54 protein-coding genes (2 of these 54 only partly in view) are annotated in these 57,203 nt (G+C 55.3%); 22 read left to right on the top strand and 32 right to left on the bottom strand.

Annotation, left to right across the window (positions count from 1 at the left end; translation table 11 throughout):
- From VIJ98_RS06515 to VIJ98_RS06500, 4 genes are all read right to left on the bottom strand, one after another.
- Positions 1-360, bottom strand: partial view of a YbjN domain-containing protein gene (locus tag VIJ98_RS06515; RefSeq protein WP_008102469.1) — the 5' portion only. It extends 120 nt beyond the left edge of the window; the window shows 360 of its 480 coding nt (coding positions 1-360); it begins with the start codon at positions 358-360; its stop codon lies beyond the left edge, outside the window.
- Between the two features lie 87 nt (positions 361-447).
- Positions 448-1,350: a 30S ribosomal protein S6--L-glutamate ligase gene (gene rimK / locus VIJ98_RS06510; RefSeq protein ID WP_323272867.1), complete on the bottom strand. Its 903-nt coding sequence runs from the start codon at positions 1,348-1,350 to the stop codon at positions 448-450.
- 17 nt (positions 1,351-1,367) lie between these two features.
- Positions 1,368-2,090 carry an oxygen-insensitive NADPH nitroreductase gene (gene nfsA, locus VIJ98_RS06505; RefSeq protein WP_312665572.1) on the bottom strand — a complete coding sequence of 241 codons (723 nt, stop codon included), beginning with the start codon at positions 2,088-2,090 and terminating at the stop codon, positions 1,368-1,370.
- Between the two features lie 16 nt (positions 2,091-2,106).
- Entirely contained in the window at positions 2,107-2,358 is a 252-nt protein-coding gene (locus VIJ98_RS06500; RefSeq protein WP_008102474.1) for a DUF1418 family protein, read from the bottom strand.
- Between the two features lie 169 nt (positions 2,359-2,527).
- Between VIJ98_RS06500 and VIJ98_RS06495 the strand changes: the two genes are divergently transcribed.
- Entirely contained in the window at positions 2,528-2,791 is a 264-nt protein-coding gene (locus VIJ98_RS06495) for a GrxA family glutaredoxin (RefSeq protein WP_007887673.1), read from the top strand.
- 496 nt (positions 2,792-3,287) lie between these two features.
- Here VIJ98_RS06495 and ybjM read toward each other — a convergent pair whose 3' ends face one another.
- Complete coding sequence (gene ybjM, locus VIJ98_RS06490) at positions 3,288-3,659, bottom strand: inner membrane protein YbjM (RefSeq protein ID WP_008102476.1); 372 nt, start codon at positions 3,657-3,659, stop codon at positions 3,288-3,290.
- A gap of 254 nt (positions 3,660-3,913) precedes the next feature.
- Between ybjM and VIJ98_RS06485 the strand changes: the two genes are divergently transcribed.
- Complete coding sequence (locus VIJ98_RS06485) at positions 3,914-5,602, top strand: aspartate:alanine antiporter (RefSeq protein ID WP_061717183.1); 1,689 nt, start codon at positions 3,914-3,916, stop codon at positions 5,600-5,602.
- Between the two features lie 353 nt (positions 5,603-5,955).
- The gene (gene ybjG, locus VIJ98_RS06480; protein WP_323272860.1) at positions 5,956-6,561 is read left to right on the top strand and encodes an undecaprenyl-diphosphate phosphatase; all 606 of its coding nucleotides are present in this window, start codon (positions 5,956-5,958) and stop codon (positions 6,559-6,561) included.
- Between the two features lie 63 nt (positions 6,562-6,624).
- Here the strand turns inward: ybjG and VIJ98_RS06475 are convergent, their stop codons facing one another.
- Positions 6,625-7,830: a serine hydrolase gene (locus VIJ98_RS06475; protein ID WP_071531640.1), complete on the bottom strand. Its 1,206-nt coding sequence runs from the start codon at positions 7,828-7,830 to the stop codon at positions 6,625-6,627.
- Positions 7,831-8,104: 274 nt separating this feature from the next.
- On the opposite strand from VIJ98_RS06475, the gene VIJ98_RS06470 reads away from it, so the two are divergent.
- A complete protein-coding gene (locus VIJ98_RS06470) occupies positions 8,105-8,761 on the top strand; it encodes an HAD family phosphatase (protein ID WP_256696056.1) in 657 nt (218 codons plus the stop codon).
- A gap of 1 nt (position 8,762) precedes the next feature.
- Here VIJ98_RS06470 and VIJ98_RS06465 read toward each other — a convergent pair whose 3' ends face one another.
- The 3 genes from VIJ98_RS06465 to VIJ98_RS06455 form a co-directional block, all read right to left on the bottom strand.
- Positions 8,763-9,896 carry a PQQ-dependent sugar dehydrogenase gene (locus VIJ98_RS06465; RefSeq protein ID WP_323272856.1) on the bottom strand — a complete coding sequence of 378 codons (1,134 nt, stop codon included), beginning with the start codon at positions 9,894-9,896 and terminating at the stop codon, positions 8,763-8,765.
- A 104-nt stretch (positions 9,897-10,000) separates the two neighbouring features.
- On the bottom strand, positions 10,001-10,657 hold the full coding sequence (locus VIJ98_RS06460) for a DUF3313 domain-containing protein (RefSeq protein WP_008102487.1): 657 nt from the start codon (positions 10,655-10,657) through the stop codon (positions 10,001-10,003).
- 118 nt (positions 10,658-10,775) lie between these two features.
- Complete coding sequence (locus VIJ98_RS06455) at positions 10,776-11,411, bottom strand: carbonic anhydrase (RefSeq protein WP_007887698.1); 636 nt, start codon at positions 11,409-11,411, stop codon at positions 10,776-10,778.
- Positions 11,412-11,737: 326 nt separating this feature from the next.
- On the opposite strand from VIJ98_RS06455, the gene rimO reads away from it, so the two are divergent.
- Entirely contained in the window at positions 11,738-13,063 is a 1,326-nt protein-coding gene (gene rimO / locus VIJ98_RS06450; protein WP_323272852.1) for a 30S ribosomal protein S12 methylthiotransferase RimO, read from the top strand.
- On the opposite strand, the gene VIJ98_RS06445 is transcribed toward rimO, so the two are convergent.
- Positions 13,060-13,509, bottom strand: coding sequence for a DUF4385 domain-containing protein (locus VIJ98_RS06445; RefSeq protein ID WP_008102491.1), 450 nt, complete (start codon positions 13,507-13,509; stop codon positions 13,060-13,062). The two genes, rimO and VIJ98_RS06445, sit on opposite strands and share 4 nt — an antisense overlap.
- A gap of 115 nt (positions 13,510-13,624) precedes the next feature.
- Between VIJ98_RS06445 and VIJ98_RS06440 the strand changes: the two genes are divergently transcribed.
- On the top strand, positions 13,625-15,286 hold the full coding sequence (locus VIJ98_RS06440) for a methyl-accepting chemotaxis protein (protein ID WP_323272850.1): 1,662 nt from the start codon (positions 13,625-13,627) through the stop codon (positions 15,284-15,286).
- Between the two features lie 67 nt (positions 15,287-15,353).
- On the opposite strand, the gene gsiD is transcribed toward VIJ98_RS06440, so the two are convergent.
- The 5 genes from gsiD to VIJ98_RS06415 form a co-directional block, all read right to left on the bottom strand.
- A complete protein-coding gene (gene gsiD, locus VIJ98_RS06435) occupies positions 15,354-16,259 on the bottom strand; it encodes a glutathione ABC transporter permease GsiD (RefSeq protein WP_061717201.1) in 906 nt (301 codons plus the stop codon).
- A 10-nt stretch (positions 16,260-16,269) separates the two neighbouring features.
- Positions 16,270-17,190 (bottom strand): glutathione ABC transporter permease GsiC, encoded by a 921-nt coding sequence (gene gsiC / locus VIJ98_RS06430; RefSeq protein WP_061717203.1) that lies wholly within the window; start codon positions 17,188-17,190, stop codon positions 16,270-16,272.
- 49 nt (positions 17,191-17,239) lie between these two features.
- On the bottom strand, positions 17,240-18,775 hold the full coding sequence (gsiB, locus tag VIJ98_RS06425; protein ID WP_323272846.1) for a glutathione ABC transporter substrate-binding protein GsiB: 1,536 nt from the start codon (positions 18,773-18,775) through the stop codon (positions 17,240-17,242).
- A gap of 63 nt (positions 18,776-18,838) precedes the next feature.
- Positions 18,839-20,695 carry a glutathione ABC transporter ATP-binding protein GsiA gene (gene gsiA, locus VIJ98_RS06420; protein ID WP_323272844.1) on the bottom strand — a complete coding sequence of 619 codons (1,857 nt, stop codon included), beginning with the start codon at positions 20,693-20,695 and terminating at the stop codon, positions 18,839-18,841.
- A 9-nt stretch (positions 20,696-20,704) separates the two neighbouring features.
- Positions 20,705-21,670, bottom strand: coding sequence for an isoaspartyl peptidase/L-asparaginase family protein (locus VIJ98_RS06415; RefSeq protein ID WP_154153117.1), 966 nt, complete (start codon positions 21,668-21,670; stop codon positions 20,705-20,707).
- A 356-nt stretch (positions 21,671-22,026) separates the two neighbouring features.
- Here VIJ98_RS06415 and moeA point away from each other — a divergent pair, with 356 nt between their 5' ends.
- Together moeA and moeB are read left to right on the top strand one after the other, a co-directional pair.
- Entirely contained in the window at positions 22,027-23,262 is a 1,236-nt protein-coding gene (gene moeA, locus VIJ98_RS06410) for a molybdopterin molybdotransferase MoeA (RefSeq protein WP_323275746.1), read from the top strand.
- Positions 23,262-24,014, top strand: a complete 753-nt coding sequence (gene moeB / locus VIJ98_RS06405) for a molybdopterin-synthase adenylyltransferase MoeB (protein WP_323272841.1) — start codon at positions 23,262-23,264, stop codon at positions 24,012-24,014. The genes moeA and moeB overlap by 1 nt, the downstream gene beginning before the upstream one ends.
- Before the next feature lie 61 nt (positions 24,015-24,075).
- Here moeB and VIJ98_RS06400 read toward each other — a convergent pair whose 3' ends face one another.
- Complete coding sequence (locus tag VIJ98_RS06400; RefSeq protein ID WP_154153126.1) at positions 24,076-25,527, bottom strand: FAD-binding oxidoreductase; 1,452 nt, start codon at positions 25,525-25,527, stop codon at positions 24,076-24,078.
- Positions 25,528-25,544: 17 nt separating this feature from the next.
- Positions 25,545-26,330, bottom strand: coding sequence for an SDR family oxidoreductase (locus VIJ98_RS06395; protein WP_323272838.1), 786 nt, complete (start codon positions 26,328-26,330; stop codon positions 25,545-25,547).
- Positions 26,331-26,722: 392 nt separating this feature from the next.
- On the opposite strand from VIJ98_RS06395, the gene VIJ98_RS06390 reads away from it, so the two are divergent.
- A complete protein-coding gene (locus tag VIJ98_RS06390; protein ID WP_323272836.1) occupies positions 26,723-27,994 on the top strand; it encodes an MFS transporter in 1,272 nt (423 codons plus the stop codon).
- Position 27,995: 1 nt separating this feature from the next.
- Entirely contained in the window at positions 27,996-29,432 is a 1,437-nt protein-coding gene (locus tag VIJ98_RS06385) for an FGGY-family carbohydrate kinase (protein WP_323272834.1), read from the top strand.
- Positions 29,433-29,456: 24 nt separating this feature from the next.
- Here VIJ98_RS06385 and VIJ98_RS06380 read toward each other — a convergent pair whose 3' ends face one another.
- Both VIJ98_RS06380 and VIJ98_RS06375 read right to left on the bottom strand, forming a co-directional pair.
- A complete protein-coding gene (locus tag VIJ98_RS06380; RefSeq protein WP_323272832.1) occupies positions 29,457-30,032 on the bottom strand; it encodes a glycerol-3-phosphate responsive antiterminator in 576 nt (191 codons plus the stop codon).
- Between the two features lie 18 nt (positions 30,033-30,050).
- Positions 30,051-30,968 carry a LysR substrate-binding domain-containing protein gene (locus VIJ98_RS06375; RefSeq protein ID WP_323272830.1) on the bottom strand — a complete coding sequence of 306 codons (918 nt, stop codon included), beginning with the start codon at positions 30,966-30,968 and terminating at the stop codon, positions 30,051-30,053.
- A gap of 221 nt (positions 30,969-31,189) precedes the next feature.
- On the opposite strand from VIJ98_RS06375, the gene VIJ98_RS06370 reads away from it, so the two are divergent.
- From VIJ98_RS06370 to VIJ98_RS06355, 4 genes are read left to right on the top strand one after another with little or no spacing between them, the layout of a single operon-like run.
- Complete coding sequence (locus VIJ98_RS06370; RefSeq protein ID WP_258144832.1) at positions 31,190-32,554, top strand: MFS transporter; 1,365 nt, start codon at positions 31,190-31,192, stop codon at positions 32,552-32,554.
- A 12-nt stretch (positions 32,555-32,566) separates the two neighbouring features.
- On the top strand, positions 32,567-33,067 hold the full coding sequence (gene fae / locus VIJ98_RS06365) for a formaldehyde-activating enzyme (RefSeq protein WP_008102519.1): 501 nt from the start codon (positions 32,567-32,569) through the stop codon (positions 33,065-33,067).
- Positions 33,068-33,080: 13 nt separating this feature from the next.
- Entirely contained in the window at positions 33,081-34,127 is a 1,047-nt protein-coding gene (locus tag VIJ98_RS06360) for an aldo/keto reductase (RefSeq protein ID WP_154153143.1), read from the top strand.
- On the top strand, positions 34,124-35,566 hold the full coding sequence (locus VIJ98_RS06355) for an NAD-dependent succinate-semialdehyde dehydrogenase (protein ID WP_323272825.1): 1,443 nt from the start codon (positions 34,124-34,126) through the stop codon (positions 35,564-35,566). The genes VIJ98_RS06360 and VIJ98_RS06355 overlap by 4 nt, the downstream gene beginning before the upstream one ends.
- A 244-nt stretch (positions 35,567-35,810) precedes the next feature.
- Here VIJ98_RS06355 and VIJ98_RS06350 read toward each other — a convergent pair whose 3' ends face one another.
- The 7 genes from VIJ98_RS06350 to mntR form a co-directional block, all read right to left on the bottom strand.
- Entirely contained in the window at positions 35,811-37,403 is a 1,593-nt protein-coding gene (locus tag VIJ98_RS06350) for an ABC-F family ATPase (RefSeq protein ID WP_179451434.1), read from the bottom strand.
- Positions 37,404-37,591: 188 nt separating this feature from the next.
- Positions 37,592-37,993: an H-NS family nucleoid-associated regulatory protein gene (locus VIJ98_RS06345; protein WP_008102525.1), complete on the bottom strand. Its 402-nt coding sequence runs from the start codon at positions 37,991-37,993 to the stop codon at positions 37,592-37,594.
- Between the two features lie 416 nt (positions 37,994-38,409).
- Entirely contained in the window at positions 38,410-39,939 is a 1,530-nt protein-coding gene (locus VIJ98_RS06340) for an efflux transporter outer membrane subunit (RefSeq protein WP_154192030.1), read from the bottom strand.
- Position 39,940: 1 nt separating this feature from the next.
- Entirely contained in the window at positions 39,941-41,509 is a 1,569-nt protein-coding gene (locus tag VIJ98_RS06335) for a DHA2 family efflux MFS transporter permease subunit (protein WP_323272819.1), read from the bottom strand.
- Positions 41,506-42,633, bottom strand: coding sequence for an HlyD family secretion protein (locus VIJ98_RS06330; RefSeq protein WP_061717217.1), 1,128 nt, complete (start codon positions 42,631-42,633; stop codon positions 41,506-41,508). Before VIJ98_RS06330 ends, VIJ98_RS06335 begins: the two co-directional genes overlap by 4 nt.
- Positions 42,634-42,748: 115 nt before the next feature.
- The gene (locus VIJ98_RS06325; RefSeq protein ID WP_323272817.1) at positions 42,749-43,858 is read right to left on the bottom strand and encodes an SLC13 family permease; all 1,110 of its coding nucleotides are present in this window, start codon (positions 43,856-43,858) and stop codon (positions 42,749-42,751) included.
- Between the two features lie 20 nt (positions 43,859-43,878).
- Complete coding sequence (gene mntR, locus VIJ98_RS06320) at positions 43,879-44,337, bottom strand: manganese-binding transcriptional regulator MntR (RefSeq protein WP_008102536.1); 459 nt, start codon at positions 44,335-44,337, stop codon at positions 43,879-43,881.
- A 202-nt stretch (positions 44,338-44,539) separates the two neighbouring features.
- Between mntR and VIJ98_RS06315 the strand changes: the two genes are divergently transcribed.
- Positions 44,540-44,734 (top strand): hypothetical protein, encoded by a 195-nt coding sequence (locus VIJ98_RS06315; protein WP_008102539.1) that lies wholly within the window; start codon positions 44,540-44,542, stop codon positions 44,732-44,734.
- 132 nt (positions 44,735-44,866) lie between these two features.
- Here the strand turns inward: VIJ98_RS06315 and ompX are convergent, their stop codons facing one another.
- Positions 44,867-45,379: an outer membrane protein OmpX gene (ompX, locus tag VIJ98_RS06310; RefSeq protein WP_008102541.1), complete on the bottom strand. Its 513-nt coding sequence runs from the start codon at positions 45,377-45,379 to the stop codon at positions 44,867-44,869.
- 378 nt (positions 45,380-45,757) lie between these two features.
- Here ompX and rhtA point away from each other — a divergent pair, with 378 nt between their 5' ends.
- From rhtA to ybiO, 6 genes are all read left to right on the top strand, one after another.
- Positions 45,758-46,666 (top strand): threonine/homoserine exporter RhtA, encoded by a 909-nt coding sequence (gene rhtA / locus VIJ98_RS06305; RefSeq protein WP_323272813.1) that lies wholly within the window; start codon positions 45,758-45,760, stop codon positions 46,664-46,666.
- A 297-nt stretch (positions 46,667-46,963) separates the two neighbouring features.
- Positions 46,964-47,467: a DNA starvation/stationary phase protection protein Dps gene (dps, locus tag VIJ98_RS06300; RefSeq protein WP_036647916.1), complete on the top strand. Its 504-nt coding sequence runs from the start codon at positions 46,964-46,966 to the stop codon at positions 47,465-47,467.
- A 322-nt stretch (positions 47,468-47,789) separates the two neighbouring features.
- Positions 47,790-48,536 carry a glutamine ABC transporter substrate-binding protein GlnH gene (gene glnH, locus VIJ98_RS06295; RefSeq protein WP_036647919.1) on the top strand — a complete coding sequence of 249 codons (747 nt, stop codon included), beginning with the start codon at positions 47,790-47,792 and terminating at the stop codon, positions 48,534-48,536.
- Positions 48,537-48,620: 84 nt separating this feature from the next.
- Positions 48,621-49,280, top strand: a complete 660-nt coding sequence (glnP, locus tag VIJ98_RS06290; protein WP_007887744.1) for a glutamine ABC transporter permease GlnP — start codon at positions 48,621-48,623, stop codon at positions 49,278-49,280.
- The gene (glnQ, locus tag VIJ98_RS06285; RefSeq protein WP_061723607.1) at positions 49,277-49,999 is read left to right on the top strand and encodes a glutamine ABC transporter ATP-binding protein GlnQ; all 723 of its coding nucleotides are present in this window, start codon (positions 49,277-49,279) and stop codon (positions 49,997-49,999) included. The genes glnP and glnQ overlap by 4 nt, the downstream gene beginning before the upstream one ends.
- 137 nt (positions 50,000-50,136) lie before the next feature.
- Positions 50,137-52,413, top strand: coding sequence for a mechanosensitive channel protein (gene ybiO, locus VIJ98_RS06280; RefSeq protein ID WP_323272807.1), 2,277 nt, complete (start codon positions 50,137-50,139; stop codon positions 52,411-52,413).
- 2 nt (positions 52,414-52,415) lie between these two features.
- Here ybiO and rlmF read toward each other — a convergent pair whose 3' ends face one another.
- On the bottom strand, positions 52,416-53,342 hold the full coding sequence (gene rlmF, locus VIJ98_RS06275; protein ID WP_323272805.1) for a 23S rRNA (adenine(1618)-N(6))-methyltransferase RlmF: 927 nt from the start codon (positions 53,340-53,342) through the stop codon (positions 52,416-52,418).
- Between the two features lie 127 nt (positions 53,343-53,469).
- Here rlmF and VIJ98_RS06270 point away from each other — a divergent pair, with 127 nt between their 5' ends.
- Positions 53,470-54,099: a flavin reductase family protein gene (locus tag VIJ98_RS06270; RefSeq protein WP_323272803.1), complete on the top strand. Its 630-nt coding sequence runs from the start codon at positions 53,470-53,472 to the stop codon at positions 54,097-54,099.
- Positions 54,100-54,179: 80 nt separating this feature from the next.
- Here the strand turns inward: VIJ98_RS06270 and hutH are convergent, their stop codons facing one another.
- The 4 genes in view from hutH to VIJ98_RS06250 are tightly spaced (at most 11 nt apart) and all read right to left on the bottom strand, a layout consistent with a single transcriptional unit that may run on beyond the window.
- Positions 54,180-55,661, bottom strand: a complete 1,482-nt coding sequence (gene hutH, locus VIJ98_RS06265; protein ID WP_323272801.1) for a histidine ammonia-lyase — start codon at positions 55,659-55,661, stop codon at positions 54,180-54,182.
- Complete coding sequence (locus tag VIJ98_RS06260) at positions 55,658-56,452, bottom strand: ABC transporter ATP-binding protein (RefSeq protein WP_061717240.1); 795 nt, start codon at positions 56,450-56,452, stop codon at positions 55,658-55,660. The genes hutH and VIJ98_RS06260 overlap by 4 nt, the downstream gene beginning before the upstream one ends.
- A gap of 1 nt (position 56,453) precedes the next feature.
- Entirely contained in the window at positions 56,454-57,182 is a 729-nt protein-coding gene (locus VIJ98_RS06255; protein ID WP_008102563.1) for an ABC transporter permease, read from the bottom strand.
- Positions 57,183-57,193: 11 nt separating this feature from the next.
- Positions 57,194-57,203, bottom strand: partial view of an ABC transporter permease gene (locus VIJ98_RS06250; RefSeq protein WP_036647922.1) — the final stretch only. Its footprint extends 710 nt past the window's final position; the window shows 10 of its 720 coding nt (coding positions 711-720); its start codon lies beyond the right edge, outside the window — the gene reads right to left on this strand; it ends in the stop codon at positions 57,194-57,196.

Below are 57,203 nucleotides of genomic sequence, written 5' to 3'. Positions count from 1 at the left end.
CATAAAGTGGGAGAACTGACCGAAGGTTAATCCGGCGCTGGTACTGATCGACTGGCAGACAATCAGCTTCGGCAGATTGTCGTCCTGAATATCAACAAAGGCTTTAATGGTCAGCGAGCTGGCGTTGATCTGCGATAAATCGCCTACCAGCGGAATCAGCGCCGTCGGTTTTACTTCTGCCAGCGCGGAGAAGAGGATAACGTTATCCACCAGGTCAATTTTTGCATCAAACACCCCGTCAAAATTCTGCATATGCGGCAGATGCAGTGCCTGACAGGCATCGCATTCGAACCAGGTGATATTTTGTTGATCCAGCCAGCGACGCAGCACGTCAATGTCCGGAACGACCAGTGAATCCATCGTAATATCCTGTGGGGTGAAGAAATGAGCGCCTTAGCTTACGGAAAAACCGATCTGGATGCCACGAAAACCGCTGAAAAGCGCGGGTTAGCCGCCGGTTTTAGGACGATAGCCGGGGCAGGCGTGCTGCTCAATCCACTTGATCATCATGGTGGCGATATCTAAACCGGTAATACCCTCAATTCCTTCCAGTCCGGGCGAGGCGTTCACCTCCATAACCAGCGGTCCACGATTTGCGCGCAGGATATCCACGCCAGCCACCTCAAGCCCAAGCGTGCTGGCGGCTTTTACCGCGATATCCCGCTCCTGATCGGTGATCTGCACGGCGCGCGCTTTGCCGCCGCGATGCAGATTAGAACGAAAATCGCCCTCTTTCGCTTCGCGCTCAATCGCCGCCACCACTTCACTGCCAATCACCAGGCAGCGAATATCACGTCCTTGCGCTTCCTTAATGAACTCCTGCACCAGAATATGCGCATTGAGGCCACGAAAAGCGTCAATGACGCTCTCCGCCGCCTGCCGCGTTTCCGCCAGCACCACGCCGATGCCTTGCGTGCCTTCCACCAGCTTCACCACCAGCGGCGCACCGCCCACCATCGCAATCAAGTCATCGGTATCATCCGGCGAGGAGGCAAAACCGGTGATCGGCATATCAATACCCTCACGCGCCAGCAGCTGCAGCGAGCGCAGCTTGTCGCGCGCGCGGGTAATGGCGACTGATTCATTGAGGGGATAGCTGCCACGCACCTCAAACTGGCGCAGCACGGCGGTGCCGTAAAAGGTGGTGGCGGTGCCAATGCGCGGGATCACTGCATCAAAATGCCCAAGCGTCTCGCCGCGATAGTGCACCGCCGGTGAATCGGAATTGATGTTCATGTAGCAGGAGAGCGGATCGATGATCTGCACTTGATGACCACGCTCCTCCGCGGCGTCGCGTAGACGCTTACACGAATAGATCGATCCATCGCGGGTGAGAATGGCCATTTTCATTGCAGAGTTCCTTGTGCTTAGCGCGTCGCCCAACCCTGCTGATGCAGGTAATCCAGTATGAAGGGACGCGTTTCTTTAATAATCAGGCGCTGAATCAGCTGGCTCCAGGTTTCGGAACGCTGGTTGCTATCACGTTGCTGATAATAGGCAGTAATTTGCTCATCGTACTGTGCCAGCACCTTTTTATCGACGGGCTGATAACGATTTTCATGCACCAACATCGCTTGCGGCATGCGCGGTTTAACGTCTGGCGCATCAGCTGGATGACCGACGCAGAAGCCGAACAGCGGCAGCACAAACTTTGGTAGCTCCAGCAGTTCGGTTACTTGAGCAATGCTATTACGAATCCCGCCAATGAATACGCCGCCAAGGCCCAGCGATTCCGCCGCCACCATGGCATTTTGCGCCATCAGCGCGGTATCAACGCAGCCGAGCAGCAGCTGTTCAGCGCGCCCGAGTTGCGCGTCTGGGCAGATCTGCTGATGACGATTGAAATCCGCGCAGAACACCCAAAACTCCGCTGCCGCGCTGACCCACGGCTGGCCGCCGGTCAGCTGTACCAGTTGCTCGCGCTTTGCGGGATCGGTAATACGAATAATTGAGGAGCACTGCAAAAAGCTGGAGGTCGAAGCCGCTTGTGCCGCTGCAATAATGGCGCTGCGTTGCGCCTCATCAATGCCCTGTTCGGTAAAAGCGCGAATGGAACGGTGGCTGCACAGTAAATCGATAGTCGGCGTCATAAATCCTCTCCGGTGGTTACTTCTTTTTATTGGAATGATTGAACAATTGTGGAGCCATCGCCTTCGCCGTGCGCCACATCATCATCCACGCGGCAGGCAGCATCAACGCGATGCCGAGAAAAAACAGCAGCGTCGCCAGCGGCTTTTTCGCGATGAAGTCAGGTGCGCTCACCCAATCGTTGGTGAGCAACAATGCGCCAATCACGGCAAGCACGCCGAGCACTTCGAGCAATAACACGGGTTTCGGTAATGTGGCGAGATCACGCATGCGAGGGTTCCCTGGAGTTCAATCAGTTTTAGCGTCTGCATAGGCAGCAGGTATCAGAATAACAGGTAACTTCTTCTTTCATTAAGCAGGATGGGCGGGCATGATGTGACGCATTATTCACGCTGTGATGTGATTCTAGTCACAAAACAGCAGCGGAAGGAGAGAAGCAATGATTGCAGTGATTTTTGGCCGTTCTAGCTGCCCTTACTGCGTACGTGCGAAAGAGTTGGCCGCCAAGCTGACCAGCGAGCGCGACGATTTTAACTATCAGTACGTTGATATTCAGGCCACCGGCATTACTAAAGCCGATCTGGAAGCCCGTGCCGGCAAGCCGGTAACAACCGTGCCACAGATTTTCCTCGACGATCAGCACATTGGTGGTTACACCGAATTCGCTGCCTGGACCAAAGAAAACCTGGGTATCGAAGCATAAGAGAACGGGCCTTCGGGCCTAATGCCGCTCTGTTAATCGCAGAGCGACTTTCGTTCGCCATGTGCTGGGGCAGTTGCAGCACCTTGGTGCGGCGACCGAGCAGAGAGCGCCTGGCCGCGCCCTCTGCACTCCCGGGCCCTGCGCCAGCCCAACCCGCCGCTACGCGGTACCTTCACTCATTCGCGATTCCTGACGGACCGGTGTCGATTCGCTCCTGCTCAGCGCCACCTCTCGCCGCATCCATGCGGCTCGCCCTGGAATCCCTCATTCGTTCAGCGGTTTGGGATGTCGCCTCAACACCCTCGCTGCAGCAATCGTGCATATTCTTAACTCACAATCGCTGCAAACCCCGTAGGGTCGTCATTCATGGCGACCTGATGCACATGAATGCGCACCCTACGAAAAATGCACCGATCCTTTGTAGGGTCGCCATTTATGGTGACCGAGAGACGCTTAACTGACGAACATGAGGCCCGCGGGCCCGTTTTTATTGGTGCTATTCGGCACGCATCGCCAGCATAATCCGCAGCAAGCGCACCAGCAGAGCACCACATCCCGCCCAAAACAGCGCACTCAAACTCCAGGCCACAATCAACAAGCCGCTATGCGTCATTGGCACCGCCAGCATTAACCACATCATGCCCAGCAGCGTACCGCCCAGCGCCACCCACAAGGTGCTAATCAGCGGACTTTCCGGCTGCAGTAGCGCCATCAAACATCCCGGCAGTAAAAACAGCAGTAATTCTGGTTGTCCGCGCACGGCTTGTTCACTGGCGGCGGCCCAGAAATGATGTGCATAAATAAACACCAGCGTATAAAGCATCACGCCCAGAATGGATGCTGGCCAGCGATTATTGCGCTGCAACATAATTATCCTCAACTTTGACGTTAACAATTATGAAACTTTTTCTGCCCTGATGCGCACGACTGGAAATAAAAAGAAACAGCTGGAGGCGAAAGGAATGAAAACTGCCGATAGCTGAGGGTGTTAATTATGATTAGAATGACGCCGCTTTAGATTTCGGCTTGAACGCTTTTGTTGCAGGAACCTTAACGTTCGGCACAAGATAGCGAAAAAAGGTCATATCATCAACTGGTTACAGGTTAAGAAGAAGTTAAACCGTGAACATTAACGTCGCAGAATTGTTAAGCGGAAATGACGTTCTGTTATTATTTGTCGTTTTAGCACTCGGACTCTGCTTAGGTAAATTACGCCTCGGCTCGGTCCAACTCGGTAATTCCATTGGCGTGCTGGTTGTTTCGTTGATTTTAGGTCAACAGCATTTCGCCATTAATACTGACGCATTAAGTCTAGGCTTTATGTTGTTTATTTTTTGTGTCGGCGTGGAAGCCGGACCTAACTTTTTCTCGATATTTTTCCGCGACGGTAAAAATTACTTCTTTTTAGCCATTGTCATGGTGGTCAGCGCGCTGTTAATCGCCCTGACGCTTGGCAAGGTATTCGGCTGGGATATTGGTTTAACCGCGGGCATGTTAGCCGGTTCGATGACCTCGACGCCGGTGCTGGTGGGCGCCGGAGATACCTTGCGGCAAAGCATCAGCGACAGCCATCAGCTCACGTTGATGCAGGATAATCTCAGCCTCGGTTATGCCCTCACTTATCTGGTGGGTTTAGTCAGCCTGATTTTTGGCGCACGCTATTTGCCGCGCCTGCAACATCAGGATCTGCCCACCTGCGCGCAGCAAATCGCACGCGAGCGCGGCCTCGACGCCGACAGTCAGCGCAAAGTGTTTCTGCCGGTGATCCGCGCCTATCGCGTCGGTCCGGAACTGGTGGAGTGGAGCGGCGGCAAAAACCTGCGCGAGCTGGGCATTCATCGCCAGACCGGCTGCTACATTGAACGTCTGCGCCGCAACGGCATTCTCGCTAGCCCGGACGGCGACGCGATGCTGCAACTGGGCGACGATATCTCGCTGGTGGGCTATCCCGATGCACACGCGCGCCTTGATCCCAGCTTCCGTAACGGTAAAGAGGTGTTCGATCGCGACCTGCTGGATATGCGCATCGTCACCGAAGAGATCGTGGTGAAAAACCACAACGCGGTGAACAAGCGCCTGAGCCACCTCAAACTGACCGATCACGGCTGCTTCCTCAACCGCGTGATTCGCAGCCAGATCGAGATGCCGATCGATGACAGCATTATGCTCAACAAAGGCGATGTGCTGCAGGTAAGCGGCGAAGCACGCCGCGTCAAGAGCCTCGCCGATCGCATTGGTTTTATCGCCATTCACAGCCAAATCACCGATCTGCTCGCCTTCTGCGCCTTCTTTATCGTCGGCCTGATGATCGGCATGATCACCTTCCAGTTCAGCAATTTCAGCTTTGGCATCGGTAACGCCGCCGGATTGTTGTTCGCGGGCATCATGCTCGGCTTTATGCGCGCCAACCATCCGACCTTTGGCTATATCCCGCAAGGTGCGCTGACGATGGTGAAAGAGTTTGGTTTGATGGTGTTTATGGCGGGCGTTGGCCTGAGCGCGGGCAGTGGTTTGCAACACGGTTTTGGCAGCGCCGGTGCGTTGATGCTGGTGAGTGGCTTACTGGTGAGTTTGCTGCCGGTGGTGATTTGCTATCTGTTCGGCGCTTATGTACTGCGCATGAACCGCGCGCTACTGTTTGGTGCCATCATGGGAGCGCGTACCTGTGCACCGGCAATGGAGATCATCAGCGATACCGCGCGCAGCAGCATTCCAGCCTTGGGCTATGCAGGAACTTATGCGATTGCTAACGTTTTGCTGACGCTGGCTGGCACCTTGATCGTGATAATCTGGCCGCTTTTGCCTTTATAAAAATATTTTCGCGCTGTCCAGAACTTTCTTTGGGGGGCGCAGTCTGAATAAGTGCCACTGCTTTTCTTTGAAATCCCCAAATTGTGGAGCCCGCCGGTCACTGACTTGCGGGTTTTTTTATGGCTTTTTCGCCAGATTGCCAAAATCCCCTTAGTCATCCTCTTGCTTCGCCCTGTTTTAATCAAACCTTCTTGCAACTTTCATCAAAGTTAAACACTCCAACAACCCGCAATAAGTTTAAGAGCGCGACTATGTACTCATAACTGGTCCGCTTTTAGGCTATCAGCTTTATTTTGCTGGCTATTTTTAGGCTGGTGTTTTTCGGGTAAACAAGACGAGGACAAGGCATCGTGATGGAAGCACTGAACCACACGCTTTTTTTATGGATCAACGCCACGCAGGATTCGCCGCAGTGGCTGATTAGTCTGGCGACCTTTATCGCCAAAGATGTGATTGCTATCGTGCCGCTGCTGATTGTGGCGCTGTGGCTGTGGGGACCGCGCGAACAGCTGGAATCTCAACGCGCGCTGGTGTTGAAAACCGGCATGGCGCTACTGTACGCGCTCAGCATCTCATGGTGCGTCGGTCAACTGTTGCCACATCCGCGTCCTTTTGCCATAGGATTCGGGCATCAGTTCTTATCTCACGCCGCAGATGACTCTTATCCGAGCGATCACGGCACCACCATTTTTACCTTTGCGCTGGCATTTATCTTCTGGCATCGCTTGTGGTCGGGCGTGCTGTTGCTGGTGATCGGCAGCGCTATTGCCTGGTCACGCGTCTACCTTGGCGTGCATTGGCCAATGGATATGCTGGGCGGATTTTTGGTTGGTTTGCTGGCGTGTCTGGCGTCGCACATGGCGTGGCAACTGTATGGCGAGCGCATGCTGGCGTTTACCCATCAGGTGTATCGCGCACTGTTTGCTATGCCGATTAAGAAAGGTTGGATACGTGAGTAATTGTTTTGGTCGCCATAAATGGCGACCCTACAACACGGTGCGCTTGATGCGCACCGTTTTTTATTAACTAAACCACTTACCGAACCAGCCGTGGAATTTCATCATAATGAAGTCCCAAATCCGGCCAATAAAGCCACCTTCCGGCACCGCTTCCATCGCCACCAGCGGGCGTTGTTCAATGGTTTTACCATCCAGCTGGAAATCAATGGTTCCCACCACCTGATTCTTCTCCAGCGGCGCTTCCAGCTGCGGTGAGTTTAGGGTAAAGCTGGCCTTGAGGTTTTTCATCTGCCCTTTCGGCACAGTGATGGCAGCGTCTTTTGCTACACCGAGATTCACCTGACTATGATCGCCAAACCATACGCGCTGCTGTGCAAACGGCTTGTCGGCTTTAATCGGCGTCACGGTTTCATAGAAGCGGAAGCCCCACGTCAGCAGCTTCTCACTTTCACGGAAACGCGTGGCATCGGTTGCCGCTCCGAGCACCACGGAAATCAGACGCATATCACCTTCAGTTGCCGAGGCCACCAGATTGTTGCCCGCGCCGGAGGTGTGACCGGTTTTAATACCATCCACCTTCAGATTGGTGCTCCACAGCAGACGGTTACGGTTCATCTGCTTAATCTTATTGAAGGTGAACTCTTTTTCGCTGTTTATCGCATACTCTTCCGGCACATCGCTGATCAGTCGCTGGCCGATAATCGCCATGTCACGCGCAGTGCTGTATTGCCCTTCCGCGTCCAGGCCGTGCACCGTCATAAAGTGGGTATTTTGCAGGCCGAAAGCTTTGACGTAATTGTTCATCAACCCGATAAACGAATCCTGGCTGCCCGCGACATAATCGGCCAGCGCGATACAGGCGTCGTTGCCAGATTGAATCACCACGCCTTTATTCAGTTCAGAGACCGGAATGCGATCGCCAGGCTTGAGGAACATCAGCGATGAACCGCGCAGTTTGGGATTGCCAGTTGCCCATGCATCCTGGCCGATAGTGACCATGTCATCGTTGGTAATCTTGCCCGATTTCAGCGCCTGGCCGACCACATAGCTGGTCATCATTTTGGTCAAACTGGCGGGATCGAGGCGCTGATCGGCATTGGATTCCGCCAGCACTTTGCCGCTGTTGTAATCCATTAAGATCCAGGCTTTGGCGTCTATCTGCGGAGCGGCTGGAGCTTGTTCTGCCAGCGTTGAAATAGGAATGAAAAGTAATAATAGTGACGATGCAGCCAGCGGCCGCCATGCAGTAGCGAAGGTGTTTTTTCTCATGAGGATGACCAGATTGTCCTTGTTAAATCTTGGTTTTTTGCAGATAAGACATGTCTCATCCCACGCTAACGGTTCAGGCCAGCGAAAAAAACCGTCCAATCGTAAAGTTTTATAGAGTTTATTAGAGTAACCCTGGCACCAACCGCGCAGCGCCGCCACTTTTGCCCATCTGACTATTGAAAAATTTTGCGTGTAATTCCGATTTTTCGCAGAACGGTTAAGCCAGTCACAAATTTCCGCTAACCTGAATTCAGTCAGCCTGAGGAGAGCCGCGATGGACTTAGCCATTTTCGATTTGGACGAAACCCTGATTTGTGAAGACAGCACCAGCCTGTGGCTGCGCTGGTTGGTTTCACAGGGCTTTGCCCCCGAAGAGATCATCCAGCAGGAGAAAATCCTGATGGAAAAATATCACACCGGTACGTTATCGATTGAAGAGTACATGAACACTACGCTGGCGCCACTCGCCGGTATGGCCACTATGACCGTTGAAGGCTGGGTACGCCGCTTTATCCATCGCGACATCATGCCGCGCGTGTTCCCCGCCGCCCGCGAGCGCATTGAGTGGCATCAGCAGCGCGGCGACACGGTAATGATCATCACCGCCAGCGGCGATCATCTGGCGGTGCCGATTGCCGAGCGCCTTGGTGTTCATGGCGCACTGGCAATTGGCGTTGAAGTGGTGGATGAACGCTACAGCGGGCAAACTTACGGCACCATGACCTATCGCGAAGGCAAAGTGACGCGCCTCAGCGACTGGAAAGCGTTACAGCAGGATCAACGCTTTGAACGCACCTGGGCTTACAGCGATTCAATGAATGATTTACCGCTGCTGGCGCATGCCGACCATGCATGGGTGGTGAATCCCAATTCGCTGCTGCTGCAGGAAGCACAGCAGCGCGGATGGGAAGTGTGTAACTGGGCACGCTAAGTTAACCGCGTGGGGCGCTGGCGGCGTCTGGCAGCCCCACTTTTAGCAGCTTGCCGTTGGACTCATCGGTTAGCACGTAGAGATAGCCATCCGGGCCTTGTCGTACATCACGAATACGTTCGCCACGATCCTCCAGTAAGCGCTGCTCCTCCACCACTTTCTCGCCATTCACCTGCAAGCGAATCAAACTCTTCTCCTTCAGCGCGCCGATAAACAGTGAGTTTTTCCACTGCGGGAAACGCGCGCTGTTATAGAACGCCATGCCGCTGATGGCCGGTGAGACTTTCCAGTAGTGCAGCGGTTGCTCAGTACCTTCGACTTCACTGCCTTTCGCTTCCGGCACTTTCTCTCCGCTGTAATCAATGCCGTACGTCGCCAGCGGCCAGCCGTAATTTTTGCCCTTCTCCGGGATGTTTACCTCATCGCCGCCGCGCGGGCCGTGTTCGCTTTCCCACATTTGCTGCGTCCACGGATTGAGCGCCAGCCCTTGCGGATTGCGCATGCCGTAGGACCAGATCTCGGCGCGCGCGCCCTGGCGATTAACAAACGGGTTGTCCGGCGGGATTTCACCGTCTTTGGTCAGACGCACGATTTTGCCGGAGAGCTTATCCAGCTGCTGCGCGCTGCTGCTGGCGAAGTTGTCACCGAAGGCGATATAGAGAAAACCCTGACGATCAAACGCCAGTCGCGTGCCGATATTGGCGCCACTCGACAGCTTTGGCGTTTGCTCCAGCACCACTTTAAAGTCGCTCAGTTGGCGGTTGTCATCGCCTAATCGGCCATAACCCACGACGCCGCCGGCGCGGCCGCTGGCATCGGCGGTGGTGTAGCTGAGCCACACGCGGCGGCTTTGGGCAAAGTCCGGCGCCAGCACCACATCCAGCAAGCCGCCTTGACGATTCGCCCACACCTTCGGCACGCCGCCGATCGGTTGCGACAGGCCTTTGCCCGGCTGCCAGCTGCGCAGCTGGCCGGATCGTTCAGTGATTAACAGCGTTTGATTGTCGGGCAGAAAAGCCACGGACCACGGATGATCGAGCTTGTCCTGCAGCACCTGAACCTGCACATCGGCAGCGAATAACGGTAAGGACGTGCTTAAAGCGCCAAACAGCAGCGCGGCGGGCAGTAAACGCATGGCATTCTCCTTTATCACGGTCTGCCGTTAAGGGTAGTCAGCGCGTGACAAAGGATGTGCAGGATTTACAAAACATTAAGCCCGGCACACGGCCGGGCACAGGTTCACGGCACGGAGAACGCCAACGTGTCGCGCACCATCTCATCAATGCCTGGACGAAGATCGGTGAGGGTAATTGGCGTGTTGTTGTTCGGTAAGGTTTTACCAAAGGCTTTGCGCACCACTTTAATCATCGGCTTACCGGTTTGTGCATCCACCGCTTCGATTTCGAGGAACAGCGAGCTCTCTTGCGTGCGATGTCCGGTTGCCGCCATGGTGCTGGCAACAACGGCGGCAATCGGCACCACTTCGTAGAACTGCACGCCTTCATTCTCTGCAGATACCGCCGTAATCGCCGCTTTCACCAGCAACGTACGCGGGCCTTTGGTGGTCACCAGCGGCTTGCGTTCAGAAATCGCCCGCTTCAGCTGGCTATCGGTGTAACTTCGCACCTCATCCAGCGTTTGCTGGCTGATACGTGCAGTCGGGTGCGCCGCCGGATAATAGACCACCGGCGTGTAAACCACGCCTCGATAATCAGCATCGTGATAGTCGGGAGAGATCCAGCGCAGCGTCGGTTTACCGCTTGGCGATTGGGTCGATTGCAGCTGACTATAATCGCCGAGGAAGCCGGAATATTGTTTTTTGTCGGCCACATGAGAGGTACAGCCCGCAGCCAGCAGCGCCAGCGTTAACACGGGAACACAAAGGGGAAATCGCATGAGAGAGCCCTTATCAGAGGTAATTGCTTCTCAAGTGTAGAAGTTGGTTTTCAGCGCGGGAGAAAATATTAGCGAAATGCGAGGAAAAACCACCTGCATTGCAGGTGGTTAGGCGGAATTACTCGAAGCAGGTTTCCGGGTTTTCCGACAGTGAAATAAAGGATTCACCGCCTTTGGTCAGCGCAATGATGCCACCGCTCTCAATATCATAAACCCACCCGTGCAGGCGCACTTTGCCTTTACGCAGCGCGACCGCCACAGAAGGGTGTGTTTTGATATTGTGCAGCTGCGCGATCACGTTCTCTTTCACCATTTCGTTGAGACGTTTCTCAACCGAATCGTAGTTGCGCTCTTCCACCACCGCTTTGGCCGCGTTGGCGTAGTGCAACCAGTGATCAACCGCTGGCATGGTTTCCAGATCGGCATTGGAAGCAATCGCGTTCATGGCACCGCAGTTGGAGTGACCACAAATAATGATTTCGGTCACGCCCAGCGCCACTACTGCGTACTCAATGGTGGCAGACACGCCGCCCGGCTCTGGACCAAACGGTGGCACGATATTACCGGCGTTACGGATCACGAACAGCTGACCCGGCTCCGACTGCGTCACCAGCTCTGGCACCAGACGGCTGTCTGAGCAGGAGATAAACAGGGCTTTGGGATTTTGGTTGGATGCCAAACTTTTGAAAAGATCCTTCCTTTCAGGGAACACATTCTGTTGAAAATTCAGAAAACCTTTGACGATCTCTTGCATATGTCTGCTCTCACATTATCCACTTCTGCCCTGGCAGTGAGGATTCACTATCAGTGCGATTTGAAATTTTCAGTGAAGATAAGTACTTACCTTTACCGACCCAACATTTAAGCAAAACACGTCAGCTTACACAACTCGGATCACGTTCGCAGACGAGCAACTCAGGCGCGGCGCTTAATGAGAGCGCGCGTCGCTCACTGAGTTAAGCATATCTACAGCACATTGGTTGTCGATAAGGAGATTCTTACACAGCCTATACATTTTCCTCTGCAACCTCTGTACAATCGCCCCCCTATCCACACTAATTATGATGAATTTTTAACCTTATGAGCCAAGTCAAAAATCCACCGCGCGTGGGGTTCGTCTCCCTCGGCTGTCCGAAAAACCTCGTCGACTCTGAACGCATCCTGACGGAACTGCGTACCGAAGGCTATGACGTGGTGCCACGCTACGATGATGCAGAGATCGTCATCGTTAACACCTGTGGATTTATTGATAGCGCCGTACAGGAATCTCTGGAAGCGATTGGTGAAGCGCTGAACGAGAACGGCAAAGTGATCGTTACCGGCTGCCTCGGTGCCAAAGTGGATCAGATCCGCGAAGTGCATCCAAAGGTGCTGGAGATCACCGGCCCGCACAGCTACGAGCAGGTTCTGTCGCACGTGCACACTTATGTGCCTAAGCCGGAGCACAACCCGTTCCTCAGCCTGGTGCCGGAGCAAGGTGTCAAACTGACGCCGCGCCATTACGCTTACCTGAAAATTTCCGAAGGCTGCAACCATCGCTGCACCTTCTGCATCATTCCATCGATGCGTGGCGATCTGGATAGCCGTCCAATCGGTTCGGTACTTGACGAAGCGAAACGTCTGGTCGAAGCCGGCGTGAAAGAGCTGCTGGTGATCTCACAAGACACCTCCGCTTACGGCGTGGATGTCAAACATCGCACCGGTTTCTGGAACGGATCGCCAGTGAAAACCAGCATGGTGAGCCTGTGCGAGCAGTTAGCCAAACTCGGCGTGTGGGTACGTCTGCACTACGTTTATCCGTATCCGCATGTGGATGACGTTATTCCGCTGATGGCCGAAGGCAAGATTCTGCCGTACCTCGATATTCCGCTGCAGCACGCCAGCCCGCGCATCCTCAAGCTGATGAAGCGTCCAGGCGCGGTAGAGCGTACGCTGGAGCGCATTAAGCGCTGGCGTGAAATCTGCCCAGAGCTGACGCTGCGTTCAACCTTTATCGTCGGCTTCCCCGGTGAAACCGAAGAAGATTTCCAGATGCTGCTCGACTTCCTGCAGGAAGCGCGCCTCGATCGCGTTGGCTGCTTCCAGTACAGCCCGGTAGATGGCGCAACCGCCAACCAGTTGCCGGATCAGGTAGCGGACGACGTGAAGCAGGATCGTTTTGATCGCTTCATGCAGCTGCAGCAGAAGATCTCCAGCGAACGTCTGCAGGAAAAAATCGGCCGCGAAGTGCTGGTGCTGATTGATGAAGTCGATGAAGAAGGCGCGGTCGGCCGCAGCATGGCTGACGCGCCGGAAATTGATGGCGCGGTCTATCTTAACGGCGATCGTCAGGTGAAAGTCGGTGATGTGGTACGCGTTAAAGTTGAACACGCCGACGAATACGATCTGTGGGGCACGCGCGTTTAACCATACTTCTGCTGGTGCGCACGTTTGCGCGCCAGATAGTCAGTATCCGCGCGCAGTTTATCCCAGCACGCTTTGAAAACGGCCGCCGCAGCGGCCTTTTCTTTTTCTGTGGTGCGCGGCAATTCGTTGCCCGCCTCGTCATATTTCCGCCCGCCCTGATGATTGCTATAGCGGCGCGCACGCGTGTATCCCATCTGAATATATTTGCGCGCCATGTCCATGCCGACAAAATCGTCCTGCGCGCGATACGCTTCAAATAACTGCATAATCTGCTGTGAAGATTGTTTTGCCAGCTCGACGGTGCGAAAACGCCAGTGCGGCAGAATCTCACTTTTGTAAGGTTCGACCATCAACACGCCCTGCTCGCCGCGCCCCACCTGATACAGCTCTGGCTGCTGGCGAAAATCGATGTGCTTGAAATCCTGCTCGTAATTAAACGCTTTCATCTGTTTTTTCCCGCCTCTCATCATCCCGTGACGTAATTATTTCCCGCTGGCACTTAAGCGATTTGCTTTTATACCGATAACTTCAATATCAGCCTACTTCCTCAGAGACGCACCTATGTTTAAACGAATGAAAATTGTGACGGCCATCATGATGATATTGGTGGTTTTCACGGCGATGCAGGCGATTTCCGGCTCGCTATTTTTATCATCACTGATTACCGGACAGCATAATTTCACCACCAGCAATCAGCTGTCGCATCAGCAACGGGAGCTGGCCGATGGCTGGCAAACGCTGGTGAAAACCCGCGTGATTATCAACCGCGTCGCCATTCGTATCCTGAAAAAACAGACGGATGAAGCGTCAGTCGCCGCCATCAACAAACTGCTGATCAGCGCAGGTGCGTCACTGGATGAAGCGAAGCAACATTATGATCTCTATAAGAGCATGCCGCACATTGCCGGACAAAGCGCGGACTCAGCCAGTGTAGTTGACACTAAGTTTGCTGCCTTCGCAGATTTGTTGAAACAGTCGGCGACGTTCCTGAAAGCCAATGATTACGCCTCCTATGGCAATCTTGATGCCCAGCAGGCGCAGGACGATCTCGAAGCGGCCTATAAACAGTGGCGTGAACATAACGTGCAATTGTTAACGGAGCGCAGTGCAGACTACGACAGCGCCTACCAGCATATGTTGGTGATGATGGCCGTAATGGCTGTGGTTGTGGTGCTGCTGCTGGTTGCCGTGTGGATTCTGGTGCGTCGCATTCTGCTGGCACCAATGAAGCAGGTGCAGCAACAGATGGAGCGCTTCGCCGACGGCGATCTCTCCGCCAGTTTGCAGGTGGAAGGCCGCAGCGAAATGGCGTCGATTGCCGCCAGCCTCAACCACATGCAGCAGTCGCTGCTCAGCACCATCAACAATGTGCGTGATAGCGCGGATGCGATTTTTGGCAGCGCCAGCGAGATCGCCACGGGTAATAACGATCTCTCCTCACGCACCGAGCAACAAGCGGCGTCACTGGAAGAGACCGCTGCCAGTATGGAAGAGCTGACCGCCACGGTGAAACAGAACGCCGATAACGCGCGTCAGGCAACGCAGCTGGCGAAAACCGCCTCGGAAACCGCCGATAAAGGCGGCAACGTGGTGGATGGCGTGGTGAAAACCATGCGCGATATCGCCGACAGTTCGAAGAAAATCGCCGATATCACCAGCGTGATTGATGGCATCGCTTTCCAGACCAACATCCTTGCGCTTAACGCAGCGGTAGAAGCGGCGCGTGCCGGTGAACAAGGGCGCGGTTTTGCCGTGGTGGCAGGCGAAGTGCGCAATCTGGCACAGCGCAGCGCCCAGGCGGCGAAAGAGATCAAACTGCTGATTGAGAATTCCGTGCAGCGCGTCAACACCGGTTCGCAACAGGTGAGCAGCGCCGGTGAAACCATGCAGGAGATCGTAAGCGCCGTCACCCGCGTCACCGATATCATGGGCGAGATTGCTTCGGCATCCGATGAGCAGAGTCGCGGCATCGACCAGATTGGTCAGGCGGTGAACGAGATGGATCGTGTCACGCAGCAGAACGCCACGCTGGTACAGGAATCGGCTAATGCGTCGGCATCGCTGGAACAGCAGGCCAGCAGCCTCTCTTCTGCGGTGGCCCGCTTCAAAACCGGCACGCGCCAGGCCGCTGCGCCGGTGGCAAAAATGGTGAAACCGGTGAGGACGCCAACCCGCGCCGCACCTGCCGCCGCGCACAGTAATGACAATTGGGAAACGTTTTAAGGGCGGGATTGTGCTGTGGGTGAAAAGGTCGCCATGAATGGCGACCTTACGGGCGACCGAACCACCATCAGGTCTTCAATTTCGGATCCAGCGCATCACGCAAACCATCACCCAGCAGGTTAAACGCCAGCACGGTAAGGAAAATTGCCAGGCTTGGGAAGATGGCGACATGCGGCGCAATCACCATATCGGCGCGCGCTTCATTGAGCATCGCGCCCCACTCCGGCGTGGGCGGCTGCGCGCCGAGGCCGAGAAAGGACAAACTCGCCGCCGTAATAATCGACGTACCAATACGCATAGTGAAATAGACCACAATCGACGACACCGTGCCGGGCAGGATGTGACGCATGATAATGGTCCAGTCCGACGCACCAATGCTGCGCGCCGATTCAATATAGGTTTGATGTTTCAGCACTAACGTATTGCCGCGCACCAAACGGGCAAACGCCGGAATGCTGAAGATTGCCACCGCGACAATCACGTTGCTCATGCCGCTGCCCATAATTGCCACCACCGCAATCGCCAGCAGAATGCCGGGGAACGCGAACAATACATCGCAGATGCGCATGGTGATGCGATCCCACCAGCCTTCGTAATAGCCCGCCAGCAGACCTAACACGGTGCCGATCAGCGCGCCAATCGCCACCGAGAAGAAACCGGCAATCAGCGAAATGCGCGTGCCCACCAGCACGCGGCTGAAGATATCGCGCCCCAGCGAATCAACGCCAAACCAGTGCATCAGTGATGGCCCTTCGTTCAGCCGGTCGTAATCGAAATAGTTTTCCGCATCAAAAGGCGCAATCAGCGGCGCGATAAACGCCACCACAATCAGCAGCAGCACAAACAATCCGGCCAGCAGCGCCACATGCTGACGGCGAAAGCGCCGCCAGAATTCGCGCCACGGCGTGCGTACCCGGTTTTCCGTGATAGTCGGCATGGTTTTCAATGCCGCGGCTCGTCGCCAGTTCTTCAATTGCGACTCCTTACTTGTAGCGAATTGCCGGGTTGATTGCCGCGTACAGCACGTCGACAATCAGGTTAATCAGAATAAATTCCAGCGAGAACAGCAGCACTTCGGCCTGAATCACCGGGTAATCGCGCATCTCGACCGAATCCACCAGCAAGCGGCCTAAGCCTGGCCAGTTGAACACCACTTCCACCACAATCGAGCCGCCGAGCAGGAAACCAAACTGCAGGCCCATCATGGTAACCACCGGGATCATGGCGTTGCGCAGGCCGTGTTTCACCACCACCAGCGATTCGCGTACCCCTTTGGCGCGTGCGGTGCGCATGTAATCTTCCTGCATTACCTCCACGAATGACGCGCGAGTGAAGCGCGCCATCACCGCCGCCACCGCCGCACCCAAGGTGATCGATGGCAAAATGTAGTGTTTCCAGCTATCCGCGCCGACGGTCGGCAACCAGCCGAGCTCGACGGAAAACACCTGCATCAGCAGCATGCCGAGCGCAAACGCCGGGAACGAGATGCCCGACACCGCCAGCGTCATGCCGATGCGATCCGGCCAGCGATTGCGCCACACCGCCGAGGTGATGCCAATCGCCATACCGAAAATCACCGCCCACACCATGCTGCTCAGTGTCAGCCACAGCGTCGGGAAAAAGCGCGCGGCAATTTCGTCAATCACCGGACGTTTCGAGACCAGCGAATGGCCGAAATCGCCCTGCACTGCATTGATCATGAAGTGCCAGAACTGCTTGATCAGCGGCTGATCGAGGCCGAGATCCTGACGCACCAGCGCCACCACCGAAGCATCCGCTTCCGGGCCGGCAATCAGGCGCGCCGGATCGCCCGGCAGCAGATGGACGAACAGGAACACCAGCACCGCCACAATCAGCAGCGTGGGAATCAGTCCCAGTAATCGTTTGAGAAAATAGTTGAGCATGCAAAGTCCTGCGCAGCATCGGCCAGCCCGCAAAGGCTGGCCGCGTCTGTTACTTCAGATCGGCCTCATCAAAATTGAATGAGGTATCGGGCATGACATAAAAACCGCTGAGGTTTTTATTGTTGGCTGACAGCAGTTGTTCCACCACCAGCGGGATCCACGGATGGTCGTTCCAGATGCGATCCTGCGCGTCTTTGTACAGCTTAGCTTTCTGGTCGCGATCGGTGGTTTTCAGCGCATCGGCAAGATCTTTATCCACCTGCGGATTGCTGTAGAACGCGGTGTTGAAGATCGCTGGCGGCCATGAGGTGGTGGCGAACAGCGGCGTCAGCGCCCAGTCGGCTTCACCGGTTGAGGCTGACCAGCCGGTGTAGAACATGCGCACACCGCTCTCTTTCTGCCCTTTACTCTCCACTTCAGCGGCACGTTGACCGGCATCCATCGCCGTCACTTTGACTTTCACGCCCACCTGCGCCAGCTGCTGCTGGGTGAACTGCAGCACTTTCTGCGCGGTACTGTGGTTATGCGACGACCACAAGGTGGTTTCGAAACCGTTCGGGAAGCCCGCTTCCTTCAGCAATTCGCGCGCTTTAGCCGGATCATATTTGATCGCCGGATAACTCTGCGCAAAGTCGATGCTTGGCGGCACGATGCCGGTAGCTGGCGTGGCGTAACCGGCAAAGGCGACTTTCGCCAGCGCCTGACGGTTGATGGCGTACTCCAGCGCTTCACGCACTTTCGGGTTATCAAACGGCTTTTGCGTCACGTTGAGGCTGATGTAGCGCTGCATGATCGATGGCGTGGTGACCACATCGAGCTTGTTGTTGCCTTCCAGCAGTTTGGCCTGCTCGAACGGCACCGGGAAAGCAAAGCTCGCTTCGCCGGTTTGCAGCATCGCCGCGCGGGTGTTGTTATCCACCACCGGACGCCAGGTAATGCTATCCAGCTTCGGATAGCCTTTTTTCCAGTAGCCATCCCACTTCTTCACTTTCACGAAGTCGGTCTGGTTCCAGGTATCAAAGGCAAACGGGCCGGTTCCCACCGGATGGAAGCCGATATCCTTGCCATATTTTTTCAGCGCGGTTGGCGAAATCATCACCGCCGCCGGGTGCGCGAGGTTGTTGATGAAGGCCGAGAACGGCTGTTTCAGGGTGATCTTGACCGTGCTCGGATCGACCACTTCGGTGGTGGCGATATATTTGAACAGGTTATAGCGTTTGAGATGGTTATCCGGATTGCTGGCGCGATCGAGGTTAACTTTTACCGCTTCGGCATTGAAGTCGGTGCCATCCTGGAATTTCACGCCGGGGCGCAGCTTGATGGTGTAGGTCAAACCGTCGCTGCTTGCCTGATAGCTTTCTGCCAGCACGTTGGTCAGCTTCATGTCTTTATCGAAGCCAAACAAGCCCTGATAGAAGGACTTCGCCACCGCCTGCGACAGCGTATCGTTCGCGTCATACGGATCGAGCGTGGTAAAGGTCGAGGCCACCGCAATCACCGCATCTTTCGCCGCCCACGCGGGCAGCGCCAATGCCGAACTCAACAAACCGGCAGTGATAACCCCTTTTCGCATAATATGGTGCATCGTTATCGTTCTCCTGTAATCCCTGTCATGCGCGACATCCAAAGATGTGCGGTTGTTTGCTGCTCAGGCGCCACTAATTGCGTGTCGGGCGACAAAATGGCCCGGCGCCACTTCCAGTAAAGGCGCCACTTCCGGCTCATCGCCCAACGGGCGAATCGGGCTGGGGATCTCATCCACCATCAGCGCCCGCTCACGATGCCGATGGGCCGGATCGGCCACCGGCACTGCGGCCATCAGTTTTTTGGTGTATGGATGGCGCGGCTGCTCAAATACCGCCTGGCGCGGCCCCATCTCCACAATCTGTCCGAGATACATCACCGCCACACGATGGCTGATGCGTTCCACCACCGCCATATCGTGCGAGATAAATAAGAAGGCGATACCAAATTCACGCTGCAAATCGAGCATCAGGTTGATGATTTGCGCCTGAATCGACACGTCCAGCGCCGACACCGATTCATCGGCGATCACCACTTTGGGATTGAGCGCCAGCGCGCGTGCAATACAAATACGCTGGCGCTGGCCGCCGGAAAATTCGTGCGGATAACGCTGCGCATGTTCCGGCAGCAGACCCACGCGCTCCAGCAGCCAGGCAACGCGTTTCTCCGCCTGACGGCGATCCAGCGTTTTATGCACCAGCAGCGGTTCCATGATCGAGAAACCAACGGTTAAACGCGGATCGAGCGAGGCGTAAGGATCCTGGAAGATAAACTGGATATCGCGCCGCAGCGATGCCAGCGCATTGCCCTGCAGCGCATCGATGCGTTGGCCGTCAAAGGTGATGGTGCCGCCCTGGCTGGCCACCAGCCGCAGTAGCGAACGTCCGGTGGTGGATTTTCCGCAGCCGGATTCTCCCACCAGCGCCAGCGTTTCACCGGCATGGAGATCGAAACTAACTTTCTCCACCGCGTGCACGCGATGCTTGACGCGATTGAGCAAGCCGCCGCGAATATCAAAGCGCGTGACTAAATCACGCACCTGCAAAATCGGCGGTCGATCGTGACGCACCGTGTCCTGCGGCTCGGCTTTCTCTTCACGGCCGTTGCTGTGCAGTAACGGAAATTTGGCCGGTAACGGCTGGCCGTGCATCGCCCCCAGTTTGGGCACCGCTGCCAGCAACGCGCGTGTATAAGGCTGCTGCGGCTCAGCAAACAGCTGCTGCACCGGCGCGCGTTCCACCACATCACCGCGATACATTACCTGCACACGATCGGCCATCTCCGCCACCACGCCCATATCGTGGGTGATAAAAATCACCCCCATCTGCATCTCTTTTTGCAGCACGCGGATCAATTGCAGAATCTGCGCCTGAATGGTGACGTCGAGTGCGGTGGTGGGTTCATCGGCAATCAGCAACGCCGGTTTGCACGACAGCGCCATGGCAATCATCACGCGCTGACGCATACCGCCAGAGAGTTGATGCGGATAGCGTGATAACACGTTGTTTGCTTCGGGAATGCGCACCAGATCGAGCATGCGCCGCGCTTCCGCCAACGCCTGCTGATGACTTTTGCCCTGATGCAGACGGATGGATTCCGCAATCTGCTCGCCAACGGTGAATACCGGATTGAGCGAGGTCATCGGCTCCTGAAAAATCATCGCCATATCGGCGCCGCGCACTTTGCGCATCTGACCGTTCGATGCGCGCATCACATCCAGCACCTCGCCATTGCGACGACGCAGCTGGATTTCACCGCTCACCTCGCCGCCGGCCTGCTGAATCAAACGCATCAGCGCCAGCGAGGTGACAGATTTTCCCGAGCCCGATTCGCCCACCAGCGCCAACGTTTCACCGCGATGCAGGTCGAGCGACAGGTTGCGTACCGCTTCGGTAATGCGCCCTTCATGCTCAAAGCGCACGTTAAGATCGCGCACCGCCAGAACCTGCTCCGGCGCAAACTGCAGCTGTTGGTCCGTCATGCCTGCTCCTTAGCTGTCGCGGTAAATCGCTACCTCAACGTCGCCATCTACATAGGCGAATCCGCGATACATACCTTCGCTGTTAAACGGCAGCGCCACATTACCTGCGGCGTCAATGGCAATCAGCCCGCCGCTGCCCTCCAGCTCCTGCACTTTGTCATGAATGACGTTGGCGGTGGCCTGTTGCAGCGAGCGTCCGGCGTAATGCATCTGCGCCGCTACGTCATAGGCGGCGAGCGTACGGATAAACACTTCGCCGGTGCCGGTACAAGAGACCGCCACTGTGTCGTTGCTGGCGTAGCAGCCCGCACCGACCAACGGCGAATCGCCCACGCGACCGGCCTGTTTGTTGGTCATGCCGCCGGTTGAGGTGGCGGCCGCCAGATTACCCTGAAGATCGAGCGCCACCGCACCGACGGTGCCGAATTTGCGATCCGGGTCCAGCGGATCGTTGCTGTGACTGTTTGCTTCACCGTCGTGATCCAGCACCATTTGCTGGCTGTGCAGCGCGCGCTGCAGCTGTTCCCAGCGTTCCGGCGTGGAGAAGAAATCTGCCTCGACCGGCGCTAAGCCTTGCTCGGCGGCAAAGGCTTCTGCGCCCGCACCGATAAACAGCACGTGCGGACTGTTTTCCAGCACTTTACGCGCCGCCAGAATCGGATTGCGGATGTGGCTGACGCCCGCGACCGCGCCGACGTCCAGCGTGCGGCCATCCATAATGCTGGCATCGAGTTCATGCGTGCCCTGATGAGTGAATACCGCGCCCTTGCCTGCGTTAAACAGCGGACACTCTTCCAGCAGGCGCACGGCCTCGGTAACGGCATCCAGCGCACTGCCGCCGGCGGCGAGAATTTGCTGGCCGGCGGTAACGATTGCGCTGAGTTGCTGACGATAGTGCTGCTCTTTTTCGGCGCTCATTGCCGCACGCGTAATCGCGCCCGCACCGCCGTGAATTGCGATAACTGCTTTAGCCATAACCGGTACCCTGTGAAGGAATCAGAACCAAAAACACTGATTTAGAATGGTTTTCATCTTTTTTTGGCAATTTTCGACTATAGAAAGGCACCCTCATCTTGTAAAGCAGAAACTGCCTGCGCGGTCATAACCTTTTATTGTGGATTATGCTTTTTTGGTTGTGAGTGATTTTTTCCGGTCGCCATAAATGGCGACCCTACAAATACACGCGCAATATTGTAGGGTCGCCATTTATGGTGACCGAAAATTCAATAAGCCGTAACGTGAAATACCCCTTCCTGACCACCAACTCTCGCTTAACGGCCACGCATTACCCATAATAGACCGCATCTGAAATTAACCAGGCAGAGATGGACATGGAACCTTTTACCGCAGGATTAATCTCCCTCGAAGACGCGCAGCAAAAGATGCTGCAACAGCTGACGCCGATCAGCGATTCGCTCAGCGTTTCGCTGTTTGAAGCCGCCGGACGTATCACCGCGAAGCCGATTCTTTCGCCGCTCGATGTGCCCTCGTTTGATAACTCGGCGATGGACGGTTACGCGCTGCGTCTGGCTGATATCGCGCCTGACCGCGTGTTACCGGTGGCCGGTAAAGCGTTTGCCGGTGCGCCGTATAATGGCGAATGGCCAGCAGGCAGCGTGATTCGCATTATGACCGGCGCGCCAATCCCGGCCGGTTGTGATGCCGTGGTGATGCAGGAGCAAACGGAGCAGCGCGACGGCGGCATTGTGATTACCGCGCCGGTGCAGGCCGCGCAGAACATTCGTCGCATCGGCGAAGACATTCAGGCGGGCAAACAGGTGCTGGACGCCGGTGTGCGTCTCGGCGCGGCCGAGCTGCCGCTGCTGGCGTCGCTGGGCATTGCTGAAGTGAGCGTGCTGCGCAAACTGCGTGTGGCCATTTTCTCCACCGGAGATGAACTGCAAGCGGTCGGCCAGCCGCTGGCGGAAGGCCAGATTTACGACACCAACCGCTTTACCGTGGCGTTAATGCTCAACAAGCTCGGCTGCGAAGTGATTGATCTCGGCGTCATTGCCGACGATCAGGCGGCGCTGCGTACCGCCTTTACCGAAGCCGATCGTCAGGCCGATGTGGTGATCAGCACCGGCGGCGTGTCGGTTGGCGAGGCCGACTTCACCCGTGCGATGCTGGAAGAGCTTGGCGCTATCACCTTCTGGAAACTGGCGATTAAGCCGGGTAAACCTTTTGCCTTTGGGCGTCTGGCAAACAGCTGGTTCTGCGGTTTACCGGGCAATCCGGTTTCTGCGGCAGTAACTTTCTATCAATTAGTCCAGCCGCTGCTGGCCACCTTAACCGGCCAAACCACACGCATCATGCCGCTGCGCCAACGCGCACGCGCTACCCAGCGCTTGAAGAAATCCCCGGGTCGTCTCGACTTCCAGCGTGCGATTGTTAGTCGCGGTGATGATGGCGTGCTGGAAGTGCGCAGCACCGGTGCGCAAGGTTCGCATGTGTTCAGCTCGTTTGCGCTTGCCAACTGCTTTGTGGTGCTCGAGCGCGATCGTGGCGATGTCGAACCCGGCGAATGGGTGGAGATCGAAGCCTTTAACACGCTGCTGGAGGGCTAATGAGCGTTGAGTTGAGCGATGAAGAGATGCTGCGCTATAACCGCCAGATCGTACTGCGCGGTTTTGATTTTGATGGCCAGGAGAAACTGAAGGCATCACGCGTGTTGGTGGTCGGCCTCGGCGGACTCGGCTGTGCAGCAGCGCCCTATCTGGCATCGGCGGGCGTGGGACATCTCACCTTGCTCGATTTCGATACCGTTAGCCTGAGCAATCTGCAGCGTCAGATCCTGCACAGCGATGCGAAGATTGGCATGGCAAAAGTCGCCTCGGCGCAGCAGCAGTTAGCCGCAATTAATCCGCATTGTCAGCTGGAGCCAATTGATGCAAAGCTGGACGATGCGCAGCTCAGCGCGTTGATTGCAAGGCACGACGCGGTGGTGGATTGCACCGATAACGTCGATACCCGCGAGCAGATCAATCGCCTCTGTTTTCAGCACAAGGTGCCGCTGATCTCCGGCGCAGCGATTCGCATGGAAGGCCAGCTCAGCGTCTTCACCTGGCAGCCCGGCGAGCCGTGTTATCGCTGCATCAGCCGTTTGTTTGGCGATCAGGTGTTAAGTTGCGTCGAAGCGGGCGTGATGGCACCGCTGGTTGGCGTGGTTGGCGCGATGCAAGCGATGGAAACCTTAAAAGTGCTAACGACTTTCGGTCAACCCGCTAGCGCGCGCTTACTGATGTACGATGCGATGAGCGCGGAATTCCGCAGCATGAAGGTGGCACAAGACGCGCATTGCGAAGTGTGTGGTAAATAACGCGCGCATCCCTGCGCGCCCCGTAGGGTCGCCATTCATGGCGACCTGGTAACGAGCAGCACTACTCTTGCGGGAAAATGGTGCCTTTATTCATAATCCCATGCGGATCAAACGCGGTCTTCAGCGCCTGTAAAATCGGCCAGGCGCTGCCGTGCTCCTGTTTCGCCCACTGCACACGATGCTTCCCAATGCCGTGGTGATGCACCATCGAACCGCCCAGCTTCAGCGTCTCTTCCACAATCATGCCGTTAAGCGGCACATGGTATTTCGCCATCTCCTCTTCCGGGCGGCAATCCACCACGTTGTAGTCATAGACGAAATACATATTGGTGCCGTTGATGTAGCTGTGCGACGAGTGTCCGCCGAGCATGGTGATGTCTTGCGCATGCGGAAATTCGTTGCGAATGCGCTTCAGCACGTTTTCGTAGATGGCATTAATGGTTGACCAGTCGCCCGACACTTCGGTGGTGAAGCCCATGTTGCCGGTGCGCATAATAAAGTCGCGCTCGGCCTGCACTTTCTCCGGTCCCCAATTAAGGTTTTCGAACCAGTTTTGGATCAGTTTGCTGTCAACCGGCTGACACTCGCGGTGCTGCGCCACAATCGCCTCAATGCCTTTCCCGGTGGCTTCGCTGATCCCGCGCGTCCCTTCCGCCATGAAAATCAGTACGCATTTGCCTTTCGAGAAGTGACTGAAGTGCTGATTAGCATCCTCAGGATCGTAGAGACGCGCAATCGACGGGCGATAACCATCAACCATCACTTCACGCAGGATGGCGAAGCCGGTTTTCATCGAATCAAGCAGATAGCCATAAAAACGGTTATTTTCTGGCTGATATTTAAACATTTTCACCGTGACTTCGGTGATGTAACAGAGCGCACCTTCGTTACCGATAATCACATGGCGAATATCCGGACCGGCCGCACGACGCGGAACGTTTTTGATGCGGGTGATGTCACCGTTCGGGAACACCGCTTCCAGTCCCACTACCATATCTTCGATGGCGCCATACAGCGTGGAGAACTGGCCGATACTGCGCGTGGCGACCAAGCCGCCCATCTGCGCTAACGGCTTCGACTGCGGTGAATGGCCGGTGGTGTAACCCTGGGCGCGCAGCTGATTTTCCAGCACTTCCAGCGTTACGCCACACTGCGCGGTGACCTGCATGTTTTCGATATCGATCTTAATGACCTTATTCATGCCAGAACCATCCAGCACCACCGAATTCGGCGCTGCGGTTTCCAGCCCGCCTTCGGTGGCCGATGCGCCGGTACGCGGCACGCCGTTAATCTGGTGGCGATTCATAAAGGCCAGCACTTCGGAAACCTGTTGGGTATTTTGTAACTTCACCACCGCTGCCGGAATAGGCATGGTGTACACGCCGTGAATATCGGCATATTTACGGAACCGATCGTGGCTGCTGCGCTTTAATTCTGCTTCATCGGTAATCACCTGCTGCGGACCGGCGATCTCTTTTAATTGTTCAACAATAGCTTCGCGTGAGAGCGTCATAATTCATTCCTCAATTTTTAGCGAACGCGGTAGCCGCCATCGACGACTAACAAATGACCGTTAACATAATCTGATGCGCGGCTGGCTAAATAGACCATCGCGCCCATTAAATCCTGCGTATTTCCCCAGCGATTAGCGGGAATATGATCCAGTACGCGTTGATTGGTTTCAGGATTGCTGCGGGTATTTAACGTAATCGGCGTCGCGTAATAACCCGGCGCAATACCGTTGACCTGAATATTGTGTTGACCTAACTCGTCACAATACGCTTTGGTTAAACCGGCAATCGCATGTTTTGTGGCGGCATAGGCGGGCGATCCTTGTCCTCCTAGCCAGGAGAAGAGCGAGCAAATATTAATTATCTTGCCCGACTTTTGCAGCACCATTATTTTTGCCGCCTGATGACTCATTTCAAATGCTGCGGTGAGATTCACCTGAATCATTGGATCCCAATCCTGGCGATCAAATTCCAGCACCGAATTTAACTTACAGATCCCGGCGTTATTCACCAGAATATCCAGCCGACCAAAGCGTTCCAGACATTCGGCAATAATGCGTGCCGGTTCACCCGCCTGCGTGATATCGGCTTGCATGAACTCCGCCCGAACGCCACAACTTTCAATCAGTTGGCGCGTTTCGGCATTGGCAGGTGCCAGATCCGGAATAAACACGTTGGCACCCGCTTTGGCTAACGCCACGGCAAAGGCCTGGCCGAGACCGCTGTTGCCGCCGGTGACAATGGCGCTTTTGCCATGCAACCCAAAGAAGTCGAGAGAAAAACTCTCCAGCGCTTCCGTCGTCATGATTTCACCTCCTGGCTAAATAACGGGCAATAAAAAAGGAGAAAAGCAAGCTCCTTCGCGATGAAGCGAAGAAGTTACTTTTCTCCTAATCTCGAGTAACTGCCAATTACGCTAGCATGGAGAATTAAAAATAAAAAGCGATCGTAATCACAAAAGTTATTGCAAAAAAAGTATGCACTAATCACGCCATATAATTTACTGCGCACAAATTAAATAGGATAAAACTGAGAGCACAGTGAAACTGGCTTTTGTGATTCCCTTCACAACGCAAACTCCTGGCTGCATGTTAAAAATGGCGTCCGTTACTGTCTGAGACGAAGAGAAAAGTAACTTTCCGCAATTGCGGAGAGGATGCTTTTCTCTTTTTTTGTTTCTAATTTTGGGGATTTGAGATGCACGCTAAAAATACCACGCGCTGGCTAACCCTGGCGGTAATAAGCATCAGCGGGGGCATTAGTTTCGATCTCGCCTATTTACGCTATATCTATCAAATTCCCATGGCGAAATTTATGGGTTTTTCCAATACCGAAATTGGTGTCATTATGAGCACCTTCGGTATTACAGCGATTTTACTTTACGCGCCGGGCGGCATCATTTCTGACAAATTCTCGCACCGCAAAGTGATGTCCGGCGCGATGATCGCCACCGGCTTATTGGGCATGATTATGGCGACTTATCCGCCGCTGTGGGCAATGTTGCTGATTCAGGTTGCCTTCGCCATCACCACCATTTTGCTGCTGTGGGCCGTATCGATCAAAGCGGCATCGCTGCTCGGCACACGTGAGGAGCAAGGCAAAATCATGGGCTGGATGGAAGGCCTGCGCGGTGTCGGCGTGATGGGCCTGGCGCTGTTTACCGTGTGGGTGTTTTCACGCTTTCATCCGGACGATCCCAACAGTCTTAAAGCGGTGATCCTGATTTACAGCGGCACCTATATTGCGCTGGGGATCGCCTGCTGGTTTCTGGTCAGCGATGGCTTTGCCCAGAGCGGCGACGAGGCACAATCTGCCTTTAGCCTGCAGCATGCGCTGCGCGTGCTGAAAATGCCCACCACATGGTATTGCAGCATGATCATCTTCGGCGTCTATACGCTTTACGCCATTCTCAGCTACTCCACCAACTATCTCTCCGAGATTTACGGCATGTCCCTGGTCGCCGCCAGCTATATGGGCATCATCATCAACAAAGTGTTTCGCGCCATTTGTGGTCCAATGGGCGGCATGCTCACCAGCTACAGCCGCTGGCGTTCGCCAACGCGCGTGATTCAGGTGTTTGCATTGGTGAGTTTCACCACGCTGATTCTGCTGTGGCTGGTCACACGGCAGCCGGTGAGTTTAGTGCTGGCGATTGGCCTGATTCTGTTGATGGCCTTTACCTGCTACGCCTCGCGCGGGCTCTACTTTGCCTGCATCGGCGAAGTGAATACGCCAAAACAAATTCTGGGCACCACCATCGGCATCTGCTCGGTGATCGGTTTTCTGCCGGATGTTTTCGTCTACCCAATTATCGGCCACTGGCAGGATACGCTGCCGCCCGCCCTCGCCTATCGCAATATGTGGATGATGGGCGCCACGGCCAGCGTGGTGGTGCTGGTGTTTACCGCGTTATTAATGGGACAAATCAAGCGCGTCGCGGCTGCGACAGCGCTGGCAAAAGGAGTCTGATATGTCTGGCTATTTGATGGGCATCGATGTGGGCACGCAAAGTGCCAAAGTGGTGATCTTCCAAACGGATGGCAAGGTGCTGTGCAGTGCTCAGCAACCGCTGCGCGCGCTGGCTATTCCGCAGCCAATCCGTGCTGAACATCCTGACGACGATCTCTGGACATCGGTGCAACAAGCCTGCCGCGCGGCAATGCTGCGTTTTCACCAGTTGGGCGGGCAACCGCATCAGCTGCTGGCCGCCGGGTTGTGCGTGATCCGCTGCTGCCGTGTGCTGATGCGCGCTGACGGTGAACTGGCATGGCCAGTGATCAACTGGATGGATGTGCGTCTTAATCAGCCTTATCAGCACGAAACGGCTTATGGTGACGTGCGCTGGATCACCACCACATCCGGCTATATCACCCATCGTCTTACCGGGGAAACGCGTGATACCAGCGCCAACTATATTGGCTGCTGGCCGATGGATGATGTGCATCAGGATTGGGATAACGCGCAGATGCCAGCCTGCAATCTGCGCCGCGAACAGCTGTTTGATGTGGTGCGGCCGGGCGACGTACTCGGTCAGGTAACGTCTGCTGCCGCCAAAGCCAGCGGCCTGCCGCAAGGATTGCCGATTGTGGCTACCGCGCACGATAAAGCGGTGGAAGCATTGGGCGCGGGTGCGTTAGCCGATGATGAAGCGCTGATCTCGCTCGGCACGTATATCGGTGCGATGGTGCACGGCGAAGAAACTCCGCGCAGTAGCGATCACTTCTGGCCATTTCAGGCCGCGCTGCCGCAGCGTTTTCTCTACGAATGCATGGGCGTACGGCGCGGGATGTGGACCATCAGCTGGTTCCGCGATCAGTTTGGCGCGGCCGCTGTCCAGGATGCGCAGGATCGCGGCATCGACATTGAGAGCTTGCTAAGTGCCGAAGCCAGCCGCGTGCCAGCGGGCAGCGACGGGTTGATCACACTGCACGATTGGGCGGCACCGGCGCACGCACCTTGGCGCAAAGGGGCAATCATCGGATTCGATGGCCGCCATACGCGCGCGCACCTGTTCCGCTCGCTGCTAGAGGGCATCGTGTTCACGATGAAGAATCATCTGGATCCGATGATGCAGGCGCTGGAGCGCCCGCTGGCGCAGCTGGTGATTTCGGGTGGCGGTGCCAATAGCGATCTGTTTATGCAACTGTTTGCCGACATCTTTGGCGTGCCAGCACGACGTAATGCCATGCGCAGTTCAGCGGCGATCGGCTGTGCCATCAGCGCGGGCATAGCGGTTGGCGTGTGGCAACATTACGCCGATGCGGTGGCAGCGCTGGTGCAGCCGGGCGAGACCTTCATGCCCAACGCCGCACATCACGCGCACTATCAGCAGCTCAACCAGCAGGTTTATCAGCAGTTGCATGCGGTGCTGGATCCGCTGTTACAACGGTTAAGCAACCTTGAATAAAACCGGTGCGCATAAATGCGCACCCTACGGAATAGCGGCAGCCAATGGCCACACGCTCGCATTGGTCGTGGACACCGCCAGTGCGCCGGATGCCAGCGCCAGACGCGCATCCTCTTCATCGCACACCAGCCCGCCGGCAATGATCGGCTGGCTGATGCGTTCGGTGATCCAGCCCAGCACTTTCGGCATACAGCCCGGCAGGATTTCAACAATATCCGGCGCTGACTGCGCTACTTGCTTCTCAATGTTGTTGAAGGAGATGGAGTCAAGCACGAAGAGCCGGTGAATCGCCCAGAAACCGTGCTGGCGCGCGGCTTTCAGCATCGCCGGTTTGGTGCTGATGATGCCATCCGCCTGGGTGACGATTTTCAGAAACTGAATCACCACTTCCTGACGCGAGCTGCCTTCCAGCAGATCGACATGGACGAAGGCCATTTTCCCGGCCTGTTTGATCTGCCCAACGATACGCCCGATGTTGCAAATGTTGCCGTAGAGCACCGACACCACCTGACAAGGTGAATCCAGCGCCTGTTGCAGACTTTGCGCATCTTTCACCGCCGCTACCACCGGCGCGTTCTTTAACAACTCAACTAAATCCACTGCACACCACCTTTTCCATTAAAGCGTCATCGTGGCAATCGGCGCGGCAGCGTTAAAACGCTGCATCTCCGTCAACAGCCAATCGCGAAATACGGTCACGCGCGGCAGCGTCTGTTTGCCGCCCGGCACTTCCAGCCAATAACCGTTTGCGCTGGCGAGCATCTGTGGCGATACCTGCACCAGCACACCATTGTTCAGTTCATTACGCACCATCGCACGATCCAGCACCGCATAACCCGCACCGGTCACGCAGGCGTTGATCACCTGATCCTGAGTACTGAAGGCCAGCCCGTTATCTTCCAGCGCCGGGGCTTCACCGCAAGCCTGACACCAGCGCGCCCAGTTATCCAGCCGGCTGTCGCCATTGAGAATGTGCAACTGCGGCATCAAATTGATATCTGGCCAGGCCCCATCCAGCATCAGCAGCGGACTGGCAACCAGCACCAAGGTTTCATGGCACAGCCATTCCCCTTCGCCGCCCGCCGCCTGCGCCTCCTCCTGCGATCCAAAGCGGATAGCGCAGTCAAAGTCGCTGTATTTCTGGCGCGCTTCACTGATCAGCATGATTTGCAGATGGCGATGCTGTTGACGCAGCGTGACCAGCCGTGGCGCTAACCAGCGCGTGGCAAAAGTAGGCGCAACCTGCAAACGCAGGTGCTGGCGCGGATTGTGTTGTTGCACGCCGCGCACGCCCTCTTCCAGCAAATCCAGCGACTGCCGCACCACCGGCAGCAGTTGGATCGCTTCCGGGGTAAGCAGTAAACCGCTATGGCTACGCACGAACAGATCTTTGCCGAGGAAGGTTTCCAGCTGACGCATCTGACGACTGGCGGCGCTCTGCGTCATGAACAGCGCATCGGCGGCTTTGCTAAAGCTCAGGGTGCGACAGGTCTCTTCGAACAGCCGCAACATATTGAGAGAAGGTAACTTTCTCATCTCTGCCTCCGGCAGACATGGGTGAAATGTTGCGCCAATGTAACCACAGCCCTTTCAGCCAGGGAGAATCAAACGCCAATTTTATGAGAGCAATCACAGGAAATTGCGGAATAGGGGTATGAGTTTTTCGCACTCGCCTGCGCCCGGTTCAAGTGTCACAGTAATTTCGCATCCAGATAACAATAAAATAACAATCATCTCTCCAACCAGAAGGAAGGAATATGAAGCAAACCACTCTGATGGATGACGTACCCTTAAATCGCTTTCACCTCAAAATCACCGGTTTGACCTTCGGCGCGCACCTTACCGACGGCTATATCCTCGGTTCTGTTGGCTTCGCGCTGACGCAAATGACGCCGCAGATGAACCTGTCGCCGTTCTGGCAGGGCATGATCGGCAGCTCCGCCTTAATCGGCCTGTTCCTTGGCAGCTTGATTCTTGGCTGGATCGCCGACTCCGTTGGCCGTCAGAAGATCTTCTGCTTCAGCTTTATTCTCATCACCCTCGCCTCCGGCATGCAGTTTTTTGCGCAGTCGGCTGAGCAGCTGTTCCTGCTACGCGTGCTAATTGGCTTCGGCCTCGGCGGCGACTTCGCAGTCGGTCACACCATTCTGGCGGAGTTTGCGCCGCGTAAGCATCGCGGTGTGCTACTTGGCGCCTTTAGCGTGTTGTGGACGGTTGGCTACGTGGCGGCGAGTTTTGCCGGACATCTGGCGCTCAACGCGCATGCCGACGGCTGGCGCTGGTTGCTCGCCTCTTCGGCGTTACCGGCGCTGGCGATTCTGCTGCTGCGCATCGGCACGCCGGAATCCCCGCGCTGGCTGCTGCGTCGTGGGCGAAGGGAAGAAGCGCTGGCGATTGTCGCGCGTCTGTTTGGCCCGAATGTGACCTTGCCGGAAGAGCGCCAGCAAGCACCCGATGGCGGCCTGAGCGCGCTGTTCAGCCCACGCTATCGTCGTCGCACCGCCTTTAACTGCTTGTTCTTTGTCTGTCTGGTGATCCCCTACTTCGCCATTTACACCTTCCTGCCGGCGATTCTGCGTCAGATGGGTTTGGATCAGGGCTTCGCCACCGATTTGCTGTTGAGCGGCCTGTTATTGGTCGGTGCGGTGTTGGGCATTGTGCTTACCGCCATGTGTTCACGCCGCGGCTTCCTGATTGGCTCGTTCATCTTCCTCGCCGCCTGCTTACTACTGCTGAGTCTGCTGCACAACAGCGCGGGCGTCTGGCTGATTGTGCTATTCGCGGCTTTCACCTTAGTGATGTCGGCAGTGAGCAACCTGGTGGGCGTGTTCCCCGCCGAAAGTTTCCCAACCGATGTGCGCTCACGCGGCGTGGGTTTTGCCACCTCAATGAGCCGCCTTGGATCGGCGGTCGGCACGCTATTACTGCCGCTGGCGATCGTGAATTACGGCATCGGCGGCACCATGGCGTTACTGGCCGCGATTCTGGTGCTGGGCGCGTTGGTTTCCATTGCCTGGGCACCAGAAACCAAAGGATTGACGCTAACCGACGCGTCACAAGACACACCGCCGGCTGACAAGTCACTCAGCCCGCACGCTTCAACTTCAACGCAACAGCTGTAACGGGAGGCAATGATGGAAATGTATATCGGTGAAGGTTTTGCAGGCGACGGCGTAAATGCCTCGCACATCAATATCATGATTGGACCGCGTGACGGCGTGGTGGGACAGGCGTTCTCCACCAGCCTGGCCACGCCATCGCAAGGGCACTGTCCCTTTATGGTGGTGATTAAACCCAATGTGCCGGCCAAACCTATGACCTTGTATGTGAATAAAGCCGCAATTGATGGCGAACTGCACGGCAACGCCACCTGGGGCGCTTCGCAAGCGGCGATTGCCAAAGCGGTCACCGAGGCGCTGCTGAAAGGTACGCTGCCCGCCGAAGCCGAAGATGAGTGGTGCATCGTCACGGCCAACTGGGTGAATCCCGGCTGTACCGATGTGGATGAGGTGTTCGCCAATAACTATCGCGCCTGCACGGTGGCCATTGAGGCGGCAATGGAAAAATTACCGGGCCGTCAGCAGTTGCAGCAGGCGCTATCGCAGTTGGGCAATCCGTTCTATACCCCGAAGTAACAGGAGTTGCAGCATGGAATACATCAATCTCGGCCACAGCGGTTTACGCGTATCCCGTCTTTGTCTCGGCACCATGAACATGGGCAGCAAAAGCTGGAAACCGTGGATTTTTGATGAGGCGCAGAGCGAGCCGATCATTCGTCACGCGCTGGAAAACGGCATTAACTTTATCGATCTGGCTGATTTCTACTCCAGCGGAGCCGGTGAAGAGGTGGTAGGCCGCGTGCTTAAGCGCGTGGCACAGCGTGACGAACTGGTGCTGACTACCAAAGTCGGTTATCCGCTTGGCGGCGGGCACAACAATCAGGGCCATTCGCGTAAGCACATCCTCGACAGCATTGACGGCAGCTTGCGCCGCCTCGGCACCGATTATGTCGATATGTATATGCTGCACTATTTCGATGTGAATACGCCGATCGAAGAGACGTGGGAAACGATGAACAGCATCGTGCGCAGCGGCAAAGCGCGCTATGTCGGCGTGTCCACCATGTATTGCTGGCAGCTGGCGAAGATTTTGTGGTGCTGCGAACGCAACGGCTTCGTGAAGCCCATCAACATGCAGTTGCAGCTTAACTGCGCCTATCGCGAAGAGGAGCGTGAAATGCTGCCGTTCTGCCGCGATCAGGGTTTGGGCGTCTCGGTGTTCAGTCCGTTAGCGCGCGGTTTGCTGAGTGGCGATGTGCAGTCGGTGCGCAATCAAACCGACTTCTTTACCCGCGAAATGTATGGCGATGAAGCCTCATTGCAGATCGCCGAATCGGTGGGCCGCGTGGCAGCGGCGCGAGGACTTTCCAGCGCACAAATCGCGCAAGCCTGGGTGCTGTCCCATCCAGGCGTGGATGCGATGCTGGTCGGGGCCGACAGCGTAGCGCAACTGGATAGCGCGATCGCCGCATTGGATACACCGCTGGATAGCGAAGAGCGTTTCGAGCTGGAACGCAATTACACGCCATGCGATGTGATTAACGATTACACCGCCGGTAAACGCATTACCCGCCACAGCCGCGCGGCACGCACGGTTTTTGCCGATCAGATTCAACCTGCGAGGAATATTGCATGACAACTTCACTGCTACGCACCGGCTGGTACTGCGATGGACAATGGCTGGAGAGTGAACACACCTATGAGGTGAATAATCCGGCCGATGATAGCGTGGTGGCGCACGTTGCTCACGTGGGTGAAGCCGAAACCACGCGGGCGATTGCGGCGGCCACTGCTGCCCTGCCCGCCTGGCGCGCTCTGACCGCCAAAGCGCGCGCGGTGGTTTTGCAGCGCTGGTATCAATTAATTATTGAGAATCAGGAAGCGCTGGCGCAATTGGTGGTACAGGAACAGGGCAAAGTGCTGGCCGAAGCGCGTGGCGAAGTGCTGTACGCCGCCAGCTTTATTGAATGGTTCGCGGAAGAGGGCAAGCGCGCCAACGGCAAAACCATTCCGTCCACCAAAGCGGGCAATCTGATCCTGACGCTGAAACAGCCGGTTGGTGTGGTCGCCGCCATCACGCCGTGGAATTTTCCGCTGGCAATGTTGACGCGCAAACTTGGCCCTGCGCTGGCGGCGGGTTGTACCGCCATCGTCAAACCCGCCAATGAAACGCCGCTGTCGGCTTTTGCCTTGCTGGTGCTGGCGGAGCAAGCCGGCGTGCCTGCGGGCGTGCTGAATGCCGTCAGCGGTGCCACCGTGGAGATTGGTCATACGCTGACGCACGACGATCGCGTGCGCAAAATCTCCTTCACCGGCTCAACGGCAGTGGGAAAATTGTTGATGCGCGATGCCGCCAGCTCGGTGAAAAAGTTATCGCTGGAATTAGGCGGCAACGCGCCCTTTATCGTGTTTGACGATGCGGATATTGATGCAGCGGTAGAGAGCGCAATGGCGGCAAAATTCCGCAACAGCGGGCAAACCTGTATTTGTGTGAATCGCTTTTACGTGCAGGACGGCGTTTACGATCGTTTCGTCAATAAACTGGCCGATGCGGCGCGGGCACTTAAAGTGGCGCCGGGTTTGACGCCTGGCGCACAGCAAGGACCGCTGATCCATCGGCGCGCCATGGAGAAAGTCGAAACCCATGTTAAGGATGCGGTGCAGCGTGGCGCACGTTTGCTGTGCGGCGGTGAGCGCCATGCCCTGGGTGGCAGTTTCTATCAGGCTACGGTGCTCGCCGATGCCAATGAGCAGATGCTGCTGGCGCATGAGGAAACGTTCGGCCCGGTAGCCGCCTGCTTCCGCTTCACCACTGAAGATGAGGTGATCGCCCGCGCTAACGCCACGCCATATGGATTGGCAGCTTATCTGTGGACGCGTGATTTAGCGCGCGCGCTGCGCGTCACGCCACAGCTGGAGAGCGGCATGGTGGGCGTGAACGAAGGGATTATTTCCACCGAAGTGGCACCGTTTGGCGGCGTGAAGGCGTCAGGTTTGGGACGTGAAGGCGCGGATGTTGGGTTGGACGAATATCTGGAAACGCAGTATGTGAATATTGGGCAGATTGTGGGATAGCAGGCTTGGCTGGGGATTTGTGCCGGGTCAGATGGGATTCGCCCGATCGCAAAGAAATCTCACATCCATGTGAATCGGCGCGCGCTCCCTGCGCGCGACGCTTTGCTCTTCGGGCGAAACCCATCTTCCTTCAAACTTTAGTGCGGCTGTTTAAACCAGGTGCGCATGAATGCGCACCCTACATGTAGGGTCGCCATTTATGGCGACCTGGTTAAATAATACCTTGGCTGCTATGGCGACCTGGTTAAACAATCCCCTGGCTGCGCAGGTAATCTTCATAGTTACCGGTGAAATCGATAATACGATCGGCTTTCATCTCCATCACGCGGGTAGCCAGCGAGCTGACAAACTCACGGTCGTGCGAGACGAAAATCAGGGTACCTTCGTACATCTCCAGCGCCATGTTGAGCGACTCGATCGATTCCATATCAAGGTGGTTAGTCGGCTCATCCATGATCAGGATGTTCGGCTTCTGCATCATCAGCTTGCCAAACAGCATGCGGCCCTTCTCACCACCCGACAGCACTTTGGCTGGCTTGTTGATCTCGTCATGACCAAACAGCAGGCGGCCAAGAATACTGCGCACCGCTTGTTCGTCATCGCCTTCCTGCTTCCACTGGCTCATCCAGTCGAATACCGTCAGGTCTTCAGCAAAGTCTTCTGCGTGATCCTGGCCGTAATAACCAATGCGCGCATTCTCGGACCATTTCACCGTGCCGCTATCCGGCGTATGTTCACCGATCAGCGTTTTCAGCAGCGTGGTTTTACCGATACCGTTGGCACCGAGGATCGCCAATTTCTCGCCGACTTCTAACATCAGGTTGAGTTTATTAAACAGCGGACCGTTATCAAAACCTTTGGTCAGCGCTTCAACTTCCAGCGCATTACGGAACAGTTTCTTATCCTGGTCAAAACGGATAAACGGGTTTTGACGGCTGGATGCTTTAACTTCTTCCAGCTTAATTTTATCAATCTGCTTGGCACGCGAAGTCGCCTGACGTGATTTAGAGGCATTGGCGCTAAAACGGCTAACGAACGATTGCAGATCGGCAATTTGCGCTTTCTTCTTGGCGTTATCCGATAATAAACGTTCGCGTGATTGAGTAGCCGCGGTCATATATTCGTCATAATTACCTGGATAAACGCGCAGTTCGCCGTAATCCAGATCCGCCATATGCGTACACACCATATTCAGGAAGTGACGGTCATGCGAAATGATGATCATGGTGCTGTTACGTTCGTTGAGCACTTGCTCCAACCAACGAATGGTATCGATATCCAGGTTGTTGGTCGGTTCATCGAGCAACAAAATATCCGGATTAGCAAATAATGCCTGCGCTAAAAGCACACGCAATTTCCAGCCCGGCGCAATTTCGCTCATCGGACCGTAGTGCTGCTCCACCGGAATGCCAACGCCCAGTAATAATTCACCGGCGCGTGATTCCGAACTGTAACCGTCCATCTCGCCGTATTCGACTTCGAGATCGGCGACTTTATAGCCTTCCTCTTCGCTCATTTCCGGCAAAGCATATATACGGTCACGCTCTTGCTTCACTGCCCACAATTCATTGTGGCCCATGATCACGGTGTCCAGCACACTATATTGCTCAAAGGCAAATTGGTCCTGACGTAACTTACCGATACGCTCATTGGGGTCGAGGGAAACATTTCCACCCGTCGGCACCAGGTCGCCGCCCAGTATTTTCATAAAGGTAGATTTACCGCTGCCGTTCGCACCGATTAAACCGTAACGATTACCGCCGCCAAATTTAACGGAGATATTTTCGAACAGCGGCTTACTGCCGAACTGCATGGTGATATTGCTGGAAACTAACACGGCATTGACCTTTGTTACGCAGTGGAGGAAAAAACAGCGGGCATTATGCCAGAAGCGGGCACCCGTACGCCACCTCTGCGCCAGAAGCAGAGAGGGTAATCGGCTGAACGTCTTGAGCTAATACAAAAAAATAAATAAAAAAGCCGAAGGCGTTGGCCTTCGGCTCCCACTTACAAGGATTGTGCGGATTATTTGATCAGGAAAGTATCGAGGCTTTTACCTGAATCCAGCGCTTTTTTAATCGCAGCTGGGGTACGGCCTTGGCCGGTCCATGATTTTACTTCACCGTTTTCATCGGTGTAAGAATATTTTGCTGGACGTGGTGCACGCTTAGCGCGTTTTTTACCAACTTCCAGAGCACCCAGTAATTCGTTCGGGTCAATACCGTCAGCCAGCAGCATTTCGCGATATTTAGACAGCTTCTCTTCTTTTTCGCGGTTCTGCGCTTCTTCTGCGTTTACTTCGTCACGACGTTCAGTCACAACAACAGTTAATTTTTCCAGAATTTCTTCCAGATCGGTCAATGGCAGTTCACGAGCCTGCGCACGTAATGTGCGAATGTTGTTCAGAACTTTAAATGCGTCACTCATCACAATGTCCTTGCTTAAGGGGGTTAAATAAACTGTAGTGGCAAGATTACCTAATTCAAATAAAAAAATAAATTAATTTTATTGTCCGGATTTATCTGAACTTGCTTACCTAATTCTTACATTGAGCTTTAAAACGGGTAAGGTTGCTTTAATTAACCCTGAATTAACAACTCAAGGTTGTTCCTTATGGAGGAACTGGAATCGATTTCAGTTCGATATTCTCAGGTAATAAACAACCATTTAGGCGCTATTGCGTGCTGCAGCATTAGTGAGCATAAAGGTAAGCAAGGATTAATGGTGTAACGAAAAACCTATTTTCATTGTGGAGTAATATATTGCTGAGGATGAGAGAAGTATCTCATTTTTTCTTATCGTGCCGATAAAAAAGCCGGTGGTTAACCGGCTACTAAGGGAAATTAATGCACTTCCGTCGCGGGACCAAACACTGAATAGTCTGGCAGATTGACATTTTGATAAGGTTCCCAACCACCGCCCAGCGCTTTATATAACGCCACTAAATCGAGCGCACTTTGCATGCGCGCCTGCGTCGATTGCGCTTTAGCTTGCGCCAGTTGTCGCTGTGCATCTAATACATCGAGGAAAGTAGAAATACCCTGACGATAACTGTCGCTGGCTAAATCAAATGCACGTTGCAGTGCGCCGGTGGTTTCATCCAGTGCAATAACCTGCTGCTGATCGGCGCGATAACTGACCAGCGCGTTCTCCACATCCTGTAGCGCGGTTAATACCGTTTGCCGATAATCAAGCGCTGCACTGGCTTGCTGCGCGCGCGCCAGTTTTACGCTGGAGACTAAACGACCGCCCTGAAATATAGGAATCGATAGCGATGGTCCAACACTGAAGAAGTGGCTGCTCCAATCATCCAGATAGCTGGCATCGGTATTTCGCACGCCCAGTTGCCCGGTGAGCGATAAGCTGGGGAAAAGGTCGGCAACCGAAACGCCAATGTTCGCGGTTTCCGCATGCAAGGTCGCTTCGGCCTGACGAATATCCGGACGTCGCCGCGCCAGCGTGGACGGAATGCCCACCGGCACCAGTTTAGGCAAATCGGGCAGTGGTTTGATGTTCATCAGTTCATTATCCAGCGCGCCCGGCGTTTTACCCAGCAGCACCGCCAAACCGTTCATCGCCTGCTGCTGCTGCGCCTGATATTGCGGCAGCTGCGCATTCAGTGAGGCCAACTGCGCGCGGGCGTTTTCCACATCGGTGGTGGGCGCTAAACCGTTTTGCTGCTGGCTTTTGGTCAGTTCCCAGGTTTGCTGGGCCACCTCAATCTGCTGCTGCAAGGTCGCCAGCACCGCCTGCGAACCGCGCAGTTGCAGGTAGGCACGCGCTACTTCAGCTTCCAGCGAGACCAGCGCATCGTTGCGCTGCTCGATAGCCGCCTGCTGCTGCGCATCCGCGACTTCCATCTGGCGGCGTACTTTGCCCCACAGATCCAGCTCCCAGCTGGCGTCAAAGCTGCCCTGATAAAGAGTAACGGAATGATCTAAACCGTTGAGCTGGCTGGCGACATCGCTATCAACCTGATCATAAACGCCGTTGGATTTCAGCAAGCCTTTCAAACCCAGCTGCTGACGCGTGACCTTTGCCGAGCCGTTAAGCGACGGGAATAAGCCACCGCGCGCCTGCGCCAGCTGCTCACGCGCACCGGCAATACGCAGTACCGATTGTTGCAGCGTTAAGTTGCCAGCAATGGCGCGCTCAATCAGGCTATCAAGCTGCCGATCGTTAAAGCTTTTCCACCACAGCGGATTGGTCGCCGCCGCCAGCGGCTTAGACGCTTGCTGTGAAGGCAAATCATGGTAGCCGCCCGGCGTGTGCGCCTGCGGTGGCTGGTAATCCGGTCCTACCGCGCATCCGGCCAGCAACAGTGACAGCGCCAGCAACGTCAGTGACGGCTGAGATCGCGAAATCATTTTCATTTTAATGTGCTCCTGCACCGCCTTCGCTCTTAATTGGCGAAAGCAACCAACAGAATGGAATCAATAGCAGCGCCACAATACTGAGGCCCATAAATACGTCGATGTACGCCAGAATACGTGCCTGGGCGATCATCTCCTGATAGAGCTGCCCGGTCGCCAGCACCAGCGGATCGCCCACGGCGGTGGTGAAATTGCGGATCGATTCAGCCCAGTGTTGCAGCGTGAGATTGTAAGGCTCGTTGAGCGGCGACATGTTGTGCACCATGCTGGCCGAACGCGTCTGCATGCGTTCGGTAATCCCCGCCGTCGACAGCGAAATGCCGATCGAGCCCGCAACGTTACGGAACATGGTGAACAATGCTGAGGCATCGGCGTTTAATCGCTGCGGCACGGTGATGAACGCAATAGTAGTCAGCGGCACAAACAGGAAGCCAAGGCCGATCGACTGCGCGCTGCGCATCATCACCAGCGTGGTGAAATCGACGTTAGGCGTTAACGTGGTGGAATAGAAGAAGGCGCTGGCAAGGCAGGTGAAGCCGAACGCAATGATGTAGCGCGTTTGCACGATCGGCATCAGCTTCAGCACGATGGGTATCGTCAGCACAATCAATATCGCGCCGGGCGATAGCACCAGCCCCGACCAGGTTGCAGTGTAGCCAAGATCCTGTTGCGCCAGCTGGGGAAGCACCACCGAACTGCCGTAAAGAATCATCGCCATGCCCGCCATCAACAAGCCCGCCACCCAGAAGTTGCGATCTTTCATTACGGTGAGATCAACCACCGGTTTGCGGGCATACAGCAGCCAATAAATGGCGCCGATAATGCCGATCACCGCCAGCATGGCGAACAGGCGGATAAAGTGCGAGGCAAACCAATCTTCATCTTCGCCACGATCGAGGAACACCTGCAAACAGCCGAGACCCAGCGTGATCAGGCTGATGCCGATGTAATCGATCTTCAGGCGGCCTTTATCCCACTTGCGTTCCCACGGCGGATCTTCCAGCAACTGATAAATCGCCATCACCGTCAAAATGCCAACCGGAATATTAATGAAGAACACCCAGCGCCAGCTGTAGTTGTCGGTGATCCAGCCGCCGAGCGTCGGACCAATCACCGGCGCGACGATAATCGCAATCGACGACAGGCCAAAAGCTTTGCCGCGATCTTCCGCTTTGAAGTAATCAAGCAGTACCGATTGCTGCACCGGCTGCAATCCGCCGCCAAAAAAGCCCTGCAGCACGCGGAACAGAATGATCTGCCACAGTTCCGTGGCGATGCCGCACAGGAAGGAGCAGATGGTGAACATCACGATGCAGATCAGGAAGAACTGCTTACGGCCAAACAGGCGGCTGAAGAACGCCGAGATCGGCAACACGATGCCGTTGGCGACCAGATAAGAAGTCAGAACCCAGGTCGATTCGTCGTAGCTGGAGGAGAGCGAGCCGGCAATGTGCGGCAACGCGACGTTGACGATGGTGGTATCGAGGATCTCCATAAACACCGCCAGCGTCACCGTAATAGCGACCAGCCACGGATTGCTGGCCGGACGCCAGCTTTCGCTCGCACTCATTCCACTGTGACCTTCGGCTCAACCGACAAGCCCAGCGGCAGCGGATGGTTAGGATCCAATCCTTTATCGATGACGATTTTCACTGGCACTCGCTGCACGATTTTCACGTAGTTGCCGGTGGCGTTTTCCGCCGGGAAGGTGGAGAAGCGCGAACCGGATCCCATCTGCACGCTATCCACATGCCCTTCCAGCTTCATATCCGGCCAGGCATCGACACTGATTTCCACTTTGTCGCCCGGCTTCATGCGCGCCAGCTGCGACTCTTTGAAGTTGGCGTTAATCCAGATTTCAGGCGAAACTAGCGAGAACAGCGCGCTGCCAGCCTGCACCAGCGTGCCGAGGTGCACGTTACGCTTGGTGACGAAGCCATCGTATGGCGCGCGAACCTGGGTATAAGAGAGATTCAATTCGGCGGTGTTGAGCTGCGCCTGCGCCTGCTCAACTTGTTGCTCACGCGCTTCAACATTGGTTTCCTGCTGGCGGATTTGCAGCTTCACCTGAGAAGCCACTTCAACCTGCGCTTTAGCGCTTTGCAGTTGCGCTTCAGCCGAACGCAGCTGTGCGGCGGCAGTATCAATATTGCGCTGTGAAGTGGCTCGCGGATCAACACCGCGCTGGCGACGATAATCGGCTTGAGCGTTGAGCAAGTTGGCCTGCGCTTTGGCCTGATCGGCGAGCGCTTGATCGCGCTGCGCCGGATACTGCACGCGAGACAAGGCTAACTGCGCCTGCGCCTGATGCAGCTGCGCCTGTGCCAGACCAAGCTGAGCTTTGGCCTGATCGCGCTGTGCTTCACTGTCGCGCGCATCGATCTCCACCAGCAAATCGCCCTGTTTCACACGCTGGTTATCGCGCACCAGCAGCTTGACCACGTAACCGGCCGCTTTCGGCGCGATAGTCACCGCATTGCCTTCGGTAAAGGCATCATCAGTGCTTTCAATATTGCGCGTGGTGAGCCAGAACCATAATCCCACCACGATCATGATCACCACCACAATGGCGAGAAAAATCAGCGGCTTCTTTCCGGGTCGTTTACGTTCTGGTTCGTTGTTATCTTGATGGGTATTCGAGGTGTTTTGCGGATCCTGCTGATCGCGTTCAGACGGTTGATTCTGGTTTTCCATAATTTTTCATCGTAGGCGGTTGTCCCGATTCCCGGGCAAAAACGGTCAACATAACCTTAGATGGGAAATTGACAAATGCCAATGCAACTTTACACAAGCCGACATTGGCATGGCGCTAACGTATGAGGTGTAACAGCAGCCATCCGCCCAACATCGACCAGGCCAGCATCGGGATGGAAAACAAGTGGAAACGCCACCAAACTCGCGCATCTTGCGCCATGCGCAAGGCAATCAGGTTGGCGAGCGATCCCGGTAATAAGCCAAATCCACCGATATTCACCGCCCACGCCAGCACGTCGGACGGTGGCACTTTCTGCAAAAGCAGAATGGTGGCGGGAACGTTACTGATGAATTGCGACAGGCCAATGGCCAGTAGATAGAGTCCGCCCTCGCCTAGCTGACCAATAGCGGCAAAATGCGGCTGCAGCCAGGACAAATGCATCAACAGGAAGACATCGATAAACATCGCCACGAACACCAGCAGCAAACTCCAGTCGATGCTGATCAACACGCTGCGCGCCATAATCAGGAAACAGGCGGCCACCAGCAGCAACGCCCAGCCGGTCATTTTCAGCTCGAGCGCCACGATAAACACGATGTACAGCAGCACGCTGATCATGAAGAGCGGCTTCTGCCATGTTTGGCTTTCGGTTTGGTCATGTTTCTGGATTACGCGCGCCGGGAAACTCCACCACGTCAGCGCCATTAGCGTGAGCATTAAAAATGCCGCCAGCGGCGCCATTTGCGCAATGAAGCCTGGCACGCTGAGCGTACCGTGACTCCACAACAGAATGTTTTGCGGGTTACCAACCGGCGTCAGTAAGGAACCTGCGTTCACCGCCAGCGCTTCGAAAATGATCAGGCGGGAAATAGGCAAGCGCGAAAATTTGCGCAGCGTTAGCGTTAGTGGCACCAGAATAAACAGCGCAACATCGTTGGTGAGAAAAGTAGAGAGCAACGCGGCGGCGCATACCATGAACAGCGCAAGTGCGCGTTCATGTTGAAAACGTTGGATCAAGCGCGCGCCGAGCACATCAAAATAGCCGCTGTTCTCTAGCCCTTTGGTCAACATCAATAAGCCGGTGAGCGTCATGATGGTGTGCCAGTCCACCGCGGCAGGCAGTTGCGACCAGCGGAAATTCGCCAGCGGCAACATGATCACACCCAACAGCAATAACAAATGCAAAATACGATCGCGCATTAAGGAACGAAGCAGATTGGGCATGATGGCGGAAGGCCTTGTAGTTAGCGACTCTCGTAGAATTTCTGGAACACGGCCAGGGTTTCATCACTGACGTGATGCTCCAGGCCTTCTGAATCACGGCGCGCGGTTTCCGGGCTAACGCCCAACGCCAACAGGAAGGTTTCAACAATATGGTGGCGAACGCGGCTCGCTTCCGCCAGCTTCTCACCTTCGGCGGTGAGGAACACACCGCGATACGGCACTTGCTCGACTAAACCGGTGGTGCCAAGACGCTTCAACATTTTCGCCACGGTCGGCTGGGATACGCCCAAACGTGCGGCCATATCCACCTGACGCGCTTCGCCAAATTCGCGAATCAAATCAGAGATTAATTCTACGTAGTCATCGATCAGCTCACGACGATGCGCCTCGCGCACCTGACGAAATCCTTCGACATGCTCCTCTATCTCTTTTAGCGGGCCCTGGGGCATGTTGGTGGCGATTTTTGCACGACGACTCATCTAACTTCCTCTTTATTATCTGCCGCACTTTACCTGCGGTGCGGGCTGGCTGCGCCCATTGTAAACCAGGCACAAATAAGCACAAATTTTTCCTAAATAGTGTTGGCTAAAGAGTATAGCCAGTGCTATCTTTGTTGATAATCTAAGCGAATAGCTTATAAAGGCTACAAAGAAATTGTCGTCATTCACTCGGGAGGTGAACATGACTACCATGAAAAACTGCCTCGACTGTGGCAAATGTTTCCAGGCTGAACAGAGCAAACCGGCTTTTGAGCTGAAATCGCTGCTGTGCCTGTTTACCCGCTCGCCGTTTGCGCTGCGTTTGATGCTGATTGAAAAGCTCACCGGCAAACAGCTGGTTGAACGTCCGTGCCCAAATCTGATCTGGCGCGGCTAACGTTCCCGACTTTCAATAAAACCCGCTCACGTAGCGGGTTTTGTGTTTCTGGTAGCCGGTAAACCATATTTTGCGCCCATAAAAAAACGGCCCCGAAGGACCGTTTATTGTGCAACTGGTCTAAGCAAGAACTTAGAAGCTGTAACCTACGCCAGCAATCCAGGTGCCAACGTCGACGTTGCGGATACGGCTCTGCTCGTAACCTACGTCAACTGCGATGTTCTCGATTGGGTTGAACTGCATACCCGCACCGTAAGAGAAACCGTAGTCGCTTGAATCAGACTTAGAACGTACTGCGGTATCGTTCTGCTGGAATTTGCCATAGCCCACACCAACAACACCGTAGATGCTTGCCCAGTCGTTCAGACGGTAAGCTGGACCACCGGTGATGCCGTAGTACTGGCCTTTGTTATAAACGCCAGCATCAGTACGATCTTTCTCGGTGTAGGTGAAAGAACCGATCCAACCCAGTGGGTTAGAACCGTCTTCGTAACGATATTTCAGGTTGAAGCCGTTTGCTTTGTTAGCAACGCCTTGATAATCGCTCTGAGCGTAACCACCGGTAACGGTGCTTTGTGCCATGGCAGAACCTGCAGAAACTGCAAGTACACAAGCCAATGCTGAAAGACATGCAATTTTTTTCATAACCACCTCAAATGTGAATATACTTCTCTCCTGACAACGCTGTAAATATAACAAAAAACAGCAAGAAACTCTGCCCGCATTTTGTTGTCTAACAGATTGTTTGGTGTAACAGAAAGTTAATGAAGTTTCCTATGTCATTCATTTTACTTATAAAAACCATCATATTCCTGCAACATAAATTCCGATCACAAAAAATGCCTTTAAGTAAATTCCTAAACTAACCTGACGTTTCTTTACGGAAATGGCCCTAAAAATGGCCAAATTATGACCTGTTAGCGCTTTTTAATTCCCCGATTCGCGTCTCCTTATTTGCCGAAGATTCCTTTACACTGAGCGCTTGTTACCCTGCTGTTAATAAATAAAGGACTGGATTACAGGATGTCTGCGCCTCAAACGACCAAAAATATGGCCCCGGTGTTGTTCCCTATTGCCGTGCTGCTGATTGCCATGCTTTCGCTGCAAGGCGGCGCTTCGTTGGCAAAATCACTGTTTTCCACCGTTGGCGCGCCCGGCATTACCGCGCTGCGTCTTGGTCTTGGCACGCTGATTCTCTGCATCATCTTCAAACCCTGGCGTTTGCGCTTTACGCGCGAGCAGCGCAAACCGCTGCTGATGTACGGTTTAGCGCTTGGCTGCATGAACTATCTCTTCTATTTAGCAATTCGCACCGTGCCGCTGGGCGTTGCGGTTGGATTGGAGTTTCTGGGTCCACTGACGCTGGCCTTGATCGGCGCGCGTCGTCCGCTTGATTTTATTTGGGTGCTGCTGGCGGTGGTAGGTTTGTGGTTCCTTTTACCAATCGGTGAAGGGATGAGTCATATCGATCCGCTCGGTGCGCTGTTAGCGGTAGGCGCGGGTGCCTGCTGGGCAGTCTATATTCTTGCGGGTCAGCGAGCGGGCGCGGAACATGGCCCGGCAACGGTGGCGATGGGTTCGCTGATTGCCTCAGTGATTTTTGTGCCGCTCGGCCTGACATTCGCCGCGCCGGGCATCTGGAATTGGGAAGTGCTGCCTTTAGCGCTGTTAATCGCCCTGCTCTCCAGCGCCATTCCCTATTCTTTAGAGATGATGGCGCTGACGCGACTGCCGGCGCGCATTTTCGGCACCTTAATGAGTCTGGAACCGGCAATGGCCGCGCTTTCAGGCATGTTGTTCCTCGGCGAACTGTTAACGTTAAAGCAGTGGATGGCGCTGCTGGCGATCATTGTCGCGTCAGCAGGTTCAACGCTGACCATGAAACAAAAGAGCGCAAAAATAAGCGAAGTGGATATCAATCATCCGCAATAAATATTCAACACGTTAGCCTGCTTCTCGGCAGGCTAAATATAGAAGCATTCTCATTTTCATTTTTAATGTGGCGTTAGGATTTCTCCGTTATTATTTTGCAACACGATTAATAAATAATTAACAAAACCCGCAACCTTCTGTTTTACCTCAACTAATACTTAAACCGCACAATCCCTGAGCAACATTAAGGTTTATCTATTCCTGTCATTGATTTAATCAATCCTGCAGATTAAAAAACTGCTGCTATACTTATTTCCGTGCTTGATTAGGACAACCATCAATAAGAGGACATTAATGATGAGTACCGCAAAACTGGTTAAAACTAAATCGTCTGATCTGATTTACACCCGTAATGACGTCGCTGACAGCGATAAAAAAGCGACCATCGAGGTGCTCAACCGTCTGGTAGTGGAGTTTATTGACCTGTCGCTGATCACCAAGCAGGCGCACTGGAATATGCGTGGCGCTAACTTTATTGGCGTACATGAGATGCTGGATGGTTTCCGTGCGGCCATTACCGATCACCAGGACACTATCGCTGAACGTGTGGTTCAGCTAGGCGGCGTAGCGCTGGGTACCACTCAGATCGTTAACGACAAAACACCACTGAAAAGCTATCCGTTGAACATTCACAGCGTGCAGGATCACCTGAAAGCGCTGGCCGATCGCTATGCGATTGTGGCGAATGACACGCGTAAAGCCATCACTGAAGTGAGCGATGAAGACACCGCTGATATCTTCACTGCGGCATCGCGTGATCTTGATAAATTCCTGTGGTTTATCGAATCGAATATTGAATAAATTTCAGTGTTATAACGAAGGCGGGAATTCCCGCCTTTTTTTACGTCTGTAACATTGTGGTGCTTTTTTTGACGTCGTTAACAATTCCTTAATCCCTTCTTTCGCTCTCACCGCCCTTGGTGCACACTGTTCCTGCACCACAACAGCACCATGCACCAAAATGAAGCACCAATAAGGTGCAAAACTTTTCTTCTGCGCAAAATCGTGTCAGCAAGTGCTTAAAACTACTGATTTTGAGAAAAACGAAAAGTTGGCATAATTTTTTCATATGATACGCCGTACAGCAGGCCACAAGGCCTGAAGGGTAATAAGGAAAAAAATGATGAAGTCATTGATTAAAGTCTCCGTGGCCGCGTTAGCGCTGGCCTTCTCGCTTTCTTCCACCGCAGCAGACAAAAAACTGATTGTCGCGACCGACACCGCATTCGTTCCCTTCGAGTTCAAACAAGGCGATAAATACGTCGGTTTTGATATCGATCTGTGGGATGCCATCGCGAAAGAACTGAAACTCGATTACGCCTTCAAGCCAATGGATTTCAGCGGCATCATTCCAGCCCTGCAAACCAAAAACATTGACCTGGCGCTGGCGGGTATCACCATCACCGAAGAACGTAAAAAAGCCATTGAGTTCTCTGACGGCTACTACAAAAGCGGCCTGCTGGTGATGGTGCGCGAGAACGAAAAAGACGTGAAGAGCATTGACGATCTGAACGGCAAAGTGGTCGCGGTTAAGAGCGGCACCGGTTCGGTTGATTACGCGAAAGCGCACATCAAATCGAAAGACCTGCGTCAGTTCCCGAACATCGACAACGCTTACATGGAGTTAGGCACTAACCGTGCTGACGCTGTGCTGCACGATACCCCGAACATCCTGTACTTCATCAACACCGCTGGTAAAGGCCGCTTCAAAGCGGTTGGCGAGTCGATTGAAGCGCAGCAGTATGGCATCGCGTTCCCGAAAGGCAGCGACGATCTGCGTGAAAAAGTGAACGGCGCACTGAAAACCCTGCGCGACAACGGCACTTACAACACCATCTATAAAAAATGGTTCGGTACTGAACCAAAATAATTGCGGCTTAAGCCGATTTTCCAGCAGGGAGCCTAACACTCCCTGCTTTTTACATTTCCACGCAACAGATTTTGGAGTCACACCATGGAGTTTGACTGGAGCGTCATTTGGCCTGCCCTGCCGATTTTAATCGAAGGTGCCAAAATGACCCTGCTGATCTCGGTCCTCGGCCTGGTCGGCGGTTTAATTATCGGCTTAGTTGCCGGTTTTGCCCGCGCCTACGGCGGCTGGATCACCAACAACATCGCCTTAGTGTTTATCGAACTGATTCGCGGTACGCCAATCGTGGTTCAGGTGATGTTTATCTACTTCGCCCTGCCGATGGCTTTCCCGGATCTGCGTATCGATCCGTTCAGCGCGGCGGTGGTCACCATCATGATCAACTCCGGCGCCTACATCGCAGAAATCACGCGCGGTGCGGTGCTGTCGATCAACAAAGGCTTCCGTGAAGCGGGTCTGGCGCTGGGTCTGTCGCGCCGCGAAACCCTGCGTTACGTAATCATGCCGCTGGCGCTGCGCCGCATGCTGCCGCCACTGGGTAACCAGTGGATTGTCAGCATCAAAGATACGTCGCTGTTTATCGTGATTGGCGTGGCCGAACTGACGCGTCAGGGTCAGGAGATCATTGCCGGTAACTTCCGCGCGCTGGAGATCTGGAGCGCCGTTGCCATTATCTATTTGGTTATTACGTTGGTGTTGAGCTTTGTGCTGCGCCGTATTGAGAAAAGGATGAAAATTCTGTGATTGAATTTAAAAACGTCTCGAAGAATTTCGGCCAGACTCAGGTTCTGCACGACATCAACCTGAAGATTAATCAAGGCGAAGTGGTGGTAATTATCGGGCCGTCTGGTTCCGGTAAATCCACGCTGCTGCGCTGCATCAACAAGCTGGAAGAGATCACCACCGGCGACCTGATTGTCGATGGCATGAAGGTCAACGATCCGAAAGTGGATGAGCGCCTGATTCGTCAGGAAGCGGGCATGGTGTTCCAGCAGTTCCATCTGTTCCCACAGATGAGCGCGCTGGATAACGTCGCCTTTGGCCCGATTCGCGTGCGCGGTGCGAAAAAAGAGGAAGCGCATAAGCTGGCGCGTGAATTGCTGGGTAAAGTTGGCCTCGCCGAGCGTGCACATCACTTCCCGTCTGAGCTTTCCGGTGGTCAGCAACAGCGCGTGGCGATTGCCCGTGCGCTGGCGGTGAAGCCGAAGATGATGCTGTTTGATGAGCCAACCTCTGCGCTGGATCCCGAGCTACGTCACGAAGTGTTGAAAGTGATGCAAGATCTGGCGGAAGAAGGCATGACGATGGTCATCGTGACGCACGAAGTCGGTTTCGCCCAGAAAGTGGCTTCGCGTCTGATCTTTATCGACAAAGGCACCATTGCAGAAGATGGCAACCCGGACGATCTGATCACCAACCCGCCAAGCGATCGTCTGCGCGAATTCCTGCAGCACGTCTCCTGATCCGTAGGGTCGCCATTCATGGCGACCTTTTTACTATCCCACCTTGCCCCACGCAATTTTCCTTTCAGAATCCTAACCTTCCATCACTGACTATACTTCTCTCTTGTGCCGCTGTGCGAAGCTAAAGGAGAAAAGCGATGTCGTCTGCCAGCCCACCATGGCGTTTAGCCATGTGGTTACTCTTCAGTTTGTTCACTCTGTTTGTTATTCCTCCGGCGCAGGCGGTCAATCTGCCGCAGGCGGCCGTTGCAGCTCAGCAGTCACAAACCCCGGCAACGAATAGCACAGCTGAAAGCGAACCCAGCTTAGACGAGAAAAAAGCCGCCTATGCCGCGCTGGCGAATATTCTGGATAACAATGCCTCGCGTCAGGAGCTGATCGATCAGTTACGTCAGGCGGCGAACAGCCAATCCACCAGCGAACCGCCGGTGCTGGCACCGCCGCAAGCTAATGAAGAAGATCCCACGGTGCTGGAGAGCGTCACCAGCGTGACGCGTGAATATGGCGGCGCGGTAGCCGCGCAGTTTGTCCAGCTGCATGACAACATCACCAACGCGCCGCACAAAGCCTTTAACCAACAAACCTTCCTCAACGCGCTGAAATACTTTGCCGCCCTCGCCGCCTCGGTGTTTGCGTTTTACTGGCTGACACGCCGTATGATGTGGCCGATCTGGCGACGCATGGGCCGCTGGGGACGCAATCAAAACCTTGAGCGCACCAAGTGGCTGCACCTGCCCGCTACCATCTTGATGGCCTTTGTACTCGATATTGTGCTGCTGGCGCTGACGCTGTTTGTCGGGCAGATCATCAGCGACAACTATCACAACAACAACCGTACTATCGCCTATCAGCAAGGTTTGTTCCTTAACGCCTTCGCGCTGATTGAATTCTTCAAAGCGGTGCTGCGTCTGATTTTCTGCCCGCGCTTCCCCACGCTGCGCTTCTTCCACTTAACTGATGCGCGCGCCAGCTACTGGAACACACGTTTGAGCTGGCTGAGCGGCATCATCGGTTATGGTTTACTGGTGGTGGTGCCGATTGTCTCCAATCAGGTCAACATTCAGGTGGCCGCATTGGTCAATATGCTGATTATGGGGATCATGACCGGCTGGGCGCTGTGGCTGATTTTCCGCAACAAAAGCAACATCCATCATGAACTGTCGCGTCTCGCCGATCGCAGCATGAGTTTCTTTGCGCTGTTCATACGCGCATTCGGCATGGTGTGGCACTGGCTGGCCAGCGCCTACTTTATCGCGCTGTTCCTGTTCTCGATCTTCAATCCCGGCGACAGCCTGAAGTTTATGATGTCCGCCACGGTGCGCAGCCTGGCGATCGTGGTCATCGCCGCGCTGATTTCCGGCATGCTAACGCGCTGGATTGGCAAAACCGTCACGCTGTCGCCCGATATGCGCCGCAACTATCCCGAGCTGCAAAAGCGCGTCAACGATTGGGTGAAAGCGCTGCTGAAACTGGCGCGCGTGGTCACGGTATTTGCCACGCTGTTGCTGCTGCTCAACGCATGGAATCTGTTTGATCTCTGGCACTGGCTCACTCTTGGTACCGGCCAAAAAATGGTGGATGTCCTGATTCGCATCGTGATGATTGTGCTGCTGTCGGCAATCGGCTGGACGCTGCTGGCGAGTTTAATCGAAAGCCGCCTCGCCTCGGATTCGCACGGCCGCCCAATGCCGAGTGCGCGCACCCGCACGCTGCTGACGCTGTTCCGCAACGCGCTGGCGGTGGTGATCAGCACCATCACCATTATGATTTTGCTATCGGAAGTGGGTGTGAATATTGCGCCGCTGCTGGCCGGTGCCGGCGCGCTCGGTCTGGCTGTGTCGTTCGGTTCACAAACGCTGGTAAAGGACATCATCACCGGCATCTTTATCCAGTTTGAGAACGGCATGAACACCGGTGATTTAGTCACCATTGGCCCAATCACCGGCACGGTAGAACGCATGTCGATTCGCTCAGTGGGCGTGCGTCAGGATACCGGCGCGTATCACATTATTCCGTGGTCATCGATCACTACCTTCGCCAACTTTGTGCGTGGTATTGGCTCGTTTGTGGCGAACTACGATGTGGATCGCAGTGAAGATACCGAACGCGTTAACCAAACGCTGCAGGCCGCAGTGAAAGAGCTGCTGGAGAACCCGGAGATTCGCGGCATGGTGATTGGCGAGCCGAGTTTTGCCGGATTAGTGGGATTAACCAACCAATCCTTTACCGTGCGCGTGTCATTCACCACCCAGCCGCTGAAGCAGTGGACGGTACGTTTTGCGCTGGATGATAAGGTGAAGAAGCATTTTGATGCGGTCGGCATTAAAGCGCCGCACCAAACGGTGGAAGTGATGCAAACCGGCAGCGATATTACCTCCGCTGCCAGCTTACCGGCGTTGCCGCCGGCGCAATAAGCTTAGCGTTTCAGCCGCTTGGCGCGTGTTGCCGGCGGCTGGAACGTCCAGGCGATAAAGCGGCTCTGCTTCTGCCCTTGCGCCATTTCGATGATGCGTACTTCATAGGCATCAAGATCGCGCAGCTGGTCGCGCAGCGCCGGTAAATTCTCTTTGCGCGAGACCAGCGAGGTGAACCAGATAATATGGTCGGAGTGCGCCACGCTTTCAGCGATCATCTGGCCGACGAACTTGCGCTCGCCGCCATCGCACCACAATTCGTTATGATGACCACCAAAATTGAGCGGCGCGTTTTTGCCCAGGCCGAGGTTACGCGTTTTACGCTGACCTACGGTTGCCGCCTCTTCCGCAGAAGCGTGGAACGGTGGATTGCACAGCACCGCGTGATAGCGCTCATTCTTATGCACCACGCCAGCGAAAATCGCCGAGGCCTCTTTTTGCCGACGCAGACGCACGGCGCGCTGCAAGCCCGGATTGCTCGCCACAATCTGTCCGGCAACGGTAATCGCTTCGGCGGTGATATCGGTGCCGGTGAAGCGCCAGCCATATTCGGCGTTGCCAATCAGCGGATAGATGCAGTTCGCGCCGCAGCCGATATCCATCACATCCAGATCGCGTGGCACCACGCCGCCGTTATCGCCTGCCAGCAAATCGGCCAGCGCGTGCACATAATCGGCACGGCCCGGCACCGGCGGCGTCAGATAACCTGCAGGCAATTGCCAGTTGAGGTTATAGAACAACTTCAGCAGCGCCTGATTCAGCAGCATCACCGCTTCAGGATCGGCGAAATCCACCGACAACTCGCCGTAGCCGTTGGGACGCACTTTCACCGCCAGCGGCGGATGGGCTGCGGTCAGAGCAGCAAAATCATAACGGCCTTGATGGCGGTTACGCGGATGGAAAGGTGACGTGGCGGCTGGCTTGTTCATAGTTTCTCCGGAAAATAGCGCGGGCGTAAGATACTCTGGCTAGCGGCATCGCACAATGCGCTTAATCGAATTCACCGTATTAGATGAGATTAGTGCACCACACTCAGGTTCCCTTATAAGGATGGTTATGACTCGTCAGCGTTACTCTTATCAGCCCCGCGCTGGGCACGGTTTGCCACACGACCCTTTGAATGCGATCGTCGGCCCTCGCCCAATTGGTTGGGTCAGCTCACAAAGCGCCAGCGGCGTGCGTAATCTCGCGCCCTATAGCTTCTTTAACTGCTTCAATTATCATCCGCCCATTATCGGTTTCGCCAGCAGCGGCTGGAAAGACAGCGTGCGGAATATCTCCGAGACCAAAGAGTTTGTCTGGAATCTGGCAACACGTCCGCTGGCCGAGGCGATGAATGAGAGCTCCGCGTCGGTGCCGTCTGAACAGGATGAGTTTGCGCTGGCGGGATTAACGCCGCTCGCCGCATCACACGTCAATGTCAGCATGGTGGCGGAAAGCCCGGTGAATTTTGAGTGTAAGTTGACGCAGCTGATTCAACTGCAGGATGCGCAAGGCAAGCCGATTGATAGCTGGCTGGTGATGGGCGAAGCGGTCGCCATTCATATTGATGAATCACTGCTGGAAGAAGGGATCTATCAAACCGCCAAAGCGCAGCCAATCCTGCGTGCCGGTGGCCCGTCGGCCTATTACGGCATCAGCGAAGAACTGCGCTTTGATTTAGTGCGCCCGGATGCGCGCCGCTGATCAGCTAATCGTCGGCCAGGTCGCCATAAATGGCGCCCCTACGACCGGATTTTGTAGGGTCGCCATTCATGGCGACCGCGTTACAAACCGCTCTTCAACACCTGCACCGCACGCGCAATCTCTGGCGCGAGCCAGCGATCTTCCTGCCAGTTAGCGACCACCGCGCGCAGGCGACGCAATGCCTGCGACGTCCCTTGCGCCAGCTGCTCTTCGCCGTGAAAATCCAGCGCCTGCGCCGCCAGCAGATACTCAATCGCCAGAATCTGCCACACGTTGCCCACCAGCTTCAGCAGCTTCAACGCCGCGCCAGTACCGAGGCTGAGATGATCCTCCTGCAAACCCGAGGTCACATAGTTATCCAGCACCGCCGGTTGCGCCAGCTGGCGATTCTCCGCACAGAGTGATGCTGCCACATACTGCGCAATCATCATGCCGGAATTGACACCCGGCTGCGCCACCAGAAACGCCGGTAAGCCGCTCACCAATGGATTAACTAACCGATCCAGCCGCCGCTCGGCGATGCTGCCGACTTCCGCCATGGCAATCGCCAGCAGATCCGCCGCCATCGCCACCGATTCGCCGTGCGGATTAGCCTGCGACACCACGCGCCAGTTATCCGGCGTGCCGAGCACCAATGGATTATCGGTGCAGGCATTGAGTTCGGTCTCAATCTGGCGCGCCGCGTGATCAAACTGATCGCGGCTGGCGCCGTGCACCTGCGGCATTGAGCGCAGGCTGAGCGCATCCTGGGTACGAATGCCGACGCTGGTCGCCAGCAGCGGGCTATCACTCAGCAGTTCGCGTAAACGCTGACCGCTCACCTGCATGCCCGGACTGGCTTTCAGCGCGATCACTTCGGCATCAAAGGCCACCAGCTGTCCGCGCAGCGCCTCAAAACTCATCGCGCCGGTGACATCCGCCCAATCCAGTAAACGCGCCGCATCATCCAGCGCCAGACAGGATAACCCGGTCATGCACGGCGTGCCGTTGACCAGGCTTAAACCCTCTTTGGCACCCGGACGATAGGGCTGTAATCCCGCCAGCGTTAACGCCTGCGCGGCAGGCATAATCTGGTTTTGATACTCCACGTCGCCAACACCAATCAGCGCCAGACCGATATGCGCCATATGGCTGAGATAGCCCACCGAACCTTGCGACGGCACCTGCGGTGTAATCTGCTGATTGAGCAGCGCCAGCAGATGCTGCACCAGCGCCACCGACACGCCCGATTTTCCGTGGCTGTAATTGGCAATTGCCGCGCACAGAATGGCGCGCGCCTGTTCACGCGTCAGCAGCGGGCCGACGCCACAGGCGTGGCTCAGCAGTGTATTGCGCGACAGCTGGCTGAGCTGATCTTCCGGCAGCGTGATGTTGCACAGCGCGCCCAAACCGGTATTGATGCCGTAAGCAATCTGGCCGCTGGCGACAATCTCATCGACAATGGTGCGCCCTTGCGCAATGCGCTGCCAGGCGCTGGCACTCAAACTGAGTTCCGCGTCGTGCCGCGCCACCTGCACCAGCTGTTGCCAGGTTAATGGGCTGTCGCCCCACACGATAGTCATGCTGGCTGCTCCGCGCCGTGATGGCTGGAGATAAACTGCTTAAAGCGTTGCGATCCCTGGGCGCCAAACATCTCTTCTGGCGCGCCCTGACAATCAATAGTGCCCTGATGCATAAACACCACGCGGTTAGAGACATTACGCGCAAAGCCCATTTCGTGCGTCACCACCAGCATGGTGCGCCCTTCTTCGGCCAGGCTGCGCATCACTTTCAGCACTTCGCCCACCAGCTCCGGATCGAGCGCTGAGGTCGGTTCATCGAACAGCATCACTTCCGGATCCATCGCCAGCGCGCGGGCAATCGCCACGCGCTGCTGCTGGCCACCCGACAGCTGCGCCGGGTAAAAATCTTTGCGATTGAGTAAGCCGACGCGATCCAGCAGCTGCTCCGCCTGGGCGATGCAGCTTTTCTTGTCGCGCTTCAGCACATAGTGCGGCCCTTCAATGACGTTTTGCAGCACCGTCATGTGTGACCACAGATTAAAGCTCTGGAACACCATGCCGAGGCGTGAACGCAAACGCTCAATCTGCTTCGGATTGGCCGCCAGCTGATGGCCGCGCGCATGGCGTTTCATCTCAATGGTTTCGCCGCCAACGCTCACCACGCCGGCGTCCGGCGTTTCCAGCAGGTTGATGCAGCGCAGCAAAGTACTTTTGCCCGAGCCGCTGGCACCAAGAATCGAGATGACATCGCCTTTATGCGCCTGCAGCGAAATGCCTTTCAGAACTTCCATCGCGCCAAAGGATTTATGGATATCGGTGGCGGATAAGGTAACGGGTGATGTGGAATGCATATTACTCTCCGGCAAGCGGTTTAACGGCGGGCAACGGCTTTTTTGCGACACGATGCGCCGGGGTCAGACGACGCTCTAACAGCGCGTACAGCTGGACGATAATAAAGTTGAGAATCAGGTAGATCGCCGCCGCACAGACGAACACTTCCATGGTGCGATAGGTACGCTGAATGATCTGCTGCGCCACGCCGGTCACGTCCCAAACGGTGACGAGGCTGGCGAGCGCGGTGGATTTCACCAGCAAAATCGCTTCGGTGGAGTACGCGGGCAGCGCATAGCGCAGCATGATTGGCGCGATAATGCGGCGCAGCAGCAGCCAGCGCGACATGCCGCAGGCGAGGCCCGCTTCCACTTGTCCAGCTGGCACCGCGAGCAGCGCCCCGCGCAAGATCTCGGCGGTGTAAGCTGCAGTGCAGAGTGACAGCGCCAGTACCGCGCAGATAAAGGGTTCACGCAGGAACGGCCAGACGAAGCTGTGGCGGATCACGCCAAACTGCCCAAGACCGTAATAGATGAGAAACAGCTGGATCATCAGCGGCGAGCCGCGAAACACCAGAATGTAGCCGCGCGCGAAACCGCTCAGCACCCGCCAGCGGCTCATGCGCAGAGACAAAATGCCAATCGCCAGTAGGCCGCCGCAGATAAAGGCGCTGATAAACAGGCCAAGCGTCACCGGCAGCGCGGCGCTCAGTTTGAGAAAGGTATCAAAGAGAAAAGCGAAGTCGATCATGCTGCTGCTCCTTAATGCTGT

Source organism: Pantoea sp. S18 (assembly GCF_045689705.1).
GTDB classification, from domain to species: Bacteria; Pseudomonadota; Gammaproteobacteria; order Enterobacterales; family Enterobacteriaceae; genus Pantoea; species Pantoea symbiotica.
The sequence above is the reverse complement of the archived record's forward strand: the minus strand, read 5'-3'. Positions and strand labels throughout refer to the sequence as shown.

Bases quoted from the DNA above. Each gene is read 5' to 3' on its own strand.
- ybjG (WP_323272860.1), top strand. From the start codon at position 5,956: ATGGAAGCACTGAACCACACGCTTTTTTTATGGATCAACGCCACGCAG.
- VIJ98_RS06445 (WP_008102491.1), bottom strand. From the start codon at position 13,509: ATGAAAGCGTTTAATTACGAGCAGGATTTCAAGCACATCGATTTTCGC.
- dps (WP_036647916.1), top strand. From the start codon at position 46,964: ATGAGTACCGCAAAACTGGTTAAAACTAAATCGTCTGATCTGATTTAC.
- VIJ98_RS06335 (WP_323272819.1), bottom strand. From the start codon at position 41,509: ATGAGTGCGAGCGAAAGCTGGCGTCCGGCCAGCAATCCGTGGCTGGTC.
- moeA (WP_323275746.1), top strand. From the start codon at position 22,027: ATGGAACCTTTTACCGCAGGATTAATCTCCCTCGAAGACGCGCAGCAA.
- VIJ98_RS06360 (WP_154153143.1), top strand. From the start codon at position 33,081: ATGGAATACATCAATCTCGGCCACAGCGGTTTACGCGTATCCCGTCTT.
- ybjM (WP_008102476.1), bottom strand. From the start codon at position 3,659: ATGTTGCAGCGCAATAATCGCTGGCCAGCATCCATTCTGGGCGTGATG.
- rimO (WP_323272852.1), top strand. From the start codon at position 11,738: ATGAGCCAAGTCAAAAATCCACCGCGCGTGGGGTTCGTCTCCCTCGGC.
- mntR (WP_008102536.1), bottom strand. From the start codon at position 44,337: ATGAGTCGTCGTGCAAAAATCGCCACCAACATGCCCCAGGGCCCGCTA.
- VIJ98_RS06465 (WP_323272856.1), bottom strand. From the start codon at position 9,896: ATGCGTTTACTGCCCGCCGCGCTGCTGTTTGGCGCTTTAAGCACGTCC.
- glnH (WP_036647919.1), top strand. From the start codon at position 47,790: ATGAAGTCATTGATTAAAGTCTCCGTGGCCGCGTTAGCGCTGGCCTTC.
- VIJ98_RS06325 (WP_323272817.1), bottom strand. From the start codon at position 43,858: ATGCCCAATCTGCTTCGTTCCTTAATGCGCGATCGTATTTTGCATTTG.
- VIJ98_RS06440 (WP_323272850.1), top strand. From the start codon at position 13,625: ATGTTTAAACGAATGAAAATTGTGACGGCCATCATGATGATATTGGTG.
- ompX (WP_008102541.1), bottom strand. From the start codon at position 45,379: ATGAAAAAAATTGCATGTCTTTCAGCATTGGCTTGTGTACTTGCAGTT.
- moeB (WP_323272841.1), top strand. From the start codon at position 23,262: ATGAGCGTTGAGTTGAGCGATGAAGAGATGCTGCGCTATAACCGCCAG.
- fae (WP_008102519.1), top strand. From the start codon at position 32,567: ATGGAAATGTATATCGGTGAAGGTTTTGCAGGCGACGGCGTAAATGCC.
- VIJ98_RS06470 (WP_256696056.1), top strand. From the start codon at position 8,105: ATGGACTTAGCCATTTTCGATTTGGACGAAACCCTGATTTGTGAAGAC.
- VIJ98_RS06270 (WP_323272803.1), top strand. From the start codon at position 53,470: ATGACTCGTCAGCGTTACTCTTATCAGCCCCGCGCTGGGCACGGTTTG.
- VIJ98_RS06415 (WP_154153117.1), bottom strand. From the start codon at position 21,670: ATGGCTAAAGCAGTTATCGCAATTCACGGCGGTGCGGGCGCGATTACG.
- hutH (WP_323272801.1), bottom strand. From the start codon at position 55,661: ATGACTATCGTGTGGGGCGACAGCCCATTAACCTGGCAACAGCTGGTG.
- VIJ98_RS06255 (WP_008102563.1), bottom strand. From the start codon at position 57,182: ATGATCGACTTCGCTTTTCTCTTTGATACCTTTCTCAAACTGAGCGCC.
- glnP (WP_007887744.1), top strand. From the start codon at position 48,621: ATGGAGTTTGACTGGAGCGTCATTTGGCCTGCCCTGCCGATTTTAATC.
- rhtA (WP_323272813.1), top strand. From the start codon at position 45,758: ATGTCTGCGCCTCAAACGACCAAAAATATGGCCCCGGTGTTGTTCCCT.
- VIJ98_RS06500 (WP_008102474.1), bottom strand. From the start codon at position 2,358: ATGCGTGATCTCGCCACATTACCGAAACCCGTGTTATTGCTCGAAGTG.
- VIJ98_RS06455 (WP_007887698.1), bottom strand. From the start codon at position 11,411: ATGCAAGAGATCGTCAAAGGTTTTCTGAATTTTCAACAGAATGTGTTC.
- VIJ98_RS06495 (WP_007887673.1), top strand. From the start codon at position 2,528: ATGATTGCAGTGATTTTTGGCCGTTCTAGCTGCCCTTACTGCGTACGT.
- VIJ98_RS06370 (WP_258144832.1), top strand. From the start codon at position 31,190: ATGAAGCAAACCACTCTGATGGATGACGTACCCTTAAATCGCTTTCAC.
- ybiO (WP_323272807.1), top strand. From the start codon at position 50,137: ATGTCGTCTGCCAGCCCACCATGGCGTTTAGCCATGTGGTTACTCTTC.
- VIJ98_RS06375 (WP_323272830.1), bottom strand. From the start codon at position 30,968: ATGAGAAAGTTACCTTCTCTCAATATGTTGCGGCTGTTCGAAGAGACC.
- VIJ98_RS06315 (WP_008102539.1), top strand. From the start codon at position 44,540: ATGACTACCATGAAAAACTGCCTCGACTGTGGCAAATGTTTCCAGGCT.
- VIJ98_RS06400 (WP_154153126.1), bottom strand. From the start codon at position 25,527: ATGACGCTCTCACGCGAAGCTATTGTTGAACAATTAAAAGAGATCGCC.
- VIJ98_RS06355 (WP_323272825.1), top strand. From the start codon at position 34,124: ATGACAACTTCACTGCTACGCACCGGCTGGTACTGCGATGGACAATGG.
- nfsA (WP_312665572.1), bottom strand. From the start codon at position 2,090: ATGACGCCGACTATCGATTTACTGTGCAGCCACCGTTCCATTCGCGCT.
- VIJ98_RS06460 (WP_008102487.1), bottom strand. From the start codon at position 10,657: ATGCGATTTCCCCTTTGTGTTCCCGTGTTAACGCTGGCGCTGCTGGCT.
- rimK (WP_323272867.1), bottom strand. From the start codon at position 1,350: ATGAAAATGGCCATTCTCACCCGCGATGGATCGATCTATTCGTGTAAG.
- VIJ98_RS06395 (WP_323272838.1), bottom strand. From the start codon at position 26,330: ATGACGACGGAAGCGCTGGAGAGTTTTTCTCTCGACTTCTTTGGGTTG.
- VIJ98_RS06340 (WP_154192030.1), bottom strand. From the start codon at position 39,939: ATGAAAATGATTTCGCGATCTCAGCCGTCACTGACGTTGCTGGCGCTG.
- VIJ98_RS06385 (WP_323272834.1), top strand. From the start codon at position 27,996: ATGTCTGGCTATTTGATGGGCATCGATGTGGGCACGCAAAGTGCCAAA.
- VIJ98_RS06345 (WP_008102525.1), bottom strand. From the start codon at position 37,993: ATGAGTGACGCATTTAAAGTTCTGAACAACATTCGCACATTACGTGCG.
- VIJ98_RS06475 (WP_071531640.1), bottom strand. From the start codon at position 7,830: ATGAGAAAAAACACCTTCGCTACTGCATGGCGGCCGCTGGCTGCATCG.
- gsiC (WP_061717203.1), bottom strand. From the start codon at position 17,190: ATGCTCAACTATTTTCTCAAACGATTACTGGGACTGATTCCCACGCTG.
- VIJ98_RS06390 (WP_323272836.1), top strand. From the start codon at position 26,723: ATGCACGCTAAAAATACCACGCGCTGGCTAACCCTGGCGGTAATAAGC.
- rlmF (WP_323272805.1), bottom strand. From the start codon at position 53,342: ATGAACAAGCCAGCCGCCACGTCACCTTTCCATCCGCGTAACCGCCAT.
- VIJ98_RS06260 (WP_061717240.1), bottom strand. From the start codon at position 56,452: ATGCATTCCACATCACCCGTTACCTTATCCGCCACCGATATCCATAAA.
- VIJ98_RS06330 (WP_061717217.1), bottom strand. From the start codon at position 42,633: ATGGAAAACCAGAATCAACCGTCTGAACGCGATCAGCAGGATCCGCAA.
- gsiA (WP_323272844.1), bottom strand. From the start codon at position 20,695: ATGACGGACCAACAGCTGCAGTTTGCGCCGGAGCAGGTTCTGGCGGTG.
- gsiB (WP_323272846.1), bottom strand. From the start codon at position 18,775: ATGCACCATATTATGCGAAAAGGGGTTATCACTGCCGGTTTGTTGAGT.